This window comes from Blautia sp. AF19-1 (assembly GCF_003479155.1).
Classification (GTDB): Bacteria; Bacillota; Clostridia; order Lachnospirales; family Lachnospiraceae; genus Fusicatenibacter; species Fusicatenibacter saccharivorans.
On the sequence record NZ_QUGQ01000005.1, the window covers coordinates 1 to 57,160 of the forward strand.

59 protein-coding genes and 1 riboswitch are annotated in these 57,160 nt (G+C 48.5%); of the genes, 50 read left to right on the forward strand and 9 right to left on the reverse strand.

All coding sequences use genetic code 11. From position 1 onward, the window contains the following. Positions 1-341: 341 nt before the first annotated feature. The 3 genes from DWX26_RS04190 (at position 342) to DWX26_RS17060 (ending at position 2,980) form a co-directional block, all read left to right on the forward strand. A complete protein-coding gene (locus tag DWX26_RS04190) occupies positions 342-1,922 on the forward strand; it encodes an ATP-binding cassette domain-containing protein (RefSeq protein WP_055267832.1) in 1,581 nt (526 codons plus the stop codon). A 105-nt stretch (positions 1,923-2,027) separates the two neighbouring features. Next, positions 2,028-2,561 carry a hypothetical protein gene (locus DWX26_RS17055; protein ID WP_227093459.1) on the forward strand — a complete coding sequence of 178 codons (534 nt, stop codon included), beginning with the start codon at positions 2,028-2,030 and terminating at the stop codon, positions 2,559-2,561. A gap of 155 nt (positions 2,562-2,716) precedes the next feature. Next, the gene (locus DWX26_RS17060) at positions 2,717-2,980 is read left to right on the forward strand and encodes a hypothetical protein (RefSeq protein ID WP_227093461.1); all 264 of its coding nucleotides are present in this window, start codon (positions 2,717-2,719) and stop codon (positions 2,978-2,980) included. A gap of 38 nt (positions 2,981-3,018) precedes the next feature. On the opposite strand, the gene DWX26_RS17835 is transcribed toward DWX26_RS17060, so the two are convergent. Continuing rightward, positions 3,019-3,093 (reverse strand): DUF6783 domain-containing protein, encoded by a 75-nt coding sequence (locus DWX26_RS17835; RefSeq protein ID WP_373141018.1) that lies wholly within the window; start codon positions 3,091-3,093, stop codon positions 3,019-3,021. A 51-nt stretch (positions 3,094-3,144) separates the two neighbouring features. Here DWX26_RS17835 and DWX26_RS04200 point away from each other — a divergent pair, with 51 nt between their 5' ends. From DWX26_RS04200 to DWX26_RS04210, 3 genes are all read left to right on the forward strand, one after another. Continuing rightward, positions 3,145-4,752, forward strand: coding sequence for a spermidine synthase (locus tag DWX26_RS04200; protein WP_055227879.1), 1,608 nt, complete (start codon positions 3,145-3,147; stop codon positions 4,750-4,752). Between the two features lie 144 nt (positions 4,753-4,896). Further along, a complete protein-coding gene (locus tag DWX26_RS04205; protein WP_055227880.1) occupies positions 4,897-6,120 on the forward strand; it encodes a M28 family metallopeptidase in 1,224 nt (407 codons plus the stop codon). Positions 6,121-6,198: 78 nt separating this feature from the next. Beyond that, positions 6,199-6,693 carry a GNAT family N-acetyltransferase gene (locus tag DWX26_RS04210; protein ID WP_055227881.1) on the forward strand — a complete coding sequence of 165 codons (495 nt, stop codon included), beginning with the start codon at positions 6,199-6,201 and terminating at the stop codon, positions 6,691-6,693. On the opposite strand, the gene DWX26_RS04215 is transcribed toward DWX26_RS04210, so the two are convergent. Further along, entirely contained in the window at positions 6,662-7,549 is an 888-nt protein-coding gene (locus DWX26_RS04215; protein WP_055227882.1) for a LysR family transcriptional regulator, read from the reverse strand. The two genes, DWX26_RS04210 and DWX26_RS04215, sit on opposite strands and share 32 nt — an antisense overlap. Positions 7,550-7,672: 123 nt before the next feature. On the opposite strand from DWX26_RS04215, the gene DWX26_RS04220 reads away from it, so the two are divergent. The 4 genes from DWX26_RS04220 to DWX26_RS04235 all read left to right on the forward strand — a co-directional run bounded on the left by DWX26_RS04220 (position 7,673) and on the right by DWX26_RS04235 (position 12,967). Beyond that, complete coding sequence (locus tag DWX26_RS04220) at positions 7,673-9,040, forward strand: MATE family efflux transporter (protein ID WP_055227883.1); 1,368 nt, start codon at positions 7,673-7,675, stop codon at positions 9,038-9,040. A gap of 284 nt (positions 9,041-9,324) precedes the next feature. Next, the gene (locus DWX26_RS04225; protein ID WP_070103223.1) at positions 9,325-10,665 is read left to right on the forward strand and encodes an MATE family efflux transporter; all 1,341 of its coding nucleotides are present in this window, start codon (positions 9,325-9,327) and stop codon (positions 10,663-10,665) included. 88 nt (positions 10,666-10,753) lie between these two features. After that, the gene (locus tag DWX26_RS04230) at positions 10,754-11,599 is read left to right on the forward strand and encodes a S8 family peptidase (protein ID WP_055227885.1); all 846 of its coding nucleotides are present in this window, start codon (positions 10,754-10,756) and stop codon (positions 11,597-11,599) included. 165 nt (positions 11,600-11,764) lie between these two features. Beyond that, on the forward strand, positions 11,765-12,967 hold the full coding sequence (locus DWX26_RS04235; protein WP_055217983.1) for an NADP-dependent isocitrate dehydrogenase: 1,203 nt from the start codon (positions 11,765-11,767) through the stop codon (positions 12,965-12,967). Positions 12,968-13,065: 98 nt separating this feature from the next. On the opposite strand, the gene abc-f is transcribed toward DWX26_RS04235, so the two are convergent. Further along, complete coding sequence (gene abc-f / locus DWX26_RS04240; RefSeq protein ID WP_055227886.1) at positions 13,066-14,991, reverse strand: ribosomal protection-like ABC-F family protein; 1,926 nt, start codon at positions 14,989-14,991, stop codon at positions 13,066-13,068. A 154-nt stretch (positions 14,992-15,145) separates the two neighbouring features. Here abc-f and DWX26_RS04245 point away from each other — a divergent pair, with 154 nt between their 5' ends. The 13 genes from DWX26_RS04245 (at position 15,146) to DWX26_RS04300 (ending at position 27,615) form a co-directional block, all read left to right on the forward strand. Continuing rightward, entirely contained in the window at positions 15,146-15,802 is a 657-nt protein-coding gene (locus DWX26_RS04245; RefSeq protein ID WP_022462574.1) for a redox-sensing transcriptional repressor Rex, read from the forward strand. Between the two features lie 89 nt (positions 15,803-15,891). Beyond that, entirely contained in the window at positions 15,892-17,400 is a 1,509-nt protein-coding gene (locus DWX26_RS04250; RefSeq protein WP_055227887.1) for a bifunctional ADP-dependent NAD(P)H-hydrate dehydratase/NAD(P)H-hydrate epimerase, read from the forward strand. Positions 17,401-17,463: 63 nt separating this feature from the next. Then, entirely contained in the window at positions 17,464-17,586 is a 123-nt protein-coding gene (locus DWX26_RS17355; protein ID WP_256372849.1) for a hypothetical protein, read from the forward strand. A 6-nt stretch (positions 17,587-17,592) separates the two neighbouring features. Further along, complete coding sequence (locus tag DWX26_RS04255) at positions 17,593-17,940, forward strand: type II toxin-antitoxin system PemK/MazF family toxin (protein ID WP_022462572.1); 348 nt, start codon at positions 17,593-17,595, stop codon at positions 17,938-17,940. A gap of 137 nt (positions 17,941-18,077) precedes the next feature. Beyond that, positions 18,078-18,806, forward strand: coding sequence for a YebC/PmpR family DNA-binding transcriptional regulator (locus tag DWX26_RS04260; protein ID WP_022462571.1), 729 nt, complete (start codon positions 18,078-18,080; stop codon positions 18,804-18,806). 83 nt (positions 18,807-18,889) lie between these two features. Continuing rightward, positions 18,890-19,549, forward strand: coding sequence for a ClpP family protease (locus DWX26_RS04265; RefSeq protein ID WP_022462570.1), 660 nt, complete (start codon positions 18,890-18,892; stop codon positions 19,547-19,549). A gap of 121 nt (positions 19,550-19,670) precedes the next feature. Further along, entirely contained in the window at positions 19,671-20,537 is an 867-nt protein-coding gene (locus DWX26_RS04270; RefSeq protein ID WP_022462569.1) for an undecaprenyl-diphosphate phosphatase, read from the forward strand. A 24-nt stretch (positions 20,538-20,561) separates the two neighbouring features. Continuing rightward, positions 20,562-23,102 carry an FtsK/SpoIIIE family DNA translocase gene (locus DWX26_RS04275; RefSeq protein ID WP_118600926.1) on the forward strand — a complete coding sequence of 847 codons (2,541 nt, stop codon included), beginning with the start codon at positions 20,562-20,564 and terminating at the stop codon, positions 23,100-23,102. Positions 23,103-23,225: 123 nt separating this feature from the next. Further along, on the forward strand, positions 23,226-24,113 hold the full coding sequence (locus tag DWX26_RS04280; RefSeq protein ID WP_055217977.1) for a sulfide/dihydroorotate dehydrogenase-like FAD/NAD-binding protein: 888 nt from the start codon (positions 23,226-23,228) through the stop codon (positions 24,111-24,113). After that, positions 24,113-25,507 carry an NADPH-dependent glutamate synthase gene (gene gltA, locus DWX26_RS04285; protein WP_022462566.1) on the forward strand — a complete coding sequence of 465 codons (1,395 nt, stop codon included), beginning with the start codon at positions 24,113-24,115 and terminating at the stop codon, positions 25,505-25,507. Before DWX26_RS04280 ends, gltA begins: the two co-directional genes overlap by 1 nt. A gap of 105 nt (positions 25,508-25,612) precedes the next feature. Continuing rightward, positions 25,613-26,092 (forward strand): 23S rRNA (pseudouridine(1915)-N(3))-methyltransferase RlmH, encoded by a 480-nt coding sequence (gene rlmH / locus DWX26_RS04290; protein WP_022462565.1) that lies wholly within the window; start codon positions 25,613-25,615, stop codon positions 26,090-26,092. A gap of 26 nt (positions 26,093-26,118) precedes the next feature. Next, on the forward strand, positions 26,119-26,616 hold the full coding sequence (locus DWX26_RS04295) for a pyridoxamine 5'-phosphate oxidase family protein (protein WP_118600927.1): 498 nt from the start codon (positions 26,119-26,121) through the stop codon (positions 26,614-26,616). 57 nt (positions 26,617-26,673) lie between these two features. Further along, positions 26,674-27,615 (forward strand): GTP-binding protein, encoded by a 942-nt coding sequence (locus tag DWX26_RS04300; protein WP_117760307.1) that lies wholly within the window; start codon positions 26,674-26,676, stop codon positions 27,613-27,615. A gap of 64 nt (positions 27,616-27,679) precedes the next feature. Here DWX26_RS04300 and DWX26_RS04305 read toward each other — a convergent pair whose 3' ends face one another. Further along, positions 27,680-28,141: a hypothetical protein gene (locus DWX26_RS04305; RefSeq protein ID WP_117760306.1), complete on the reverse strand. Its 462-nt coding sequence runs from the start codon at positions 28,139-28,141 to the stop codon at positions 27,680-27,682. Positions 28,142-28,301: 160 nt separating this feature from the next. On the opposite strand from DWX26_RS04305, the gene DWX26_RS04310 reads away from it, so the two are divergent. Then, positions 28,302-28,997 carry a DNA alkylation repair protein gene (locus DWX26_RS04310; RefSeq protein WP_117760305.1) on the forward strand — a complete coding sequence of 232 codons (696 nt, stop codon included), beginning with the start codon at positions 28,302-28,304 and terminating at the stop codon, positions 28,995-28,997. Between the two features lie 65 nt (positions 28,998-29,062). On the opposite strand, the gene DWX26_RS04315 is transcribed toward DWX26_RS04310, so the two are convergent. Continuing rightward, positions 29,063-29,341 (reverse strand): type II toxin-antitoxin system HicB family antitoxin, encoded by a 279-nt coding sequence (locus DWX26_RS04315; protein ID WP_055228190.1) that lies wholly within the window; start codon positions 29,339-29,341, stop codon positions 29,063-29,065. A gap of 168 nt (positions 29,342-29,509) precedes the next feature. Between DWX26_RS04315 and DWX26_RS04320 the strand changes: the two genes are divergently transcribed. The 14 genes from DWX26_RS04320 (at position 29,510) to DWX26_RS04375 (ending at position 40,502) form a co-directional block, all read left to right on the forward strand. Next, positions 29,510-30,205 (forward strand): YjjG family noncanonical pyrimidine nucleotidase, encoded by a 696-nt coding sequence (locus DWX26_RS04320; protein ID WP_158568525.1) that lies wholly within the window; start codon positions 29,510-29,512, stop codon positions 30,203-30,205. A 7-nt stretch (positions 30,206-30,212) separates the two neighbouring features. Beyond that, on the forward strand, positions 30,213-31,193 hold the full coding sequence (locus tag DWX26_RS04325) for an alpha/beta fold hydrolase (protein ID WP_022462559.1): 981 nt from the start codon (positions 30,213-30,215) through the stop codon (positions 31,191-31,193). A gap of 21 nt (positions 31,194-31,214) precedes the next feature. Beyond that, positions 31,215-31,754, forward strand: coding sequence for a DUF2284 domain-containing protein (locus tag DWX26_RS04330; protein ID WP_055217961.1), 540 nt, complete (start codon positions 31,215-31,217; stop codon positions 31,752-31,754). A 93-nt stretch (positions 31,755-31,847) separates the two neighbouring features. Then, complete coding sequence (locus DWX26_RS17480) at positions 31,848-32,546, forward strand: hypothetical protein (RefSeq protein ID WP_195530618.1); 699 nt, start codon at positions 31,848-31,850, stop codon at positions 32,544-32,546. A gap of 130 nt (positions 32,547-32,676) precedes the next feature. Next, on the forward strand, positions 32,677-32,970 hold the full coding sequence (locus tag DWX26_RS04340; RefSeq protein WP_055228187.1) for a YabP/YqfC family sporulation protein: 294 nt from the start codon (positions 32,677-32,679) through the stop codon (positions 32,968-32,970). Positions 32,971-33,015: 45 nt separating this feature from the next. Then, the gene (locus tag DWX26_RS04345) at positions 33,016-34,314 is read left to right on the forward strand and encodes a sporulation protein YqfD (protein WP_055217955.1); all 1,299 of its coding nucleotides are present in this window, start codon (positions 33,016-33,018) and stop codon (positions 34,312-34,314) included. Continuing rightward, positions 34,301-35,332 (forward strand): PhoH family protein, encoded by a 1,032-nt coding sequence (locus DWX26_RS04350; RefSeq protein WP_055267861.1) that lies wholly within the window; start codon positions 34,301-34,303, stop codon positions 35,330-35,332. The genes DWX26_RS04345 and DWX26_RS04350 overlap by 14 nt, the downstream gene beginning before the upstream one ends. Then, positions 35,329-35,832: an rRNA maturation RNase YbeY gene (gene ybeY / locus DWX26_RS04355; RefSeq protein ID WP_055228185.1), complete on the forward strand. Its 504-nt coding sequence runs from the start codon at positions 35,329-35,331 to the stop codon at positions 35,830-35,832. The genes DWX26_RS04350 and ybeY overlap by 4 nt, the downstream gene beginning before the upstream one ends. Before the next feature lie 50 nt (positions 35,833-35,882). Continuing rightward, entirely contained in the window at positions 35,883-37,037 is a 1,155-nt protein-coding gene (locus tag DWX26_RS04360; protein ID WP_055267863.1) for a DUF3048 domain-containing protein, read from the forward strand. Positions 37,038-37,315: 278 nt separating this feature from the next. Continuing rightward, positions 37,316-37,534 carry a DUF896 domain-containing protein gene (locus DWX26_RS16845; protein WP_055267865.1) on the forward strand — a complete coding sequence of 73 codons (219 nt, stop codon included), beginning with the start codon at positions 37,316-37,318 and terminating at the stop codon, positions 37,532-37,534. Then, positions 37,512-38,060, forward strand: a complete 549-nt coding sequence (locus tag DWX26_RS04365; protein WP_055228183.1) for a 5-formyltetrahydrofolate cyclo-ligase — start codon at positions 37,512-37,514, stop codon at positions 38,058-38,060. The genes DWX26_RS16845 and DWX26_RS04365 overlap by 23 nt, the downstream gene beginning before the upstream one ends. 40 nt (positions 38,061-38,100) lie before the next feature. Continuing rightward, on the forward strand, positions 38,101-39,345 hold the full coding sequence (locus DWX26_RS04370; protein WP_055267915.1) for a glutamate-5-semialdehyde dehydrogenase: 1,245 nt from the start codon (positions 38,101-38,103) through the stop codon (positions 39,343-39,345). A 134-nt stretch (positions 39,346-39,479) separates the two neighbouring features. Further along, complete coding sequence (locus tag DWX26_RS16700; RefSeq protein ID WP_156338179.1) at positions 39,480-39,632, forward strand: DUF6198 family protein; 153 nt, start codon at positions 39,480-39,482, stop codon at positions 39,630-39,632. 100 nt (positions 39,633-39,732) lie between these two features. Next, a riboswitch (THF riboswitch) is annotated at positions 39,733-39,832 on the forward strand. A gap of 67 nt (positions 39,833-39,899) precedes the next feature. Beyond that, the gene (locus tag DWX26_RS04375; RefSeq protein ID WP_022461732.1) at positions 39,900-40,502 is read left to right on the forward strand and encodes a folate family ECF transporter S component; all 603 of its coding nucleotides are present in this window, start codon (positions 39,900-39,902) and stop codon (positions 40,500-40,502) included. A 192-nt stretch (positions 40,503-40,694) separates the two neighbouring features. Here the strand turns inward: DWX26_RS04375 and DWX26_RS04380 are convergent, their stop codons facing one another. After that, positions 40,695-40,994, reverse strand: coding sequence for a hypothetical protein (locus DWX26_RS04380; protein WP_118594421.1), 300 nt, complete (start codon positions 40,992-40,994; stop codon positions 40,695-40,697). Positions 40,995-41,074: 80 nt separating this feature from the next. Further along, positions 41,075-42,574 (reverse strand): arabinosylfuranosidase ArfA, encoded by a 1,500-nt coding sequence (arfA, locus tag DWX26_RS04385; RefSeq protein WP_117801108.1) that lies wholly within the window; start codon positions 42,572-42,574, stop codon positions 41,075-41,077. 231 nt (positions 42,575-42,805) lie between these two features. Here arfA and DWX26_RS04390 point away from each other — a divergent pair, with 231 nt between their 5' ends. The 12 genes from DWX26_RS04390 to DWX26_RS04445 all read left to right on the forward strand — a co-directional run bounded on the left by DWX26_RS04390 (position 42,806) and on the right by DWX26_RS04445 (position 55,023). Continuing rightward, complete coding sequence (locus DWX26_RS04390) at positions 42,806-43,645, forward strand: helix-turn-helix domain-containing protein (RefSeq protein WP_055228178.1); 840 nt, start codon at positions 42,806-42,808, stop codon at positions 43,643-43,645. A gap of 88 nt (positions 43,646-43,733) precedes the next feature. Then, positions 43,734-45,056, forward strand: a complete 1,323-nt coding sequence (locus DWX26_RS04395; RefSeq protein ID WP_055217929.1) for a sodium-dependent transporter — start codon at positions 43,734-43,736, stop codon at positions 45,054-45,056. A gap of 176 nt (positions 45,057-45,232) precedes the next feature. After that, the gene (gene sufC / locus DWX26_RS04400) at positions 45,233-45,985 is read left to right on the forward strand and encodes a Fe-S cluster assembly ATPase SufC (protein ID WP_055217927.1); all 753 of its coding nucleotides are present in this window, start codon (positions 45,233-45,235) and stop codon (positions 45,983-45,985) included. Positions 45,986-46,015: 30 nt separating this feature from the next. After that, entirely contained in the window at positions 46,016-47,422 is a 1,407-nt protein-coding gene (sufB, locus tag DWX26_RS04405) for a Fe-S cluster assembly protein SufB (protein WP_055267873.1), read from the forward strand. Between the two features lie 13 nt (positions 47,423-47,435). Further along, on the forward strand, positions 47,436-48,494 hold the full coding sequence (locus DWX26_RS04410) for a SufB/SufD family protein (protein WP_118600928.1): 1,059 nt from the start codon (positions 47,436-47,438) through the stop codon (positions 48,492-48,494). Next, complete coding sequence (locus DWX26_RS04415) at positions 48,481-49,698, forward strand: aminotransferase class V-fold PLP-dependent enzyme (RefSeq protein WP_118600929.1); 1,218 nt, start codon at positions 48,481-48,483, stop codon at positions 49,696-49,698. Before DWX26_RS04410 ends, DWX26_RS04415 begins: the two co-directional genes overlap by 14 nt. Continuing rightward, entirely contained in the window at positions 49,688-50,116 is a 429-nt protein-coding gene (gene sufU, locus DWX26_RS04420; RefSeq protein WP_055217922.1) for a Fe-S cluster assembly sulfur transfer protein SufU, read from the forward strand. Before DWX26_RS04415 ends, sufU begins: the two co-directional genes overlap by 11 nt. A 197-nt stretch (positions 50,117-50,313) precedes the next feature. Further along, a complete protein-coding gene (gene eno, locus DWX26_RS04425) occupies positions 50,314-51,615 on the forward strand; it encodes a phosphopyruvate hydratase (RefSeq protein ID WP_055217920.1) in 1,302 nt (433 codons plus the stop codon). 205 nt (positions 51,616-51,820) lie between these two features. Further along, positions 51,821-52,495 (forward strand): amino acid ABC transporter permease, encoded by a 675-nt coding sequence (locus DWX26_RS04430; RefSeq protein WP_022462789.1) that lies wholly within the window; start codon positions 51,821-51,823, stop codon positions 52,493-52,495. Positions 52,496-52,498: 3 nt separating this feature from the next. Then, the gene (locus tag DWX26_RS04435) at positions 52,499-53,242 is read left to right on the forward strand and encodes an amino acid ABC transporter ATP-binding protein (protein WP_022462788.1); all 744 of its coding nucleotides are present in this window, start codon (positions 52,499-52,501) and stop codon (positions 53,240-53,242) included. Positions 53,243-53,364: 122 nt separating this feature from the next. After that, positions 53,365-54,222: a transporter substrate-binding domain-containing protein gene (locus DWX26_RS04440; protein WP_118600930.1), complete on the forward strand. Its 858-nt coding sequence runs from the start codon at positions 53,365-53,367 to the stop codon at positions 54,220-54,222. 27 nt (positions 54,223-54,249) lie between these two features. Then, entirely contained in the window at positions 54,250-55,023 is a 774-nt protein-coding gene (locus DWX26_RS04445) for a histidinol-phosphatase (protein WP_055217914.1), read from the forward strand. Positions 55,024-55,105: 82 nt separating this feature from the next. Here the strand turns inward: DWX26_RS04445 and DWX26_RS04450 are convergent, their stop codons facing one another. Beyond that, on the reverse strand, positions 55,106-56,491 hold the full coding sequence (locus DWX26_RS04450) for an MATE family efflux transporter (RefSeq protein WP_118600931.1): 1,386 nt from the start codon (positions 56,489-56,491) through the stop codon (positions 55,106-55,108). Positions 56,492-56,619: 128 nt separating this feature from the next. Beyond that, positions 56,620-57,099, reverse strand: coding sequence for a DUF6465 family protein (locus tag DWX26_RS04455; protein WP_117508956.1), 480 nt, complete (start codon positions 57,097-57,099; stop codon positions 56,620-56,622). Between the last annotated feature and the right edge of the window lie 61 nt (positions 57,100-57,160).

The window sequence follows — 57,160 nt, forward strand, 5'->3', positions numbered from 1 at the left end:
CCCTTTGGAGGGCTAATAATAAACCACCAGTTGAACTGGTGGTTGCTAACTAGAAAAAAAGAAAGAACATGAACGTGTAAAGGTGAGGGAATGTATCTGAAATAATTTAAGCTGGAAAACACAATTGTATTTTGATAGGACCTGTTTGAAACAGGTTATTTTGTGTACGCTTAAATTAGATACTCAGACGATTCGTTATGTTCCGACACCAGTGCCATGCACGCTGTGTCTGTTTAGGATGCGGGTCTGTTTTGCGTACGCAAAGCGGGCTCGCTTTTTAAATACTCTAGGCAGAATTTTTTATACGTGAGAAAAAGAAAAACAGGCAGAAGGGAGTTTTTATGGCACAGATCAATGTCAGTAATCTAACTTTTGGGTATGAAGGAAGTTATGATACAATCTTTGAAAATGTATCGTTTTCAATCGACACCAGCTGGAAGCTTGGTTTTGTGGGAAGAAACGGAAAGGGAAAGACAACGTTTCTTCAGTTACTCCTGGGAAAATACGAATACCAGGGAGCGATCACCCGCTCGGTTGTCTTCGATTATTTTCCGTATCCGGTGAAACAAAAAGATCTGGAACGGACAGCAGCGGAGCTGATGGAAGACTGGAAAGCGGGAGTAGAGAGCTGGAGAGTTCTTTGTGAATTGGAAAAACTGGATATGGACGCAGAACTTTTGTACAGACCATTTGGTACGTTAAGCTTTGGGGAGCGGACCAGGGTTATGCTTGCAGTCCTTTTTTCCGGTGAAAATGATTTTCTGCTGATCGATGAACCCACCAACCATTTGGATCAGGACGCCAGAGAGATTATCAAAAAATATCTGGCGTCAAAAAAAGGATTTATTCTGGTATCCCACGACAGGGATCTGCTGGATGCCTGCATCGATCATGTGCTGGTTTTAAACCGGGCCTCGATCGAAGTACAGAGCGGCAATTTTTCCAGCTGGTGGGAAAACAAGGAAAAAGCAGATCATTTTGCCAGAATGGAACATGAAAAACGTGTAAAAGAAATTGGAAAACTAAAGGCAGCCGCCGACTGTTCTTCGCGCTGGGCAGAAAAAAATGAAAATACCAAGATTGGATATGATCCAGCCAAAGAACATGACAGATCGATATCGACACGATCGTATATCGGAGCAAAGACGAAGAAAATGCAGTCGCGCGTCAAAGCGTACGAGGAGAGAATGGACCGGGAGATCGAGAAAAAGGAAGGGCTGTTAAAAGATATCGAAACGGTAAAAGATTTAAAGATTATGCCGCTTTCCCATTACAAAGAACGGCTGATCGAATGCAGGGATTTTTCCTTAAAATATCGGGATGGAAAAGAACATGTGATCACCGGATTGAATTTTGAACTGAAACAAGGAGACCGTGTTTTTCTGAAAGGAAAAAATGGCTGTGGAAAATCCAGCCTGATCAAGTATATTCTGACGCAGAACCTGCAAAATTCTTCCAATGGCGGAATCGAAAAGCGGAAAATTACGATGTCCGGATGCGAAAATCTTTCCGGCGAAAATATAATGGCAACGGGTACCTGTTCGATTGCCTCAAATCTCGTCATTTCCTATATCAACCAGGATACCTCGCATCTGTCCGGAACACTGAAAGAATTTGCCAAAAAGCAGGAAATTGATGAGCCAATGCTCCTTTCCATGTTGCGCAGCCTGGATCTGGACAGAGAACAGTTTGTAAAAAACATGGAGGAATTTTCCGAGGGACAGAAGAAAAAAGTATTGATTGCTGCCAGCCTTTTAACACCTGCGTATCTCTATCTGTGGGATGAACCGCTGAATTATATTGATGTATTTTCACGGATGCAGATTGAGAAACTGATTGCGCAGTTCCAGCCAACGATGCTGATCGTGGAGCATGATGCAAGGTTTGCCAAAAAGCTGGCAACGAAAGTGGTAGAGCTTTGACCAGAAGAATAAACGGAAAGGTTATGACTGAAAAAAAACGAGACTTCTTATGGAGGTCTCGTTTTGCTATGATTAAAAATAGTAAAAAAAGGAGGAATTCACATTATGACAAAAAGAAAAATAATGCTGATTACGGTTTGCTTTGCTATTTTTGCTATATCGCTTCTGCTATCCAGACAGTTTTTTAAAAGCGCTGGAAAAAGGAATATGGATGTTCCGGCAGCGGGATCTGAACAGATAGAGGATTCAAAGGATACAGAAGAAATGACAGAGCTGGAAGAAACAGAAAGAACAGCAGCATCAGAAGGGGCAGCAGAACCGGAAAAAGTGGAAAATGTTACCATAGGAAGTGAGAAATACCGGGGATTTATCCTGGATTGTGTCCTGCATTCGGAGCAGGAGGGGGATATTCATTATAATGTATATATTCCGGATTCTTATGACGGAACAAAAGAATATGCATTATATGTAACACTGCCCGGCTATCAGGGACTGTACTTTCAAGGTGTGGGGGAAAATATCAGGACAGAGGATTTTGGTTTTGAGGCACAAAAATACAATTCGGAGATAATTATCGTAGCACCGCAGTTAAATGACTGGGGTGAGACATCCGCGGATCAGGCAATCGAGCTGACGTAGTATCTTCTTGAGAATTATAAGATCAATCCGGAAAAGTATATAGTAACGGCTATTCCGGCGGAGGAGAAACGCTGGCGCTGATCCTGGGAAAAAAGCCGGAACTGTTTACTGCAGCGCTCATGTGCAGCTCCAAATGGGATGGAGTATATGAACCGGTGACAGAGGCAAAAACACCGGTCTATTTTGTGATTGGCGAAAGTGATGAATATTATGGATCAGAACCGTTTAAAGAAGCGTATCAGATTTTATATGAGCTGTATGCAGAGCAGGGTTTAGCAAAATCCGAAATAGACAATTTGCTGGTACTGGATATAAAAGAGAAAAATTACTTTGCAGGAACGAAAGTGACTTATCAGCACGGAGGCGGTTATCTGTTCTGTCGGGATGAAAAAATTATGGGATGGCTGTTTGGACATTAAGAGTCATGGAAAAATATATTGCAAAATTCCAAAGAAGTCTATAGTATGATAGTAGAGCGCGTTTGAAAAATCATTTCCGCATTCTGTGCGTTCCATTTTGCGGTATGTTTCACTCTTTTGCCGGCATGATGGCAGCAAAAAGATAAAATAAAAAAGGAGTCGACATGGAAAGAAAAAATCGTGGCATCTTAAAAAACAAGTTATTTTTGTATCTGACAGAATTTTTTTCCGGAATGTCTGTGATGGCGGTAGAACTTGGTGCGAGCAGGCTGCTTGCCCCGTATTTTAGTTCTTCACAGATTGTATGGACGATCATCATCGGAACCATCATGATTGCTATGGCACTGGGAAATATCTATGGAGGCAGAACGGCGGACAAGTCGCCCAATCCGGACAAGCTCTATGGACGTATCATCGTAGCTGCTTTATGGATTGCGTTAATTCCCGTGGTCGGAAAATATATCATTGTTGGCATTTCTGCGGTTCTGATTTTTTCCGTAAATAACAATTTTCTGATCCTGGCTGCGTTTGTGGCCTGTATGGTAATTTTTGTGTTCCCGTTATTTTTACTGGGTACGGTAACTCCGTCGCTGGTCAAATATTCGGTGAGCAATCTGGATGATAACGGAAAAACGGTGGGAACACTGGGAGCATTCAATACGATCGGCAGCATTATTGGTACCTTTGTGCCGACGTTTGTTACGATCCCTGCGGTTGGAACATCGATCACTTTTCTGATCTTTGCGGGAATTTTACTTGCGTTATCCATCGTGTATTTTGTGATGGAAAAAGCAGGGAAAAAGAAAGTGATTGCATCGGTACTTATTTTCGCGTTCTGCTGTGGAACAGGTTATTCCGATTCCTTCGCATTCTGGGAAAACAACCTGACATATGAGGGAGAGTCTGTATACAACTATCTTCAGGTGTACGAAAATGATGAGAGAGTAGCATTGTCTACCAATGTTCTGTTTGGCGTACAGTCTGTCTATATGAAGCAGGATGAACTGACCGGAATGTACTATGATTATGCGATGGCGGCGCCGCTTATGCTCAAAGACAAGCCGACAGATCAGATGGATGTGCTGATCCTTGGCATGGGTACGGGAACCTACGCCACACAGTGCAGGAAATATTTTGGGGACATGAATATCGAAGGCGTAGAAATTGATGAGAAGATCACGGATCTCTCTCGGAAATATTTCTCACTCTCAGAGGATGTTCCGGTGACTACTTACGATGGAAGAGCGTTTTTAAACGCCTCGCAGAAAGCATATGATGTGATTATGGTTGATGCATATCAGGACATCACAATTCCATTCCAGATGTCCTCGAAAGAGTTCTTTGCGCTGGTGAAATCGCATCTGAAGGACGATGGCGTCATGGTGGTAAATATGAATATGCGAGGAACGAAAGAGGGAAACATCAATCAGTACCTTTCAGATACGATTGGAAGTGTCTTTACTACCGAGGTTATCGTCGATGTGGCGGGATCATCCAACCGGGAACTCTTTGCGTCGGACGATCCGGACATCGGAAAGAATCTGACGAAGCATACAGGCGAACTTACAAATGCAAATCTGAAAAATATGATGCAGGAAGTTGCTTCAAATCTTACAGAATATCAAAAAGGAAATTATATCCTCACAGATGACCAGGCGCCGGTGGAACTGCTTGGCATGCAGGTGATCGATGAATTGATTAAAGATGAGGTCCAATACTATAAAGATATCTATAAAGAACGGGGAATCAAAGGGTTGATGGAGTCTCTCTGATATTTGGGCGCAACATGGAAAAGCGTAAATCATGAAAATCTGGCTTGCGCTTACAAATGGGATTTCGATTTTGGTTATGAGCAAGTAGCGAAAGCGGATTGCGAATATCCGCTTGACTAAAGGAAGAAAGGGAAGGTAAATATAATGAAATTACAATCTATTTTTGACCAGACAGATTTTGTGCATGCAAGCGGCACAAAAGAAGAATTGCAGGTTGCAAATTATTTAAAGGAGCAGTGCGAGACATTAGGAGTCCCGGCAGAACTGGAAAGTTTCCGCGTTGCAATGGGCGAAATCGAAGAGGCACATTTGTATGCAGACGGGATGGGAATTCCATGCAAAGCGCTCACATGCTGCGGAAGCGGAAGCGTGGAAGGCGAACTCTACTATATGCCGGGAACCGATCCGGTTTCCGTTGCCGGTGCAAAAGATAAAATTGTGCTGATGGATACGCAGGGAATCGGATTTTTTGCGTACCAGGATTTGATGAAAGCAGGCGCGAAAGCGATTCTGTTCCAATATGGAAACAGCTATTACCCACATACAGACATTGATCAGAGAGATCTTCGGGAAGCCGTTGTCGGAGAGGAAAAGAAAGTGCTCTGCGCTATGATTCACTCCGCACAGGCAGTAGAACTTGTGAAAAATAAAGTAAAACAGATCCGTCTGGAAATCCGGCAGAAGGAATACGATGGAGAATCCCATAATGTGATTGCAGAATTGCCGGGAAAAAGAGAAGAATGGATCGTTTTAAGCGCGCATTATGATACGACATCGCTTTCGCATGGTGCATATGACAACATGAGCGGATGCGCAGGGCTTCTTGGAATCATGGAGCAGATGAAAGGGAAAGAGCTGAATTATGGTCTTCGGTTTGTATTCTGCGGAAGCGAAGAAAGAGGACTTTTAGGATCAAAAGCGTATGTCAGAGATCATGAAAAAGAACTGAGACAAACAGTACTGAACATCAATCTGGACATGATCGGAACGTATATGGGAAAATTTATCGCCTGTGTATCGGCAGAAGAAAAGCTTACCCATTACATCAGCTATATGGCTGCAGAAGTTGGATTTCCAATTGCGGCAGAAAACGGCGTCTATTCCAGTGATTCCACACCATTTGCCGATCATGGGGTTCCGGCTGTTTCGTTTGCGCGTATTGCCAACGGAAATGTCGCCCCGATTCACTGCCGCTACGATGTCAAAGATGTGATGTCGATGGAGCAGCTGCAAAAAGATATTGATTTCCTGACAGTATTTACCGGAAGATTCGCAAACGCAGCGGTCTGCCCGGTGGCAAGAGAAATACCGGAAACGATTCGGAAACAATTGGATGAATATTTGTTTCGCAAGAGAAAAGAAGCCTGATATACTTCGATCACGGATATGAGCAGCGAGACGAATTGCAAATAGGAAAAAGAACGACAGTGGCAGGAGAGAGAAACCATGAAAAAAATAGAACTGGTAGAAATCAGGCAGGTAAACGATGCCCTTGCAGAAATGGTTGCGCTGTTTCGAGTAGAACTGCGTTCCTATAAAGGAATTGCATCAAAACCGAACGTGGAAGACGGACGGGAAGAAATGAAGGAATACCTTTTAGCAGGATTTCCAGTGTTTGCCGCTACGGTGCATGGCGAATACGCAGGTTATGTTGTCTGTCGTATTGAGAGCGAGGTGGTGTGGGTGGAATCCATCTTTGTCAGAGAAGAGTACCGCCGGCAGGGAGTCGCTGCCGCACTGCATGGCAAGGCAGAAGAAATTGCAGCTTCTTATGGAAACGATACGGTTTACAACTATGTCCATCCCAATAACCACAGGATGATTGAATTTTTGAGAAAGCGTGGTTACACCGTTCTGAATCTAATTGAGATCCGTAAACCGTATCAGAATGAAAAACTGACGCAGACGATTACGGTTGGGGAACATGAATTTGATTATTGAGGGAGTCATTTTCATCCCACAATTCCAGAAAAGCCCGAAGTTCAGACGGAAGGCGCCCCTTGCGCCAGGCAAGCAGGATTTCGGTTGTAAGGTCTGCATCTGTGATGGTGCAGGCCTTTAATTTATGGGAAAGATTCAGCATGGAGGCCGGCAGAAGAGCGATGCCAAGGCCTTTTTCTGCCATTGTCATTGCCGTGCGGGCGTCCTCGCAGGTGAGATAGATATCGCAGAACAGACCTGCCTGCTCGAAAGCGGAGAGCATGTATTTCCGGTAGCGGTTCGACAGAATCAGCGGCTGCTCGGCAAGTTCTGTAAGCGAAAGGGTTTCACGCCCGGCAAAAAGCGGGTGAGAAGGGAGTGCCATGGCGGTGATGCTCTCTTTTAAAAGGGTCTTCGTCTCGCAGCCATTTAAAACGATTGGCGTGCGGAGCGTGGTGAGATCCACCATGTGATTTTCGAGCTGGTCTTTTAAAGCAAAGGTAGAACCTTCGTGGACATCGAAATGGATGTGCGGGTATTTCCAGGAAAATCGCAGGAGATAGTCGGCGAGCAGTGAAACGGTGGATGGCGTCATGCCGATGTGGAGTGTCGCAGACTGACTGGATTTTACGACTTCGCGCCTGGTGAGATCCGCAAACATCAGAAGCGTTCCTGCCTGTTCATACAGTGTTTTTCCTGCCTCGGTCAGAGTGATTTTCTTCGTGCCGCGGATGAGAAGAGGAACCTGAAGCTCTTCCTCCAGCATTTTGATCTGATAACTTAACGGCGGCTGTGTCATATGCAGCACCCGTGCCGCCCCGCTGATGGTTCCCGCATCCACGATGGCGCGGAAGTATTCGAGTTGTCGAAGTTCCATAAAAATCCTCCTGAAAAAAATATATAAAAATTATTTAATTTCAATATAAAAACAATAATTTACATATAGAATACGCCATGCTATACTGAAAAGCAAGTGAAAAAGAAGGGAATGAGGGAACAAATGAAACGAATTGATTTCGAACATGGAACCGTAACCGGAAACATCCTCGGGGCAGCGCTCCCGATGCTGGTTGCTCAGATTTTGAGTCTGCTGTACAATATTGTAGACCGCGTCTACATCGCGCGGATCCCGGAGGTAGGAACGGCGGCACTCGGTGCAGTCGGTCTGTGTTTTCCGCTGATCGTTATCATCACAGCATTCAGCAACTTGTTTGGAAGCGGCGGCGCTCCGCTGTTTTCGATTGAGCGTGGAAAGAATGATCAAAAAAAGGCGGAACGTATTATGAATACGTCGTATTCCATGGTATGTGTCTGTGCTGTCATACTGATGGTGATCGGCTTTTTGTTTGCCCGTCCACTGCTGTCGCTGTTCGGTGCATCGGCAGATGCGATGGTATACGCGTATCCTTATATGATGATTTATCTGATCGGAACTTTGCCGTCGATGGTGGCAACCGGCATGAACCCGTTCATCAACGCGCAGGGCTACTCGACCGTTGGCATGCTTTCCGTCACGATCGGAGCGGTCGCAAACCTGCTGCTTGACCCGCTGTTTATCTTTGTATTTGGCTTTGGTGTGCAGGGGGCTGCGATTGCAACTGTGATTTCCCAGACACTTTCCGCCGTGTTCGTTCTGTATTTCCTGACCCGAAAATCGGAACTGAAAGTGCGCTTTGTGCGGAAAGATGAAATTTCTGAGTGTGCAGGCTATGCGAAAAATATTGTCAGCCTCGGTACCGCGGGATTTATCATGCAGCTGACCAACAGCCTTGTCACGATCTGCTGCAACAACGTACTCTCTGTGACCGGCGGTGATATTTACATCTCTGTTATGACGATTGTATCGAGCGTGCGTCAGCTCGTCGAGACACCGATCTATGCAATGAATGAGGGAACTTCTCCGATTTTGAGCTATAATTACGGTGCACGCCGTCCGGCCCGCGTGCGCAAGGCGATGTGTGTCATGAGTGCGATGATCCTCGGCTATACCGCAGTGATGTGGAGCGTGATTGTTCTGGCGCCGCATGCGCTGATCGGTATTTTCAGTTCGGATGCGGTACTGACAGCAGATGCGGTTCCGGCTCTGAAGCAGTACTTTGCAGCATTCATTTTCATGGATCTGCAGTACATTGGACAGACCGTATTCAAATCTCTGAATAAAAAGAAACAGGCGATCTTTTTCTCTCTGCTCCGAAAAGTATTCATTGTTGTACCGCTCACCTATCTGATGCCGTACGTACTCCACATGGGAACGGACGGTGTCTTCCTTGCCGAACCGGTATCAAACGTAATCGGCGGAAGTCTCTGCTTTATCACCATGCTGATTCTGGTTCTGCCGGAATTGAAGCGAATGGAGCAGCAGAAGTAATAGTTTTGAAAAGCTTTTGAAAAAAGTACAGGAAGATATTTACCGAAATCGTTTCGGCAGATATCTTCCTGTTTTTGTTGCGATACATACGATAAAAAGGGTTAGATTCCCCTTTTTCGCTGCGCTGCATTCGAAGAGAGCTGCCGGTGGCAGTTTCTGCAGGTGAAAAAATTATAAAGTATAGCTAAAAACTATTTTGCTGTATCGAAGATAAGTATTTGATCTTTCCGGAAATTCACGCTACACTGGAAACAGCAAAAACAAAAGAACAGGAGAGGGTTTTTATGGAAGAAAACAAAATGGGAACGATCCCGGTCAGCCGTCTGGTGATTTCCATGGCGCTGCCGCTGATGCTGTCACTTCTGATTAATTCGCTTTACAACTTCGTGGATTCCGTGTTCGTTGCGCGGGTTTCTGAGGATGCACTGACGGCAATTTCCCTGGCGGCTCCGATGCAGCTCATTGTATCATCGCTCGGTCTTGGAAATGCGGTCGGCCTGAACGCCGTCATTTCCCGGGCACTTGGAGAAAAGAATCAGAAAAAGGTAAAAGATGCAGCGAGCGCCGCGCTTTTTCTTGCATTCTGCTCGTGGATTTTAAACAGTATTTTATGTATCGCATTTGCCCGGATCTATTTTGAAAGTCAGTCCGGCGGCAATGAAGCCATCGCAGCGTATGGCATCCAATACTTAAGTATCTGTATGATCGCGTCTCTCGGCCAGATGGGACAGTGGGTCTTTGACCGGTTTGTTATGGCAAGCGGAAAAGCGCACCTTTTTATTTTTACACTTTCCGCCGCATCGCTGACAAATCTGATTCTCGATCCGATCTTTATTTTCGGCTGGTTCGGCCTTCCGCGGATGGAGACGGCCGGAGCTGCGCTTGCAACCGTCATCGGTCAGTTTATGGGCTGCCTTGCCGGAATGGTAATCAATAAAAAGTGGAACCCGGAAATTCCGTTTGCTTTTACACTGAAACCGGACTGGGTGAGTGTGCGTGAGATTATAAAAGTCGGTTTTCCGTCCACGCTGGTACAGATCCTGACCTCGGTTGTCAATATGGCGATGAATGCGATTATTATTACCTTTTCTTCGACGGCAGTTGCTGCTTTTGGTGTGTGCACAAAGATTCAGAATATTACAACCGTCGGTGTTCACGGTATCACAAACGGTCTGATTCCGATTGTAGCGTACAATTACGGCGCAAAGCAAAAAGAAAGAATCCGTCAGTCGATCCGGTACGGCATTCTTTACGGCGGCGGACTGTTTCTTATCTTTTTTGCCGTGCTGGAATTCTGTCCTGGCGTTGTACTGAAACTTTTTGATGCCTCGGACAATCTGATGCGCATCGGAGTTCCGGCGCTCCGCATTCTGGCAGTGGCCTATCTGCTTTCGATTCCAGGCCTGATCTATCAGGCGGCGTTGCAGGGACTTTCCCTTGGAAAAGAAAGTATGTACATATCCATGACACGCCAGGCGATTCTGCCGCTGGTGTTTGCATTTCTTCTCAAAGGATTTGGAAACCTGAATCTGATATGGGGCGCCTTTGTCCTGGCTGAGCTCTGCGGCATCCCGCTTGCAGCAGCTCTCTGGAAACGGAAAGGGGAAAAGCAGATTCAGTTTTAAGTATAGAAAAGAAAAACAAAAAGGCTGTTCTTTGCGAAAGGCAGCCTTTTTTGCATACCATAAGATAAGAATACACAGGGGCTTATGGATGAAAGAGCAGGAAAATCTGACAGGAAAAGGAATTACAGCCGCCGTGCTGGATACAGGGATTTTTCCCCATATGGATTTTGACGGCCGGATTGTAGCCTTCCGGGATCTTGTGTACGGGCGGGAGACGCCTTACGATGACAATGGACACGGAACGCATGTCTGTGGTATCCTTGGCGGAAGTGGAAGAGCGTCCGGCGGAAAATACCAGGGTGCGGCACCGGGATGCCGGTTTGTCGTAGTGAAGATTCTGGACCGAAGGGGAAATGGAAGAAAGCAGGATATCCTCGCGGCGATTGACTGGGTGTGCAAAGAGCGAATAAGACTTAATATCCGCATTTTAAATATTTCAGTGGGAACAACAGAGCAGGAAAAAACGGTGGATGATCTGCTAGTACAGGCGGTGGAGCGCGCCTGGGATGACGGGATCACTGTTGTGACAGCGGCCGGAAATCTGGGGCCCGCTCCGGGCAGTATTACGGCGCCGGGGAGCAGCAGAAAAGTGATCACCGTGGGAGCGGGCGATCTGCTGGAGCCAAGAAGAGGAATCTCCGGATGCGGCCCGACACGGGACTGCGTCTGCAAACCGGATCTTGTCGCGCCTGGAAAACGTCTCATTTCCTGCGCGCCTGGAAGAAGCAGGAAGGAATATGTGGTGAAGAGCGGCACCTCGATGGCGGCACCGCGGGTGTCCGGAGCCGTGGCTTTGGCACTTGAACGGGTTCCGGATCTTACAAATGTCCAGGCGAAAATGCTGCTTTGCGAATCGGCGAGAGACCTTGGCCTTCCGCGCAACCGTCAGGGGCATGGGATGCTTCAAACAGACCGTTTTCTGTCTCTTCTGTGAGACACTGTGCGGCAGCATAAAAAAAGAAAAATGAAGGAAAACACCTCTCATCCTGCAAAAATTGTGTGAATTTATGGGAAAATGCCAAAAAATCAGGCGAATTTTGACTTGACAAGCTATAGGATACTTTATACAATAAACGGGAATAGAAAAAGGAGGCCTACTATGGAAAAAATTCAGATGACCACTCCTCTGGTAGAGATGGATGGAGATGAGATGACCAGAATTCTCTGGAAAATGATCAAAGATGAGCTGCTTCTCCCGTTTATTGACCTGAAAACGGAATATTACGATCTGGGACTGGAACACAGAAACGAGACGAACGATCAGGTAACCGTAGATTCCGCAAACGCTACCAAGAAATACGGTGTAGCAGTCAAATGTGCCACCATTACGCCGAATGCAGCGCGTATGACCGAGTACAATCTGAAAGAAATGTGGAAGAGCCCGAACGGAACGATCCGTGCCATGCTCGACGGAACCGTTTTCCGTACCCCGATTGTCGTAAAAGGCATCGAGCCGTGCGTGCGCAACTGGAAAAAACCGATCACGATTGCCCGTCATGCATACGGAGATGTCTATAAAAATGCAGAAATGCGCATTCCGGGACCGGGAAAAGCAGAGCTGGTTTATACGGCTGAGGACGGCACCGAGACAAGAGAGCTGATCCACAACTTCACCGGCGCCGGTGTCATTCAGGGCATGCACAATCTGGATAACTCCATAGAAAGCTTTGCGAGAAGCTGTTTCGAGTACGCACTGTCCACGAAACAGGATCTGTGGTTTGCAAGCAAGGATACGATTTCCAAGAAGTATGATCACCGCTTCAAGGATATCTTCCAGGAGATCTTCGATGCAGAGTACAAAGAGAAATTTGCAGAAGCAGGCATTACCTACTTCTACACTCTGATCGACGACGCCGTTGCCCGCATCATGAAAGCAGAGGGCGGCTTTATCTGGGCCTGCAAGAACTACGACGGCGATGTCATGAGCGACATGGTATCCTCCGCCTTCGGTTCCCTTGCGATGATGACTTCTGTTCTCGTATCCCCGCACGGATATTACGAGTACGAGGCTGCGCACGGAACCGTACAGCGCCACTATTACCGTCACTTAAAAGGTGAGGAGACATCCACCAACTCCGTGGCCACCATTTTTGCATGGACCGGCGCACTCAGAAAACGCGGGGAAATGGATGGAAACGCAGAACTTTCCGCATTTGCAGACCGTCTGGAAAAAGCAACGATCGCAACGATCGAGAGCGGAAAAATGACAAAAGACCTTGCGCTGATCACCACCATGGAAAATCCGACCGTATTAAACAGCCGTGATTTCATCCTGGCCATCCGCGAGGAGCTGGAGAAATAATTAAACGAAGCAAAAAAGAAAGCCGATCCGGCATTCCCGCAAAAAGGGATGCGCCGGACCGGCTTTTTCTGTTTTGAATTTTCCGGGGAAAACCAGGCCTATTCGGCAAGCTCTTCCCATTTTTCATACAGCTCTTCGAGTTCCGCGGCAATCTCTGCTTTCTCTTTGCTTAATTTCACACACTCTGCCACATTCGTTGCGACTTCCGGTTTCGACATTTCCTCATCAATTTCCGAATCGCGTGTCTCAAGCTCTTCAATTCGTTTCTCCGTCTTTTTCAGCTCGTTTTCTTTCTTGCGGAGACGTGCCTGTTCTTCTTTCTGCGCTTTCCAGTCCAGCTTTGTGGAGGAGGCTTCGGAAGGAGCCGCTGCTTCTTCCGGAGCGGCGGCATCGGCAGCAGGAGCATAGATGCGGGTCAGCTCTTCTTTTTTCTCCAGATAGTAATCGTAATTTCCGATATAGTTGACGAGTGTCTGTCCCGTCAGCTCCAGAATCCGGGTTGCGGTCTGGTTAATAAAATAACGATCGTGGGAGACATATAGCACCGTTCCGGTGTAGTCCTTCAGTGCATTTTCCAGAATCTCTTTAGAGACGATATCGAGGTGGTTGGTCGGCTCGTCGAGGATCAGGAAGTTGGCGTTCGAGAGCATCAGCTTGGCAAGGGAAATTCGTCCGCGCTCACCGCCGCTCAAGGTATGAATCGGTTGGAAGACATCGTCGTTTGTAAACAGGAAGGCGGCCAGCACATTTCGGATTTCGGTGTTTGTCAGATATGGATACGCGTCGGAAATCTCCTGGAAAATGGTCTTTTCCATGTGGAGCACCTGATGCTCCTGATCGTAGTAACCGATTTGTACACGGCTTCCAAGTGTAAAAGAGCCGACATCCGGGCGGATGACTTCGTTTAAGATCTTTAAGATCGTCGTTTTTCCCGTTCCGTTGTTTCCGATGATTGCGACGCGCTCCCCGCGCTTGATTTCGAAATTCAGATCCTGGAAAAGCGTCTGTCCCGGGAAGGCTTTGGAGAGGTGCTCGACGGTCAGCACATCGTTTCCGCTTGTGATGCGCGGTTCCAGACGGATCCGCATATCGGAGCGTACTTCGGTCGGCTTTTCCAGCACATCCATTTTGTCCAGCATTTTTTCACGGCTCTCGGCGCGTTTGATGGATTTCTCGCGGTTGAAAGATTTCAGCTTTGCAATGACTTCTTCCTGATGGTGGATTTCCTGCTGCTGGTTGACCCAGGCATGGTAAGCGGCTTCACGGAGCATTGCTTTTTTTTGACTGTAGGCGGTATAGTTTCCCTCAAAAGTTGTTACTTTTTTATTGTCCACTTCAACGACTTTTGTGACAACGCGGTCGAGAAAGTAACGGTCATGGGAGACGATCAGGACGGCTCCGCTGTAATTTAAAAGATACGTTTCGAGCCAGGAGATCGAGTCCATATCGAGGTGGTTGGTCGGCTCGTCGAGCAGAATGATGTCCGGTTTGGTGAGCAGCAGTTTACCAAGTGCCACGCGGGTCTTCTGACCGCCGGAGAGGGAGTCCACCTGTTTTTCAAAATCGCTCTCGGAAAAGCCAAGACCTTTTAAAACACCGACGACTTCACTGCGGTACGCGTATCCGTTTTCCAGTTCAAAGGTATGGGAGAGGCGGGTGTAGGTGGAAAGAAGTTCATCCAGCTCTGCACCGGATTTTGTATTCATATCACTTTCCATCTGACGGAGGCGTTCCTCCATATCAATCAGATTCTGTTTCGCGGTCAGCACTTCCTGGTAAATGGAAAGGTGTCCGGTCAGATCCTGATGCTGGGCGAGATAGCCCATCGTCTTTCCTTTGGAGAGGATGACCTCTCCCTCATCGGCCCTCATTTCGCCGATGATGATTTTTAACAGCGTCGATTTTCCGGCACCGTTGATGCCGACCAGTGCGGCTTTTTCGCGTTCTTCTATATGAAAAGATGCATTTTTGATAATTTCCGTTGTCCCGAATGCTTTCGAGATATTCTGACATGCAAGAATCATGTGGTTCCTCCAGATAACATATTTCTGTATTTTGACATAATACACCATCCTTATTATAGAGAGTAATACACAAAATTTCAAGAAATCTTTGACAATTTTCTATCAACCATATATAATATGAATATATGCAGGTGTAAATAAGGAGGAATTTATCTTGGAAGAAAAAGGAATTTCGCGGGCAGTTATCAAAAGACTTCCTAGATATTATCGTTACCTGGGCGAATTGCTGGAGGACGGAGTAGAACGGATCTCTTCCGGTGAGCTGAGCGAGCGGATGAAAGTGACAGCTTCCCAGATTCGCCAGGATTTAAATAATTTCGGCGGCTTCGGCCAGCAGGGGTATGGTTATAACGTGCGGTATCTGTACAGCGAGATTGGAAAAATCTTAGGTCTGGACAGAGTCCACAATATGATTTTTGTCGGAGCCGGAAATCTGGGACAGGCACTTGCCAATTATGCGGCCTTTGAAAGAAGCGGATTCAAAACGGTCGGTATTTTTGACGTCAACCCGGTATTAAAAGGAATCTCCGTGCGCGGAATTGAAATCCGCATGGCGGACGAGCTTCCGGAATTTATCAAGGAACACCATGTAGAGATTGCGGCTTTGACACTGCCAAAAGCAAAAGCGGTAGAGATGGCAGAGATTCTCGTGGACAACGGTGTAAAAGCAATCTGGAATTTTGCACATACCGATCTAAACTTAAAACTTCCGAAAGATGTGATCGTCGAGAACGTCCATCTTTCCGAAAGTCTGATGCGTCTCTCCTACAATCTGACCAGATATGAGGCGGAGCATCCAAAGAACAATTAAGAAACCAAAACAAAAGCAGGAGAGTCTTCGGGAAACCGGAGACTTTTTCTGTTCACTTTCCGGATAAGGCAGGAAAAGGAGGAAAAGCGATGAAACGGATTCTTACAGCAGCACAGATGAAGCAGGCAGACCGCAATACGATCGAAACCATGGGGGTACCGTCCCTGGTACTGATGGAGCGCGCGGCGCTGTCCTGCGTGGAGGAGCTTCAAAATGGAACATGGGATACAGGAAAAGTCCTTGCTGTGTGCGGTCCCGGAAATAATGGAGGGGACGGTGCGGCAATTGCACGGATTTTAAAGACGAAAGGGGTGGATGCGGAACTGTTCTGTCTTGGAAATCCGGAAAAATACAGTGAAGGCATGAGAGCACAGAAGAAAATTGCGGAAAATTATGGGGTCCGTGAGGTTAAGAATCCGGATTTCCGGGAATATACTGTTATCATAGATGCCATCTTTGGAATTGGCGTATCCCGTTCGCTGGCAGGGGAGTACCGGAGGGCAGTGGAAGCAATCTGCGCAAGCGGTGTTCCTGTTCTTGCCGTGGACATCCCTTCGGGGATCCACACGGATACCGGAGAGGTCCTTGATGCGGCGGTGAAAGCCAGAGCCACGGTGACATTTGCCTGTGCAAAGCCAGGGCTTCTTTTTGATCCCGGAAAACGATATGCCGGAGAGGTCCTGGTCCGTGATATCGGAATCGGCTTTGATGCAGGAGAAGAGGAGACGCCCTGGTACGGTTCAGTGGAAAAAGAAGATCTGGACCGGTTTCTTACCCGCACGCCGATGGGAAATAAGGGAACCTTCGGAAAGGTGCTGGTACTTGCCGGTTCCGGTGCCATGTGCGGAGCCGCTGTTTTGTGTGCCAGGGCAGTCCTTGCATCCGGTGCCGGCATGGTAAAGGTTGTGACAGAGGAAAGAAACCGTACGCCGCTTTTCTGTGCCCTGCCGGAAGCAATGGCGGATTTCTGGAAGGAGGATGAGCCGCTTCCGGAAGAAGCCCTGCTGCAGGATCTCGCCTGGGCGGACGCTGTTGTTGCGGGACCGGGGCTTTCCAAAAGCCGGACGGCAAAAGAACTGCTCGTTTTTACGGTGCAGCACACAGAAGTTCCTCTTGTTCTGGATGCAGATGCGCTGAACCTGATTGCAGAAGATGCAGAGATTCTTTCGGGCTGCCGGGCAGAAAAAATTTTAACGCCTCATGTAGGAGAGCTTGCACGGCTGCTGCACACGACCATTGCAGAATGCCAGCGTGAGCCGGCAGGAAGCGCCGGAAGGGCAGCCGAAAAATACCAGGCCTGCTGTGTACGAAAGGATTCCGTAACCGTGACAGCAGAGGAAGGGCGTGAGCAGTATTACATAAACACAAGCGGAAGCAGTGCGCTTGCGACGGCGGGAAGCGGCGATGTGCTCGCGGGAATCACAGGCGCCTTTGCAGCAAAACGTCAGTGTGAAAAAAATGAGAAAAAAATCAGCCTTGCCAAAACAGCGGCACTGGCGGCATATGCGCATGGAAAGGCGGGAGAGGCTGCGGAAGAAAAAAGCAGTGCTTCCTATGTAACAGCATCCGAGATTATCAGAGGATTGCAGTCAATCTGAGCAAAGCAGATCAGAATCACGGGTTCCCAAAAGGACTCCGGGCGGACTTTTTTGAAGTGCCGGATGAAATTTGTGAATACCTCCGGAAAAACAGGCAATATTAAATACATGGAAACGATTTTAAAAGGCGTAAAACGCCGGATCGTTATCGTATGGGAAAGCAAAACGGAAAGAATCGGAGAGTGAGCACAAGTGGTAATCAAGCGTGGCGATGTATATTATGCCGACCTGCGGCCCGTTGTGGGAAGTGAGCAGGGCGGTGTCCGTCCGGTGCTGATCATTCAGAATGACATCGGCAACCGGCACAGTCCGACGGTGATCTGTGCGGCGATTACATCGAGGATGAATAAGGCGAAGCTGCCGACACACATTGAGATCGAAGCGTCCGCCTATGGGATTGTACGGGATTCTGTTATTTTACTGGAACAGCTTCGGACGATCGATAAGAGAAGGCTGAAAGATAAAATCTGTCATCTGACACCGGAACAGCTGGCCCTTGTGAACGAAGCACTGAAAATCAGCCTGGATCTGCCTACATAAGGGGTATTTTTGGCGCGGTTCACGGTTGACGAATGAGAAAGATCGTGCTATATTCTATATTATATGGGCTTCTGCCGTTTTTCGGGGAAACCTTTTTACAGAAAAGCAATACTTTAAATAAAGGAGACAAAAGAGGTATGTCAGGACATTCAAAATTTGCCAATATTAAGCATAAGAAAGAAAAAAACGACGCAAAAAAAGGTAAAATCTTTACCATCATCGGCCGTGAGATCGTAATCGCTGTCAAAGAGGGCGGACCGGATCCGGCAAACAACAGCAAGCTGCGTGACGTTATCGCAAAAGCAAAAGCAAACAACATGCCGAACGATACCATCGACCGCGGTATTAAAAAAGCTGCCGGAGATGCAAACGCAGACAACTACGAGCGTATCACCTACGAAGGTTATGGCCCGAATGGTATCGCGATCATCGTAGAGACTCTGACCGACAACAAGAACCGTACCGCAGCAAACGTAAGAAGCGCTTTCACCAAAGGAAACGGAAGCGTTGGAACACCGGGATGCGTATCCTACATGTTCGACAAAAAAGGCCAGATCATCATCGACAAAGAAGAGTGCGAAATGGATGCTGACGATCTGATGATGCTTGCTCTGGATGCAGGCGCAGAAGACTTCGCAGACGAAGAGGACAGCTACGAAATCATCACCGATCCGGATGACTTCTCCGCAGTACGTGAGGCTCTGGAGAAAGACGGTATCGCCATGGCAGAGGCAGACGTTACCATGATCCCACAGACCTACGTAGAGCTGACCGATCCGCAGGCATTAAAAGACCTGAACCGTACCCTGGATCTGCTGGATGACGACGACGACGTACAGTACGTATACACCAACCTGGACGAGTAATTTCACTGGAAATTACATAGAATCATAAGAATCTGCGCATACTGATGAAGCTATTTTGGAATAGCAGAAAAGAGGAAATCCGTATGGCAGAATCACAGAAAAACCAGACAGAAAAAGAAAATATTGTAGAACTGAAGACCAACATTTATCTGCTGTCCATCATCGGCGAGGTGGAGGGGCATGAATCACTCGGCGAGCGCACGAAAGCGACGCGCTATGAGCACATTCTCCCTGCTCTTGCCCGTGCCGAGGAGGACAAAAGTATTGATGGTCTTCTGATTCTCCTGAATACCGTAGGCGGAGATGTGGAGGCCGGTCTTGCAATTGCAGAGATGATTGCGTCCATGCGAAAGCCTGCGGTATCGCTCGTTTTAGGGGGCGGTCATTCGATCGGTGTCCCGCTCGCCGTTGCAGCAGACTATTCGCTGATCGTGCCGAGTGCCACCATGGTCATTCATCCGGTGCGTACAAACGGCATGTTCATCGGTGTTGCACAGACGTACCGTAATATGGAAAAGACGCAGGATCGGATCACAGGTTTTGTATCGGCCCATTCTAAAATCACCAAGGAACGGCTCGAGGAGCTGATGCTCGATACGAAAATGCTGGTCAAGGATGTCGGAACAATGCTGGACGGCCCGCAGGCAGTGGAAGAAGGTCTGATCGACGAGGTCGGCGGCATTGCCCGCGCGCTCGAAAAGCTGAATGAGCTGATGAAAAAGGCAGCAGGGACAGAAAATTGACTTCACGGCGCGGCTTGTGTTTCAGGGGATTTTGTGTTAGAATGAGTTCGCTGTGAAAATTCGAACGGAAGTTTTGTCCGGACTTTCACAAAAGAGAAAAATAAGGGAACAGGATAAAAAAATGACAGTAATAGAAGCTTTATTTCTGGGCCTGATCCAAGGAATCACGGAATTCCTGCCGATCAGCAGCTCCGCACATCTGATTATCTTCCGTCATTTTATGAAGATCGAAGATACGCAGACGGTGTTTTTCAATGTGCTTTTGCACTTTGGCTCCATGATTGCAATTCTGCTCACATTTTCGAAGGAATGGAAACGTCTCTTCCTCGCGCTGTGCGGAATCATAATCGATCTGTTTCATAATTTAAAGGAACACTTTTCCAGTCAGCATCAGGAGAGAAAGCAGTACCGGAAGGTACTCGGCAGCAACTACCGTATGCTTGCTTTCCTGCTGATTCTGACCACCATCCCGACTGCTGTAATCGGCGGCATGATTCAGAGCCTTGTCACACTGACCTCCTCGAATCTGCTGGCACCTGGCGTTGGTCTGTATCTGACGGCGATTCTGCTTGTGGTGGCAGATATGCTTCCGGAGGGAGAAAAAACGCAGAAAAATTTGAAGCCGAAAGATGCACTGATTGCCGGATTCTTCCAAGGCTTTTCCACGATTCCGGGTCTTTCCCGTCTTGGTTCGACTATTTCTGCGTGTGTGATCGGCGGCATGACCCGTTCGTACGCTGTGAAATACTCTCTGATTGTGAGTGTTCCGGCGATTATCGGGGCAACGATCGTTGAAATTGCGACCATGGGAAAAAATAAAATTGTTTTTCATCCGGTATATCTGGTCGGCGTTTTCATGGCGGCACTTGCCGGTTACTTTACGATCCGCATTCTGATGCGTGTGGTGAAAAAACGGAAACTGAAATATTTTGCTTTGTACTGTCTTCTTGTCGGGACATTCTCCATTGCAGGATATTTTCTGCTGTAATACGAGAAAGGGGAGAAGTTCTGCATGGCAAATACAACAAAGGGAAGCGGGAAGACAAAGAAAAAAACTTCTGCTTCCGGGACAGCAAAAAAGAAACAGACCCAAACAACGGCCAGAAAAACAACGGTGAAAAAGAGCAGTACCGCAAAACGTACCTCCGGCACAAGGAAAAACACAGTCCGTGAGCCGATGGACGAGGGAGTGCGCGCAGAAATTATTCTGCTTTCCGTGCTTGCTGTTTCGATTCTGCTGATGCTCAGTAATTTCGGTATGGGCGGCGTGATCGGACAGGCTGTCTGCGACTTCTTTTTCGGCCTTTTCGGCGTGACAGAGTGGGCAGCACCGGTTCTGATCTTCTTTGGAACAGCATTTTACATAGCAAACAGACAGAACTTTTTAATTGTGCGGAAAACCGGGGGAGCGATCAGCTGCTTCGTCTTTTTCTGCGCTTTTATGCAGCTTCTGGCGTCCGGCTATACGAGAGATACGACATTTCTGGATTACTATTTTGACAGCGCCTACGATCATCTCGGCGGAGGAATCTTAGGAGGGTCTGTCGTGAAAATTCTCGGCATGGGATTCGGCCAGATCGGCGCGTGGGTGATTATTGTGATCGCCATCGTGATTTCCGTGATCGTGATGACGCAGAAGCCGATTCTCGCGCCGATCCATGAAAAGACGAATGACCACCGCCGGATGGCGGAGGAGCGCCGCCAGGAGCGTCTGGCGCGCCAAGCTGCGATGGAGGAAGAGGAAGGAAAAGAGCTGATTCTTGAGCCAGTGGAGGAACCGAAAAAAGCCGGGAAGAAAAAGAAATCCCGCCTTCTTTCTCATGTGGAATCGAAGGCCGATTTAAACGAAAACGACGATACCCATCAGATGGAGATGCCGGAGCTTTCGATTCACCGTGGTTCTGTGCCGGCTGAAGAGCCGGAAAAGACAGAACCGGAGATGACACGGCAAGCTGCAGAAGAGGCGAAAAAAGAGAAAACGTCTGCGGATCATACGAGAATTCCGCGGTCTTCCCGTGAAGAGATCGAGGCGGATGTAGACGGCATTCGTCAGGAAATCGGGAAAAAAGCAGAGGAAAAGCGGCCGGAGTACAAAACACCGCCGATGAATCTTCTGAAAAAAGGGACGCGCGGTGCCATGGGCGATTCCGATGCGCATCTGCGGGAAGTAGCGCGGAAACTGGAGGAGACGCTGGACAGCTTCGGTGTCAAAGTTACAGTCAATAACGTAAGCTGCGGACCGACCGTCACACGGTATGAGCTGATGCCGGAACAGGGCGTGAAAGTAAGCCGGATTGTCGGATTGACCGACGATATCAAGCTGAGTCTTGCAGCAGCAGATGTCCGCATCGAGGCACCGATCCCGGGAAAATCCGCAGTCGGAATCGAGGTTCCAAATAAGACGAACACGGCCGTGATGCTGCGTGATCTTCTTGAAACACCGGAGTTTAAGAACTTTTCTTCGAATCTGGCCTTTGCTGTCGGAAAAGACATCGCCGGTCAGCCAGTCATCGCGGATATCGCGAAAATGCCTCATCTTCTGATCGCCGGTGCGACCGGTTCCGGTAAATCGGTCTGCATCAACACGCTGATTATGAGTATTATTTATAAGGCAAAACCGGAAGACGTCAAACTGATCATGATCGACCCGAAGGTCGTTGAGCTTTCTGTTTATAACGGCATTCCGCACCTTTTTATCCCTGTTGTCACAGACCCGAAAAAGGCTTCCGGAGCTCTGAACTGGGCGGTTGCGGAGATGACAGACCGTTATAACAAATTTGCGGAATTCAACGTGCGCGATATGAAAGGCTACAATGCGAAAGTTGCCGAGCTGCCGCCGGATGAAAACGGCAAAAAACCGGAAAAACTGCCGCAGATCGTCATTATCGTGGACGAGCTTGCCGACCTGATGATGGTTGCGCCGGGAGAAGTGGAGGATGCGATCTGCCGTCTGGCACAGCTTGCCCGTGCGGCCGGCATCCATCTGATTATTGCAACACAGAGACCTTCCGTCAATGTCATCACTGGTCTTATCAAGGCAAATATGCCGTCCCGTATTGCATTCTCGGTTTCTTCCAGCGTAGATTCCCGTACGATCCTCGACATGGGAGGTGCGGAAAAACTGCTTGGAAAAGGCGATATGCTCTACAAGCCGCAGGATTACCAGAAACCGGCCCGTCTGCAGGGATCCTTTGTTTCGGATAAAGAGGTCAGCGATGTCGTTGCCTACTTAAAAGATCACTACGGCGAGAACGCTTATGATCCGGATATCGAAAAACGGATTCACACCGTAAGCCTGGATGGCGGTTCTGCCGCAGGCGGCGGAGATAACCGCGATAATTACTTCGTGGAAGCCGGAAAATTTATCATCGAAAAAGATAAGGCATCGATCGGCATGCTCCAGAGAGTGCTGAAAATCGGTTTCAACCGCGCGGCCAGAATCATGGACCAGCTCGCGGATGCCGGTGTCGTAGGACCGGAGGAAGGAACCAAGCCGAGAAAAGTTCTGATGTCCATGGAACAGTTCGAAAATTATCTGGAGGAACACGGATGATGGGAAAAGATGTTGTCCGTTGTTTACAAATAACCGGAAACGTGATAAAGTATTAACATAAAATGCGCGAAAATCCAAGTCGTGCTTTTGTTAAAATATTTCTAACAAGATTAGGAGGATATTATGTACAAGATTCAAGAAGCGGAAATGCTCGCGAATAACATCTACCGTATGGTAGTAGAAGCACCGCGAGTAGCACAGCACTGCCTCCCTGGACAGTTTGTTATTGTCAAGGCAGATGAAGAAGGAGAAAGAATTCCTCTGACCATTTGTGATTACGATAGAGAAGCAGGAACTATCACCATCGTATTCATGCCGATCGGAGAATCTACCAAAAAAATGAAAGATCTCAAAGCGGGAGATGCTTTCATGGATTTCGTAGGACCTCTGGGACAGCCGTCTGAGTTCTGCAGCGAAGATATCGAAGAACTGAAGAAAAAACGGATCGTATTCGTAGCCGGTGGTGTTGGAACTGCACCGGTTTACCCACAGTTAAAATGGCTGCATGAGCATGGAATCACTGCTGACGCCATTGTCGGAGCAAAGACAAAAGATCTCGTTATTCTCGAGAAAGAAATGTCTGCTGTCAGCAATCTGTACATAACCACAGACGATGGTTCTTACGTAAGAAAAGGTATGGGTACCGATGTACTCCGCGACCTTGTACAGAACCAGGGCAAACAGTATGATGTCTGTGTTGCCATCGGACCGATGATCATGATGAAATTCGTATGTCTTCTGACAAAAGAACTGAACATCCCGACCGTTGTCAGCATGAACCCGATCATGGTAGACGGAACCGGTATGTGCGGTGCCTGTCGTCTAATGGTAGGCAATGAAGTAAAATTTGCCTGCGTAGACGGACCGGAGTTTGACGGTCATCTGGTAGACTTCGACCTGGCTATGAAACGTCAGCAGATGTACAAGACAGAAGAGGGAAGAGCTCTCTTAAGATACCAGGAAGGCGCAACCCATCACGGTGGATGCGGCCAGTGCGGAGGTGACAAATAATGGCAAAGGGATTAAACAGAGTACCGGTACGTGAGCAGGAGCCGAAGGTACGTGCCACAAATTTTGACGAGGTATGTCTTGGATACAACAAAGACGAAGCAGTAGAAGAAGCACAGCGCTGCCTGGGCTGTAAAAATGCAAAATGTATCACAGGATGCCCGGTTAATATCAACATTCCGGCATTCATTGCACAGGTAAAAGAAGGAAACTTCGAGGAAGCATACAAAATTATTGGTGAGTCCAGTGCACTCCCGGCAGTCTGCGGCCGTGTATGTCCGCAGGAGAGCCAGTGCGAGGGCAAATGTGTCCGCGGAATCAAAGGCGACGCTGTTTCCATCGGTAAACTGGAGCGTTTCGTTGCTGACTGGGCAAAAGAAAACGGTATCAAACCGGTTCCGGCAGCAGAGAAAAACGGCCACAAGATCGCGGTTATCGGTTCCGGCCCTGCAGGTCTTACCTGCGCAGGAGACCTTGCAAAACTTGGCTACGATGTAACCATCTTCGAGGCACTTCACAAAGCCGGCGGTGTATTAAGCTACGGTATTCCGGAGTTCCGTCTTCCGAAAGACAAAGTAGTTGCCGCTGAAATCGAGAACGTAAAATCTCTCGGTGTTAAAATTGAGACCAACGTTATCATCGGAAAATCCGTTACCATCGACGAGCTGTTAAAAGATGAAGGATTTGAAGCAGTCTTCATCGGTTCCGGCGCAGGCCTTCCGATGTTCATGGGAATCCCGGGTGAGAACGCAAACGGCGTATTCTCCGCAAACGAGTTCCTGACCAGAAACAACCTGATGAAAGCATTCCGCGATGATTACGATACCCCGATCGCACACGGCAAGAAAGTTGCTGTAGTCGGCGGCGGCAACGTAGCTATGGACGCTGCAAGAACCGCACTTCGTCTCGGCGCAGAGGTACACGTTATTTACCGTCGTTCTGAGGCAGAGCTTCCGGCCCGTGCAGAGGAAGTTCATCATGCAAAAGAGGAAGGTATCATCTTCGACCTTCTGACCAACCCGGTAGAAATTCTGACCGACGACAAAGACTGGGTAACCGGTATCCGCTGCATCCGTATGGAACTTGGCGAGCCGGACGCTTCCGGAAGAAGAAGACCGGTTGAGATTCCAGGATCTGAGTTCGAAATTGAAGTAGACGAAGTTATCATGTCTCTTGGTACTTCCCCGAACCCGCTGATTTCTTCCACCACCTACGGTCTGGATGTCAATAGAAGAAAATGTATCGTAGCTGAGGAAGAAACCGGAAAGACCAGCAAAGAGGGCGTTTACGCCGGCGGTGACGCTGTAACAGGTGCAGCAACCGTTATCCTTGCTATGGGTGCCGGAAAAGCCGGAGCTAAAGGAATTGATGAGTATATCAAAAGCAAAAATGCATAAGGCATTGCTTTTCTAAACTAAAAGCCATATAGACGCGGACAAAAAGTGATCTATATGGCTTTTGGTGTTTTTGACAGATATCCGAAAGGGTTTTAAGATTACAGAATGAAAATTACGATATTAACAGTAGGAAAAATCAAAGAGAAATATTTGCGGGATGCGATCGCCGAGTATTCGAAGCGCCTCAGCCGCTATGCAAAGCTGGAAATTATCGAGGTGGCGGATGAAAAAACGCCGGACAACGCGAGTGAAACCGTAGAGACGAATATCAAAAATAAAGAAGCAGAGCGCCTTCTCAAATATATCCGGGATGACGCTTATCTGATTACATTGGAAATTAAGGGAAAACAGCTCACATCCGAGGAGCTGGCCCAGAAAATAGATACGCTCGGCGTGCAGGGAACGAGCCATATTATTTTTGTGATCGGCGGTTCCTTAGGGCTTGGCGAGGAAGTTCTGAAGCGTTCGAACTATGCGCTCAGTTTTTCGAAAATGACATTTCCGCATCAGTTGATGCGGGTTATTCTGCTGGAACAGATTTACCGGAGCTACCGCATTAACTGCGGGGAGCCATATCATAAATAGCTGCGAATAAGAGAGGTGTGATTGCGATGCGTGAAATGCGTTTAAAAAAGCGGGAGATTACAGATCCTGAAATTTTAAGAGAAATTCTGGAAAGCTGCGAGGTTGTGCGGATCGGGGCGATGGATGAGGAAGGCATGTTTATCGTGCCGATGAATTATGGATATGATGTCCGGGAAGAAGATGGAACTCTTCACGTCTGTCTGTACCTGCATGGGGCAAAAGAAGGGCGGAAGGCGGCTGCATTTGCAGCGGATCCGCGCGTGGCGGTGGAGATGGATTACAACCATGAAGTGATTACAGGTGACTATACGTGTGCGTATTCCTATGCGTACCGCAGTATCATGGGAAACGGAACCATCACGGAGGTGACAGATCCGGGGGCAAAGAAGAAAGGCCTGGGAAAAATCATGGCGCATATCGCACCGGAGGCGAAGATCGCTTTTCTGCCGGAGATGGTGGAGCGCGTTGCCGTATGGCGCATAGACATCGATACATTTACCGGCAAAGAGCGCAGACGAAAATAGAGTGTTCGAAGCTCCGCAGGCTGCAGACGGAAAAAGACAGCAGAAAGGACAGCAGAAATGATTAAAATTGATCTGATTACAGGCTTCCTTGGCTCAGGGAAGACGACTTTTTTGAAACAGTACGCAAAGTATCTGATGGCGCAGGGAAAGAACATCGGCATCCTGGAGAATGATTTTGGGGCAGTCAATGTGGATATGCTGCTTCTGCAGGAACTGCGCGGCGATCAGTGCGAGCTGGAGATGATTTCCGGCGGATGCGACAAAGAGACACACCGCAGACGGTTCCGCACGAAACTGATCTCGATGGGCATGAGCGGCTACGACCGCATTCTCGTGGAACCGTCGGGGATTTACGATGTGGATGAGTTCTTTGACACGCTGTACGACGAGCCGCTGAACCGCTGGTATGAGGCGGGAAGCGTCATCACGATTCTGGATGCCGGGCTCGATGAGAAGCTGTCGGAGGAAGAAGAGTATCTGCTGGCTTCCGAGGCGGCGAACGCTGGTAAAATCGTGCTGAGCAAAGTACAGAATGTTTCGGAGGAAAAGAAAGAAGAAACGATTGCCCATCTGAACCGCACGCTCGAGCAGGCAGGCTGCAGAAGACAGTTTTCTGATGCAGAAATTTTACAGAAAAACTGGGATGATCTGACAGAGGATGATTTCAAAATGCTCTCCGAATGCAGTTACCGTTCGGAGGGTTACCGGAAGCTGGATTTCGGCGAGCAGCAGACATTTGATTCGCTCTGCTTTCTGGAGCCGAAGATTACGGAAGAAGCGCTGAAAAAGGCAGCAGAAGCAATCTTTGCGGATCCATCATGCGGCAATGTATTTCGGATCAAAGGAATTGTAAAGACGGGCGAAACTGTGTGGAGCGAAATCAATGCGACGCGGGAACAGATGACATTCCAGGCAGTGCCGGAGAGCCAGGAAGTGCTGATTGTAATCGGCGCGGGGCTTTCAAAAGAGCGGATTAGTGGAATTCTCGGAATTAAGTAAAAAATGGAGCATGACGGAAAGGGGTATTTTCCATCATACTCCTGCTGGTTTGGCTAAATAGCAGTTACTGTGAAATGCGCTGCCGTTCTGACAGTGTGGGGAACGGAATGATTTTGGAATCCCGTGCATCATCCGGTGTACAAAGAGCAGTCAACGGCTGCGGCTGATTTTCCATGGTCTGGAAGGAGAGAATGCCATCTTTCCATAAAATGATATCATCCGGTGAATGGACGGCAAAATAGCGGTGCAGCACATCGAAAAGAGAGGATGGAACTGCCGCAAGATCGTGCTCGGGATCGCTGGAATATAGAAAGATCCGGCTTCCCGGAAAACGACGGGAATAGATACCGGCAGAGGGAGCGGTAAAATCCGGGTTTTCGGTAAAATATAAGGATCTTTCTGCGGGTCCGGAAAACGGAATAGACAGCGTTGTGGAAACAACTGGCGCTTCTTCTGCAAGGGCTGGCTGCTTCTGAAATTTGCACAGGAATGGTATATTTTGAAAAAATGTATATTTCTTTTTCATAAGACTCACCTTTCAGCCGGAAAAGATCTGGCATTTGGCAGGGTGGATGTTATCGTTTACTTTAATTTTATCTTATCAGAAGTGCAGAAATAACAGGGTTAAACATTTGTAAAAAGCGTGTAAAACATCTTAAAGAGAAAGAAAAGAGAGGGGGAATCATATGGAACAGGAAGTAATGCAGGCCATTCGGGCAGAACTGGAAAGCAATATAGATGCAAAATACCGGGAATTTCACAGCTCTCTTGTTCCGGGACAGAACTGTCGGATTCTTGGTGTCCGCATTCTGGTTTCGCGACGGATTGCAAAAGCGACAGCAAGAGACCACTATGAAGTTTATACCGAACAGTTTAATCCGGAAGTCTACGAGGAGCTTCTGATCCGCGGAATGATGATCGGCTACGGAAAGCTGACCCGTGAAGAACAGACGGCAGAACTGGACCGCTTCGTGCCGATGATCAACAGCTGGGGAATCTGTGACAGCTCCTGTGCAACGTGCCATTTTATGAAGAAAGACCAGGAGTATTGGTATGGATATCTGCAGAAATGGCTGAAAAGCAGCCGGGAATATGAAATCCGGTTTGGTGTTGTGTGTCTGCTGGACTTTTTTATCAACGAAGCGTATATCGATGCTGTGCTGGAGGAGATGAAAAAGATTCATCACGATGGCTATTACGTAAAAATGGCCGTCGCCTGGGCAGTATCGATCTGTTATATTCATTTTCCGGAAAAGACACAGAAACTGCTGAAAGAAAACAGTCTCGATGACTGGACACATAACAAAACAATTCAGAAAATCAGAGAGTCGCTGCGGATCAGCAAAGAAGAAAAAGAGATGCTGAAAACCTGGAAGAGATAAAAAGAAAACCGTATCGCCGCGTTTCGAATATCGCAGCAATACGGTTTTCTTTCTCTTTTTTGAACTTATTCGTCCCATCCCTCAAAAAGCCGGATGTTGACGGCAATATTTCTTGCAATTTCACCTTCGCTTTTCCCGAGATCTGCCACATCCGATACCGGCGGAAAATCAGGTTCTTCTTCCGTCAGTTCCAGAGAGATCCAGTCATAGGCGGAGTGAATGGCATCTTCCAGCGCCTCGTCGAGGGTATCCCCTTTTGCATAGCAGCAGGCGAGATCTGGAAAATAACCTTCGTAGGTTCCCTGTTCGGTTTTATGAAAAACGGCTGGATAAGTAAATTTCATAGTGTTTCTTCCTTCTTCCTTTTCTTTTTCACGGAAATTCTTTTTTATCGTAGCACTTTTTCTCAAAAGATACAATGCCTAAAATACAATTGATCGTATTTGTAATCTATGCTAGAATGAAAAACAGATAATTGGAAAATACAAATGAAACCAAGGGAGGATTTCTCTTTGATAAAAGTAATTTTGTGGGACATCGACGGAACACTTCTGAATTTTAAGATGTCGGAACGATATGCAATTGATTACTGTTTCAACAAGTTTCATATGGGAACCTGCACGGACGAAATGCTGCAGCGCTACAGCGTGATCAACCGCGGTTACTGGGAGCGGCTGGAGACGGGAGAGCTTACGAGAGAACAGGTGATGCTTGGACGGTTCCATGAATTTTTTGAATCGGAAGGACTGCCGACGGATCAGGTAAAGGTATTCAATGATGAATATCAGATCCGCCTCGGCGATAAGGCTTTCTTCTGCGATCACGGAGATGAACTGGTAAAACAGCTGAAAGCTACCGTAAAACAGTATGCAGTAACAAATGGAACCACTGTTGCACAGGAGCGTAAACTCCGCTTTTCCGGGCTTGATCAGCTTCTGGACGGCGTTTTTATCTCGGAACAGGTCGGTGTGGACAAGCCGCAGAAGGCTTTTTTTGATGCGGTATGGAACGAAATCGGAAGTTATGCACCGGATGAGGTTGTGATCGTCGGCGACTCCCTCACAAGTGATATCCGCGGCGGAAAAAATGCAGGAATCCTGACCTGCTGGTACAACCCGGATCATCTTCCGAACAAAATTGAAGTTACACCGGACTGTACCATCGACAATCTTCAGGATATCCTTTCGTATCTGGATGAAAGCAGGTGATTTGCTAATGAGAACACGCGTATTACAGGAAAAAAATTATGCGGAGCGGATGCAGAATGGTGTGGAGCCGTACCTCGCCGCTCATGCAGAAGAATTTTACTGGGAAAGGGAGAGCGGTCATCCGATTCATGTTCTTCGTTACCGCGCATTCCGCCCGAGAGGTGTTGTTGTAATCTCACACGGTTTTACGGAAAATGCAGAGAAATATAAAGAGATCGTGTATTATTTTATCAAAGAGCATTTTCATGTTTATCTGCCGGAACACTGCGGCCACGGAAAGAGCTACCGTCTGGTGGAGGATCCGTCGCTTGTTTATGTCGATTCCTACCATCGTTATGTAGAAGATCTGCTCTTTGTTGCACGAAAAGCAAAAGCAGAGGCATGCGGTCTTCCGCTCGTTCTCTATTCTCACTCGATGGGCGGCGGAATCGCAGCAGCAGCGGCCGCCAAAGCGCCGCATCTGTTCCGGAAAGTGGTCTTGAGTTCGCCGATGATCCGTCCGCTGACCGGAAAAGTGCCGTTCGCCGATGCAAAACGGATCGCAGCTTTTGCCTGTGCCACAGAACGAGGCACACAGTATGTGGTAGGACAGAAACCATACCAGGGAATCGAAAGCTTTAAACAAAGTTCGTCCCTCTCCCGTCCGCGCTTTCTCTATTACCAGCAGAAGCGGGAAAAAGAGCCGCTGTATCACCTAAATGCCGCTTCTTACGGATGGCTCCATGCCGCCGCACATCTGTACCGCGATCTGATGCGGAGCGGATGGAAACGGATCGAGGCTCCTGTCCTTTTATTTCAGGCGGAGAACGATCATCTTGTGTCCAACCGTGCCCAGGAGCGGATGATCCGGAAAATGGCAGAACGCCGTCCCGGCATGGCAAAAATGGTAAAAGTACCGGGCGCAAAGCATGAATTGTTTGGAACCAGAGGGCGCATGCTCCAGACGTACTGGAATATGGTATTTGCTTTTTTGGAAAAAGATCTGTAACAAAAGAGAAGGGATGACAAAATGACACAGACAGAAATCGAAGAATATATTACCCAGTTTCCTATCTATCAGTATGCATTTGTAAAACCGGAGGACATCGAATTCAATGACCGGGTCCGCCAGATCTGCAAAAAGGAGTGCTCCCGCTACGGAGCCTCCTGGTCCTGCCCGCCGGCGGTCGGCACTGTTGAAGTCTGTAAGGAGCGTTGCATGAACTACGATCACGTTCTGTTCTTCTCCAGCATCGCAGAAGTGGACAACATCATGGATATGGATGAGACATTAAAAACAAAATCGGAGCACGAAAAAATCACACGCGAAATCGAGCAGCATTTAAAAGACAAAACCCTGCTCACCTTCGCCCTTTCCTCCGATTCCTGCCAGCTCTGCGATAAATGTACCTACCCGAGAGGCGGCTGCCGCCATCTTGAACTGATGCATCCATGCATCGAGAGCCACGGCATCGTTGTTGCAAACCTGATTGAAAAAAACATGATGGATTATTACCTCGGTGAGCATATGGTCATATGGTTCAGCATGATTTTCTATAAAGAATCGTAATCTGTGATGTAATTTTCCATTCTTTCAAACGTATTTACAGTAGAGGATTTCGCTGTAAGAAATTCAGAAAATACACAAGAGGGGGAATGAAATATGCTGAGAAAGGCAGGAAATTTTCTCAGGTATCTGTTCGGTATTCTGATGATGCTGGCGGGAGCCGGTTACTGGAAAGAGGAGAAGGCATATGCATTGTCACTGCTGCTGCTTGGAATCTTTTTGCTTCCGGTTACCTGGAATACGATAAAGAAACGGTTTCATGTGGCGAAAGCACTTCCTGTGCTGCTTCCTGTGTTGCTGCTGGTTTCCGCCTGTGCGCTGACACCTGTGACGTACAGCAGTAAGGAAACACAGAAGGCATCTGCAGAGTCTGTTTCCGTCAGCGTTACGGCAGCGCCGACGAAAAAAGCGACGCCGACCCCGACTGAAACATCAACACCAACGCCGACAGCAACACCGACCGAAACACCAACGCCGACTGCTACCCCAACTCCAACGGCTGACCCGACCGAGACGCCGACACCTGAGCCAACCATAGAAGCTGCGGCGGAAGAAACCGCTGAAACGCAGGCAGCGGAAGAATCACAGCCGGCAGTGACTGCCGAAGAACCACAGGTAACGGAAGCTCCGCAGGAATCGGATCCGTATGGAGGACAGCTCGTGTGGATTTCAGAGACCGGATCGAAGTACCATAACAAAAATAACTGCGGCAGAATGAATCCGGATCGGGCATATCAGATGACAAGAGAAAATGCAGAAGCCCAGGGGTATGAACCCTGCAAAAAATGTTTTTAAAAAAGAGAAATGAAACCCCGCAGCCTGATCGGGCAGGAAACCCCAGCGGCTGCGGGGTATTTTTGTGCTTTTTTCTGCATAAAATAGCGATAGAACAAAAAGCAGACCCGCAAAGCGGAGGAGGTTTTGGATGCGAAAAAAGAAAAAGCAGAAAAAATCACTCCATCCGCCGGGCGGGGAGGTGCTTTCGGCGATGCAGGTTCCGTCAGATCTTGCTTTTGGTGAGCCGGTTGTGACGTTTTACGGCGGGAGAGAAGTGCAGATTGAAAATTACCGCAGGATTCTGGAATATAATGCGTGCCGCCTCTGCGTGCTTACACAATATGGCAGGCTGCTCCTTGTGGGAGAGGGAATCCGGATTGTTTCGTATTCCGGGGAGGAGATGCGGGTGGAAGGGAGAATCGATCAGGTGACGTTTCAATAAGTGTAATGATTCCAATCATTCCAATGCTGAAAAGGGGGTGTGCGTTTGCAGAGGGGAAAGGCTTTCTGGAAAGGCAGTGTGCGGATTCGTGTGACGGGCCGTGAACCGGAGCGTTTTTTCAATCTGTGCGGGCACCATAATATCACACTGTGGGACGTGACAGAACATCAGGGCTGCTTTGAGATGAGCCTTCTGCCGGAAGATTTTTTCCGCCTCCTGCCGATCCGCCGCAAGAGCGGTGTGCGCATCCGAATACAGAAAAAACAGGGACTGCCTTTCTTTTACCGGCGAAGTTTAAAAAGAAAGGCATTTTTTATTGGTATTTTTCTCTGCCTGGCGGGACTTTACACGCTGTCGCAGTTCATCTGGAATATTCATGTGGAAGGAAATTACGCGAACAGTACGCAGACGATCTTAAACAGCCTTGACGCGGCCGGGATTCATCATGGAAGCTGGAAAAAACGTGTGGACTGCAGCCAGACCGCATCGTATTTGCGGGAGCAGTTTCCGAATCTGACCTGGGTGTCCGCAAAAATAGAAGGGACGCAGCTTGTCCTTGCGGTAAAAGAAAACGTAGACGGCTATGTGATCGAAGAAAAAGCAGATGATCCGCAGAATCTTGTGGCGAAAAAAGAAGGGACGGTCGTGCGTATTATCACACGGAACGGCATTCCGCAGGTGCTCCCCGGTGATACATGTCAAGCGGGAGACATTCTTGTAAAGGGCGAGATTCCGCTTGTGAATGACAGTGGGGAAACGTATGATTATTCTTATGTTCACGCAGACGCGGATATTGACCTTGAGACGACGTGGTACTATTATGATACCTTTCCGCTTTCCCATACGGTACGGACATATCAGAAAGCAGAGAAAAAAACGCCGGTATTCCAGATTTCTGCTTACCGATTTTTCCTTGGAAATCTGCTGCCGGAGAATTTTGTGGAGAGTTTGCGGAGCATGACCGGAACGGCGGATCAGAAAACAGAGAAAAGGGAAAATGGAGCAGACGAGGAAGTGTCCCTTCAGCAGCTTTATCTGACAGAAAACTTTGCCCTTCCGTTTTATTTCGGCTACCGTCAGAAATTTCCTTTTGAAGTTCAGAAAGAAACCTACTCAGAACACGAGGCAAAAGAAAAAGCCTCGCAGAATTATCAGAAATTCCACAGAAATTTATCAGAAAAAGGACTTCAAATATCGGAGAATCATGTTACAATAGAACTTAACGATACGTCATGTATCACAAAAGGGACACTTCGCGTGATAGAACGGGCCGTAGAAGCACAGCCCTGCGAAATGCAGAAGATGTCGGATGGAAAGGAAACAATGGTAGATGAACAGCAATAACAACATGATAGAACTGCAGATGGAACTGCCCATCGAACATGAAAAGAAAGTATTCGGCCAGTTTGATGAACACATCAAAATCCTGGAGAGATCCCTGGCGGTTACGCTGATCTCCCGGGACGGCGTTTTAAAAATTGTGGGCCCGGCATCGAATGCAGCGCGCGCAAAGGAATGTCTGACACAGCTTCTGGAGCTCTCACGCCGCGGAAATGATATCAACACACAGAACGTCAATTATGCAATCTCACTTGTTATGGAGGACAGCGGAAGCAGCCTTGCTGAAATCGACAGTGACTGCATCTGCCACACGGTCGCAGGCCGTCCGGTCAAACCGAAAACACTCGGTCAGAAAGCGTACGTGGATGCGATCCGGGAAAAGATGATCGTCTTCGGCGTCGGCCCTGCCGGAACCGGAAAAACGTACCTTGCGATGGCGATGGCGATCACGGCATTCCGAAACGATGAGGTAGGCCGTATTATCCTGACGCGTCCGGCGATTGAGGCGGGTGAAAAACTCGGTTTCCTGCCTGGCGACCTGCAGAGTAAAATTGACCCGTATCTGCGGCCGCTCTACGACGCGCTGTATCAGATCATGGGAGCAGAGAGCTTCCAGAAAAACATGGAAAAAGGCCTGATTGAGGTTGCGCCGCTCGCGTACATGCGAGGCCGTACGCTCGACAATGCGTTTATTATCCTTGATGAGGCACAGAATACGACACCGGCGCAGATGAAGATGTTCCTGACCCGTATCGGTTTCGGTTCCAAAGTCATTGTAACCGGAGATGCCTCTCAGAAGGACCTTCCTTCCGGTACACGCTCCGGCCTTGATGTGGCAATGCAGGTACTGAAAAAAGTAGACGGAATTTCCTTCTGCGAGCTGACGAGCAAGGACGTTGTCCGTCATCCGCTGGTGCAGAAGATTGTACAGGCTTACGATGAATATGAAAAGAAAGCAAAGCCGGAAAATCACAGCGGCAGAGCAAAAAGTACGACGAGAAAACGGAGGGAAAATAAATGACACTGACGTTTGAAAATGAACAGGATTTTGACCTTGGATTTGATCCGGAAGAGGTTGCAGCAGCGGTAATCAATGGTGTGCTGGATCAGGAAGCGTGCCCGTATGAGGCAGAAGTAGAACTGATTCTGACTGATCCGGAAAATATCCGCACCATGAACCGGGAACACAGAAACATTGACCGGGAGACAGACGTGCTTTCTTTCCCGATGGTAGATTATCCTTCTCCGGCTTCGTTCGATTTTCTGGAGACGGAAGAGGGAGATGACTGTTTTAACCCGGACAGCGGTGAGCTGATGCTGGGTGATATTGTGATTTCTGTTGCGCGCGCAAGAGCGCAGGCGGAGGAATACGGTCATTCTTTAAGACGCGAATTTGCTTTTCTTGTTGCACACAGTATGCTGCATCTTCTGGGTTATGATCATATGACACCGGAGGAAGCAGCCGTGATGGAGGCAAAGCAGGAAGAGGTGCTGCAGCGTCTCGGTATCACAAGAGACTGATTGAAAGAAGAAAAGGAGGGGTCTTTATCAAAAAGAGAGGGTTTTACACATTGGGGATTGCTCTGCTGGGAAGCATGATGCTGTTCGGATGCCGGAAAATTGGGGAAACGGCACCGGAAACTGCATCGGCAGGAACTTCTTATGTCTCAGAAGAGACAGCAGGGGAAAGCAAGACAGAAACGAAAGCTACGGAACCACCGGCCCCGACCGAAGATCCGGCACCGGAACCGCTGGTTCCGGAAGCGATTGAGCCGACACCCGCGGAGGATGCGCTGCCGGAAGGTATGGTGAAAAGTTATCTGACAGGAGAACCTGTCGCCGAAGTACAGGGAAGAAGGCGCCCGGTGGCGGTTATGCTGAGCAATATCATCAGCGCCTGCCCGCAGAGCGGTATCAGCCGTGCGGGAGTGATCTATGAAGCGCCGGTCGAAGGCGGCATTACGCGCCTGATGGGGCTGTTTGAAAACTATGATGATCTCGAAAAGATCGGATCGGTGCGGAGTTGCCGCGAATATTATGTGTATCTGGCAGCGGGATTTGACGCTCTGTATTACCACTATGGACAGGCGGCGTATGCGATTCCGCTGCTCGAATCGGATCACATAGACAATGTGAATGGCATGGAGTATTCGGAACAGGTGTATTACCGGACGTCGGATCGTCCGTCGCCGCACAATGCGTATTTGGATGCGGCCGGGATTGCAGCGGGAATCGATCTCTGCGGCTACCGGACATCTTACAAAGACGGTTATGACGGATTTTTCCAGTTTGCATCCGAGACAGAACCGGAAACGCTGGAACAGGGACGAAATGCCGCCTATGTGGCACCGGGCGGATATTTCCACAATAATCCATGGTTTTCGTACGATGAGGCGAGCGGCACGTATTTGCGTTATCAGTTCGGGGAACCGCAGATCGATGAGATGACACAGGAACAGCTTGCGGTGAAGAACATTATCGTGCAGTACTGTTCCTGGAAAAAGTATGATGACAATGCGGAATATCTCGATATTGATGTGGTAAACGGCGGAATGGGAACGTATATCACAAGCGGAAAGGCCATCGACGTGACATGGAGCAAGGATGATCCGTGGGGCGTCACAAAGTACCGGGACAGCAATGGAGAGGAGATTAAACTGAATCTTGGAAAAACATGGGTTCTGATTGTTTTAGATAATTATGCAGATGAGACTGAAATCCGGTGATAAAGCTGGATTTCAGGATTTTTCTCAGATCGGCTGGACAGATCCTGTGTTTTGCGGTAAGATAAAAAGAAAATCCGGTCATTTAACCGAATCAAGCAAGTCCCTCGCTTCTAAAGCGGTGGGATGAATTGTTAAAAGAAACATAACGGTAGTGGCAGGCGGAGAGAAATCGGTATCCTCCACTGACATGAGGCGAGTCACAGTCGAACTATTTTCGACATGTCAGACTCTGTGAAAATACCGACTGTGAGTTGAAACAAAGGAGAAAAATACAGAAAATGGAAATTAATATACAGAGAATCAACGAACTTGCCCGCAAGGCGAAAGCAGAGGGGCTGACACCGGCGGAGAAAGAAGAGCAGCAGAAGCTGCGGAGAGAATATATTGCAGCCGTGAAAATGAACCTCCGTACCCAGCTCGACAATATTGATGTGCAGGAGAAAGACGGAACAATCGTAAATCTGGGGGAGCGCTATGGAAGCAAAAGGAAACATTAGAAAAGAAGTTTTTGCCCGAAGAAGAGCAGCCACACAGGAAGAAATTCAGGAAAAGAGCCGTATGATTTATGAAAAAATCACGGCTCTGCCGGAGTTTCTGGATGCGGACTGCTTTTTTGCGTATATGGACTTCAAAAAAGAAGTCATGACACGGGATCTGATCGAGAAGGCCCTGCAAATGGGAAAGACGGTCGCTGTGCCGCGCGTGGAAGGCGATGATATGGTTTATTATGAGATCAAAGATTTCTCCACGCTGAAATCCGGCTATTTTGGCATTATGGAGCCGGACGGCGGAAAGGTCTGCACGCGGGAAGAGGGCTTTCTGCTGGTACCCGGTGTGGCCTTTGATCCGGCGCGCCACAGAGTAGGATATGGAAAAGGATTTTATGACCGCTTTCTTGCCGCACATCCAGGGTTTACAACGGTTGCAGCGGCGTTTGAGTTTCAGCTGTTTGATGCGGTGCCGTTTGAAGAGACGGATGTTCTGCCGCAGATGCTGGTGACAGAGCAGAAGATTTACCGTTAAGCCAATTACGATAAGACAACACGAGGAGGAGACGAGTATGATGAAGCTGGAAGAAATCGGAACGAGAGCCCGCCAGGCGGAGCCTGTGCTTCGAATCATGGAGACGGAGAAGAAAAACCGTGTGCTGAAAAAAGCAGCGGAAAACCTTGTGGCAGACGCCGAAACGATTATCGCGGCCAATGCGCTGGATATGGAGCATGGAAAAGAAAAAGGCATGTCTCAGGGACTTCTGGACCGGCTCTTTCTGGACAAAAGCCGGATTGAAGCAATGGCAGAAGGCATGTGTCAGGTATCCGAACTGGACGACCCAATCGGGGAAGTGCTGGGAATGAAAAAACGCCCGAACGGTCTTCTGATCGGACAGAAACGTGTTCCGCTCGGTGTTGTCGGCATCATCTACGAGGCACGCCCAAATGTGACGGCGGATGCATTTGCACTCTGCTTCAAAACGGGAAATGTCGTGATTTTAAAAGGCGGAAGCGATGCAATCCACTCGAATACGGCGATTGTTGCCTCTCTTCGGAAAACACTGAAAGAGGAGCAGGTGCCGGAAGACGCCCTGCTTCTGATCGAAGATACCTCCCGCGAGACGACGGCGCAGTTTATGAAGATGAACCGCTATGTCGATGTCCTGATCCCACGCGGCGGCGCCGGACTGATCCGCGCTGTCGTGGAAAACAGCACGATTCCTGTCATTGAGACGGGAACCGGAAACTGTCATATCTACGTGGATGAGACAGCCGATCTTTCCATGGCAGTGGATATTATTCTGAACGCAAAAACACAGCGCGTTGGCGTATGTAATGCATGTGAATCGATTGTGGTACACGAAAATGTACGTGAAAAACTGCTCCCGGTTCTGGAGGAACGATTAAAAGAAAAACATGTGGAAATGCGCGCAGACGAAAAGGCAAGAGAATACATGCCGGAAGCAGAAGAAGCGACAGAAGAGGACTGGGGAAAAGAGTATCTCGACTACATCGTGTCCATCAAAACCGTCTCTTCCATCGACGAAGCGATTGCACACATCAACCACTACAACACAAAACACTCCGAAGCAATCATCACCAACAACTACACCCACGCCCAGAAATTCCTGGACGAAATCGATGCAGCTGTAGTCTACGTCAACGCCTCCACCCGCTTCACCGACGGCTTCGAATTCGGCTACGGCGCCGAAATCGGAATCAGCACCCAAAAACTCCACGCCAGAGGCCCGATGGGACTGCTGGCGCTGACATCGATTAAAAATATCGTATACGGAACGGGACAGATCCGAAAATAAAAGAAGAAAGATCTTGTTGTCAAAGGGCAACCCAGTTGATCCAGTGACCGATTGCTGACGACCACCCGTCACCCGATCACTGACCAACTCCCAACTGTCCCTTTTCTGGATCAACAGCCCAGACAACAGCCGCATTGTTCACCTTCTTCGGACTTGGAAGAATCGAAGGTCTTGGAATCGGAACGGTAGCAGCTGCTTTTACGATGGGAAAAGGCATTGTGCTGATGGGAAAACTGCTGGATAAAAAGTTTGCGTTTGTCTCCGTTTTATCACCGGAAAGACCGTAAAATGCAGGGCTGATATTTGATCGTAAAAAATTAGAAAAAAATGTAAAATCCTCTTGAAATCAAGGGGATTTTACTATATAATGAGCAGGACAAAAACAACTGCAGAGTAAGTTCATATGCGTAAAGTGCTCCCAGGATAGAGAGTAGCCAGGGAGACGAAAAGAGAAAATCTTGCGGTATATGAATTGCATCTCGCTGCAACAGAAGATAGAGACAAGAGATTATCTCCTATTGTAGTCAGATATCTGTAAAGGAGGTAATTTTTTTATGCAGAAAAATGCAAATGAAACAGCAAAAGAAACAAAAAACATGTTTCTGCAGTCAGCAAAAGAGCTGAAAGCAGTCACAACCCTCGCAGCCTGTGCCATGTTCGCAGCGCTGGCGATGATTCTGAACCAGGTAGCATCGATTGATATCGGACCTTATGTCCGCATCGGATTTTCTGGAATCCCGAACCGCCTTGTCGATTACCTGTTCGGACCAGTGACAGGATGTCTTTTCTCCGGCATTCTTGATGTCGTAAAATACTTCCTGAAACCGAGCGGCCCGTTCTTCTTCGGATTCACCTTTAATGCGATGCTGGCATCTTTTATGTATGGATGCTTCTACTATCGCAAAAAACTGACCATCAAACGTGTGCTTGCAGCCAAGTTCATCGTTATGCTGACTGTCAACGTACTGCTGAACACCCTGTGGATCAGCATGCTGTATGGAAAAGGAATCATGGTGCTTCTTCCGGCACGTGCCTTAAAGAACCTGATTATGTGGCCGATCGATTCCATCATTTTCTATAGCCTGACGAAGTTGATCGAGCAGACCGGCGTCTTCCGCATGTTCCATGCAAGAACCGCTGCACAGGCACAGAGATAAAGAAAAATTCAGACACCATCAAAACGATACATTTACCAATCTGCAGAAAAGGTACTGTCCGCCAGAACAAAAAGGAAGCGGATGGGTTTTGTCGGAAAAGAAAAGCGAAAAAGAACTGCGGCAGGAACTTCCCCAAAAGGAAGCCTGCCGCAGTTCTTTTTGTATGAAAATCCCATCAGGCGGACAGCGATTTTACTGATATCCGTGATCTGACCAGTCCTGGTTTTTGATCCGCTCGTAATCCTCCTCTGTAATCGGAAGAATCGTTCCATGCTTGTAGCCGTATGGGAACGAGAAGGAAGCATCAGAACGAACAAATTTTCCGGAAGCAAGGCTGTCTGCAACAAACGGCACATATCCCTGGCCGGCACCCGGAACGCCGTCGTTGACAGCTTCCCAGTGGAAACCATCGCGGCTTATGCCGAAATAAACCTGTTCGCCGTCCGGTGTTGTTTTTTCCCGAAAATGAACAAATAAATATGCCTGTGCCATAAAATAAAACTCCTTTATGCATATGTTTGGATGAAAAATTCAGATGTTCTGTTTTTCAGGCCATACCTTATACGGTTCCATTATTTTGTAAGACGGATCACATTCCAGCTGTGTTTTCCAAGAACGGTGTGCATTTTTCCATTCTCCAGTTTGGTAGCATCGGAATGGGTCGGAGCAACGTGGTTCGGATCTGCTTCGGTGTTGACCGCTTTCATATCGTCGTTTGTCAGCACGATGTGCTCAGCCAGACGACATCCTTCGAACTGACGCAGATCGCAGGAAACCTCCATATCCTCATCCAGGCTCTTGTTGACTGCAAAAATGGTCAGTGCATCGTTTTCCTCATCCCAGATGCAGACAGAATCGAGATACGGAGCTTCGCCGTACGTTTTGCTCTCGTAAACCGGTGTCAGAACCTGTGTATTTAAGACGGTTCCGCGGCCGTATACGCTTGCATGCATGTATGGATAGAAGATCGTCTGACGCCATGCACCGGTATCGGATGTCATGATCGGAGCGATAACGTTGACAAGCTGTGCGAGGCAGGCAATCTTGACACGGTCTGCGTGGCGCAGGAGTGTGATCAGCATGCTTCCGACGAGAAGTGCATCCTCAAAGTTGTAAACATCCTCAAGCTGATGCGGTGCGCGTACCCATTTCTCCAGCTTCTGATCCTGCTCATTGCTGTGATACCATACGTTCCACTCATCGAAGGAAAGGTTAATCTGCTTTTTGCCGTGTTTTTTCGCTTTGACTGCATCACAGATCGCAACTACACCGGAGATGAAATCATCCATGCCCTTGGAGCTTGCCAGGAAATCGACAGTATCATTTGCATAATTTCCGTAGTACTGGTGTAAAGAAAGGTAATCCACCTCATCATAGCATTCGTCCAGAACCGTATATTCCCAGGAACCGAAGGTTGGCATCGTAAGATTGGAGCTTCCGCAGGCAACAGTTTCAATCGTCGGATCCATGAATTTCATCAGACGGGAAGTCTCTGCTGCAATACGTCCGTACTCAGAAGCGGTCTTATGTCCCATCTGCCACGGTCCGTCCATCTCGTTGCCGAGGCACCAGAGTTTGATGTTGTGTGGATCTTTGTAACCGTGGGATTTTCTCAGATCACTGTAGTAGGTGCCGCCCTTGAAGTTGCAGTACTCCAGCACATTTTTGGCATCCTCCGGTCCGCGGGTTCCGAGGTTAACGGCCATCATAATATCACTGCCGGCTTTTTTCGACCAGTCCGCAAACTCATTCAGACCGAATTCGTTTGTCTCAATCACGCCCCAGGCAAGATCCGGTTTTGCAGGCCGTTTGTCTTTCGGACCTACGCTGTCTTCCCAGTGATAGCCCGAGACAAAGTTTCCGCCCGGGTAACGGACGATCGGTACCTGAAGCTCTTTGACAAGATCCAGGGTATCTTTTCGGAAGCCCTGCTCGTCGGAGAGAGCACTTCCTTCCTGATAGATGCCTTCGTAAACGGCGCGTCCCAGGTGCTCGATAAAGGAACCGAAGATTCGTTTGTCAACTTTTCCGGTGAGAAAATATTTGTCAATGATAATCTCTGCTTTTTTCATACTTAAAAATCCTCCTGTTAAAAGAAATGTTCGTTTTCAGACACGATCCAGAAAAACAAAGGATCACCGGCGTGTCTATGATTTTATTCCACCGTTTCGCTTTCGCTTTGGATAGTTTCAATTTTAACAGGAAGATAGAAAAAAACCAGAGATTTTTGTCCGGCAAATTTGACTTTTTTTCCGGTTTTGCGGTAAAATAGGGAGAAGAAAAGAAAAGGGGAAACGAGAAGAATGGAATTTTCAGTTCATATTTGTGAATATAATAGATCCAACGCCGATTATGAGACGATATATCGGCCGGAGGGCAGCGGGGACTATCTGTTTCTACTGTTTAAAACGCCGATGAAGGTGTATGACAGAACTGCGTTTTTCATTGCACAGGAAAATGCCTGCCTTTTTTACACGCCGGATCACGAGCAGCATTATCAGGCTGTTCAGAAGTTTCGCAACAGCTATGTCCATTTCTGGTGCGGTGAGAATCTGGGTGAAACGTATGGAATTCCGCAGAATGCTGTTTTTTATCCACAGAACACGGAAGCAATTGATGAGCTGATTCGCCTTTTGCAGAGGGAATACATTGTGAAAGATCCATACGCAGTGGAATATGAGGAAGCACTGGTTCGTCAGATGATGATTACGGCATCGCGCGGTATGCGGCTGTACCAGAAAGCGGCAGAGGAGCCGGCCGGACTGTATCAGGAATTCCAGGAGCTGCGCCTTAAGATGTTGAGCCATTATGAGAAAGACTGGACGACAGAAAAGCTTTGCCAGATGGCCAATATGGAAAAAAGTCAGTTTTATTCTTATTACAAACAGTTTTTCAGCAGCACCCCGCACAGCGATCTGATTGAAGTACGGCTCGACAAGGCGAAAAATCTTTTGACAAATCAGGCACTTTCCATCGGACAGACCGCGGAAATCTGCGGTTTTTCCAATCTGTCTCATTTCAGCCGCTATTTCAAACGCCACTGCGGATGTTCTCCGCGGGAATGGCAGCAGCAAGGCGGAAAAAGCATAAAATATAAAGTGAAGTTGCAGGAAGATGAGAAATGCTATAGCTTTTCCCAATAGCTTATGCTAAAATATTCAGAAGATGTTGGAGTCAAAAGGTACTTTGGCCATGATATCTTCAGAAAAAGTAAGAAAAAGGGAGAGCAGTATGAAAAAGAGAGAGTCATTTAACAGTCGGTGGGGATTTATCCTGGCCTGCATCGGTTCTGCAGTTGGAATGGGCAACATCTGGATGTTCCCTACCCGGGTTTCCTTGTACGGAGGAGGTTCCTTTCTGATTCCGTATTTCCTGTTCGTTGCACTGATCGGCTTTACCGGTGTGAGCGGGGAGATGAGTTTTGGCCGTGCCACAAGATCCGGTCCGGTTGATGCGTTCGGTTTTGCATGTGAAACGAAAGGAAAACGAAAAGCCGGAGAGGCGCTTGGTCTGATTCCGGTGCTGGGTTCCCTGGCAATGGCGATCGGTTATACGGTTGTCATGGGGTGGATTTTCAGGTACATGATCGGAACCTTTACTGGAAAGACACTGTCAGCTGTGAGCGTAGAGGATTTTGCCGGAGCGTTTGAATCCATGGCATCTGCGTTTGGAAACAATTTCTGGCAGATCGTAGCTCTTGTGGTTGCGATGGTCATTCTGGCATTTGGTGTTGGTAAGGGAATTGAGAAGGTCAATAAGGTGCTGATGCCTGTTTTCTTTCTCCTGTTTGTTGCACTTGGTATCTATGTTGCCTTTCAGCCCGGTGCAGCGGATGGATACCGTTATATTTTCCGTGTGGAACCAAAAGCACTTGCAGATCCGAAGACCTGGATTTTTGCACTTGGTCAGGCATTCTTTTCCCTGTCTGTAGCCGGAAACGGAACACTGATCTATGGTTCCTATTTGTCAGATGGAGAAAATATTCCGGCCGCCGCCGGAAGAGTAGCATTTTTTGATACGCTCGCTGCTATGCTTGCTGCGCTGGTTATTATCCCGGCGATGGCAACTACGGGAGCACAGTTAAATACAGGAGGACCTGGACTTCTGTTCATTTTCCTTCCGAATTTGATAAAGTCTATGCCGGGTGGCGCGCTGATCGCAATCGTTTTCTTTGTCGCTGTCTTTTTTGCCGGCCTTACCTCTCTGATTAACCTGTACGAAGCACCGATTGCAACGGTACAGGAAAAATTTCATCTCGGAAGAGTAGCAGCCTGCGGTGTGATCGGGGTTATCGGTGTGGTCGTATCTCTTCTGATCCAGGGCATTGTATCCCAGTGGATGGATGTTCTGTCGATCTACATCTGCCCGCTCGGCGCCGGCCTTGCCGGAGTCATGTTCTTCTGGATCTGCGGAAAGAAGTATGTGCAGTCCCAGGTAGACAAGGGAAGAAGCAGCAAATTCACGGATCTGTATTATCCGATCTGCAAATATATCTACGTGCCGATCTGTGTGCTGGTTCTGATTCTCGGAATCGTGCTGGGCGGAATCGGCTGAAACAATGTTGATAGAAAACGCGCCTGTCGTGCGGAAAAAAAGATCCGGCGGCAGGTGCGTTTTTTGATAAAATTTTTCAAATATATAAATCCGATTGAAATACTCGGAAAAAAGGTCTACAATCGGAGGCGAAAACAGAGATTTTAACCTCGAAGCAAAATAAGGAGGATATCAATATGGGAAAAAATCTTTTAACAGTGAAAGATTTAACGGTAAATGTAGAAGAAAAAGAGATCCTGCACGGCGTCAATCTTACGATTGGAAAAGGGGAGACGCATGTGCTGCTTGGACCGAATGGTACCGGAAAGTCGACGCTTGGCAATACGCTGCTCGGCAATCCGAAATATAACGTGACACGCGGCGAAATCTGGTTCCAGGGAAAGAACATCACAGAAGAGCCGGTCAATGAACGCGCCAAAATGGGACTGTTTCTCTCGTTTCAGAATCCGCTTGAGGTGCCTGGCGTAACCTTAAGCTCTTTTATCCGCAGCGCCGTCGAGTTAAAAACCGGCAAACGGATGCGTCTGTTTGAGTTCCGGAAAGAACTGGAAAAAGCAATGGAAGTTCTGCAGATGGATCCGTCGTATGCAGACCGTGATCTGAATGTCGGATTTTCCGGCGGTGAGAAAAAGAAAGCCGAGATCTTGCAGCTTCTGATGCTCGAGCCGTCCCTTACCATTCTCGATGAGACCGACTCCGGCCTGGATGTCGATGCGGTCCGCACCGTTTCTGCCGGAATTGAGGCATACCGCAGAAAATGCGGAGGAAGTCTTCTGATCATCACGCACAGCACGAAGATTCTGGAATCACTGATGGTGGATCAGACCCACATCATGGTGGAAGGTGAAATCGTCAAAACCGGCGATGCATCTCTTGTAGAGGAGATCAACCGGGACGGATTTGGAAAATACGAAAAGTCACTGGCGTAAAACCGAAGGTACAGAAAGGATGAAAACGCTGTGAGAGAAAAAAGTTATGTAGAGGATATTGACCGAAGCATCTATGATTTCAAAGACGATGAAAAGGATGCCTATAAAGTAAAAGCCGGCCTGACGCCGGAAATTGTACAGAAAATTTCGGATGAGAAGAAAGACCCTGCCTGGATGCAGTTGTTCCGTCTGCATTCTTTACAGATCTACAACCAGATGCCGATTCCGGATTGGGGTCCGTCGATTGAGGGTCTGAACATGGATGACATCGTAACGTATGTCCGCCCGAATACGAAAATGAAAGCAAAGTGGTCCGATGTGCCGGATGACATCAAAAATACGTTTGAGCGTCTCGGCATCCCGCAGGCAGAGCGGAAATCACTCGCCGGCGTGGGCGCACAGTATGATTCGGAGCTGGTCTATCACAACGTCCGCGCGGAAGTTGCGGCGCAGGGTGTTGTCTATACCGATATGGAGAGTGCGCTGCATGGTGAGTACGCGGATATGGTGCGGAAACACTTTATGAAACTGGTGAAACCGACCGACCACAAATTTGCCGCACTGCACGGAGCCGTCTGGTCCGGCGGTTCGTTTGTCTATGTGCCGAAGGGGGTTTCCGTGGAAATCCCGCTGCAGTCGTATTTCCGTCTGAATGCGCCGGGCGCAGGCCAGTTCGAGCATACGCTGATTATTGTCGATGAGGACGCGGACCTTCACTTTATCGAGGGCTGTTCCGCACCGAAATACAATGTGGCCAACCTCCATGCCGGATGTGTGGAGCTGTTTGTCGGAAAGAATGCAAGACTCCGTTATTCTACGATTGAAAACTGGTCGAAGAATATGTACAACCTGAACACGAAGCGCGCGCAGGTCGAGGAGGGCGGAAAAATCGAGTGGGTTTCCGGTTCATTCGGCTCCCACGTTTCCTACCTGTACCCGATGAGCGTGCTGAAAGGAAGAGGCGCAAAGATGGAATTTACCGGCATCACGTTCGCCGGTAAGGGCCAGAATCTCGATACCGGAGCGAAGGTTGTCCACAGCGCGCCGGATACGAGTTCCTATATTAACACGAAATCGATCTCGAAGGACGGCGGCATCAGCACCTTCCGTTCGTCAGTCTCTGCAACAAAAGCGGCAAAGAACACGAAATCAGCCGTTTCCTGCCAGTCTCTGATGCTCGATGATATCTCCCGGTCGGACACGATTCCGGCGATGGATATCCGTACAAAAGATGCGAACATCGGCCATGAAGCACAGATCGGAAGCATCAGCGATGAAGCCGTCTTTTATCTGATGTCGCGCGGCATGACGGAAGAGGATGCGAGAGCGTGCATCGTCAGCGGATTCGCGGATGATGTTTCAAAAGAACTGCCGCTGGAGTACGCGGTGGAGATGAACAATCTGATCCGCCTCGAGATGAAGGGCAGCATTGGATAAGGAGGCCAGACACATGGAAGAACAGAACAGCATGAAAATCAACCAGCTTCCATCGAAAACATGGTACTGGCTGGGATTAAATGATACAAAAGTAAAATGGGCGGCGGGTGCGCCGTGTGAAATCTGCGCGGAAGAGCTGTCTGCGGATGATGAGATAACGGGTTTTCCGGAAGCTATGAATACCGGGGCAGGAAAAGAGACGGATGTCCTTTTTGCACCGGAGCAGACGAAAAACTGGAGTGTCTCTGCAAAGGAGGGGCAGACGAAACAGGTCACGCTTTCCATCGGACAGGGAAAAGAGAAGGTTTCATCCGGAAAGATCCGCGCGGCGGCAGAAGAGGGAGCTTCCCTTACCGTTTTCGAGGTATTTGAACCGGCACAGGCAGCGGGACAGCTCGCGGTGCGGACAGAACTTTACGCGAAAAAAAACAGCCGCATCCGGCTCGTGCAGGTGATGATGCGCGGTGAGGGACAGGAGCTTTTAAATGATGTCGGATGCATCTGCGAGGAAAATGGTGCACTGGATCTTTTACAGGTTGTTGTCGGAAAAGGCGATGTCTATGACGGTATCTGGACCGAACTGCAGAAGGATCATGCATCACTGCAGGCAGAAATCGGCTATCTTCTGCAGAATCAGCAGAAATTTGATGTCAATCTGAATGTGCGCCACTTCGGAAAAGTAACCAAGAGCACGATCCAGGCAGACGGAACGCTGATGGATGCGGCGGAAAAGATCTTCCGCGGCACAATCGACTTTGTGCGCGGTTCGGCAGATTCCGTCGGAGCAGAGACAGAACAGGTATTGCTGCTCGGCGATGATGTAGTCAACAAGACGATTCCTGTGATCCTCTGTGCAGAGGAAAACGTACAGGGAAGCCACGGCGCGGCAATCGGAGAACTCGATGAAGAGACACTGTTTTACTTCGGTGCGCGCGGCATGGACCGTACACAGGCAGAAAATACGATAGCGCGGGCGAAACTGGAAGCAAAAATCCAGAAGATCGGCGATGCGGACATCGAACAGAAAGTAAAAACACAGCTTGCGGAGGTGCTTGACCGTGACAACAGATAACATCAGAAAAAATTTCCCGCTTCTGCAGCAAATGGACACGATCTATCTGGACAACGCGGCGACGGCACAGCGCCCGTCATGCGTTCTTGCTGCAGTACAGGAATTTTACGAACAGAAAAATGCAAATCCTCTGCGAGGCTTCTATCCTTTAAGCCTGGAGGCGACGGAGAGCTATCAGGAGGCAAGGAAGACCGTACAGGAGTTTATTCATGCAGAAGAGCCGGAGGAGATTATTTTTACCCGGAATACAACGGAAAGCCTGAACCTTGTGGCATACAGCTATGGCCTGAACTTTTTAAAGGAAGGCGACGAGATCGCTGTAACAATCATGGAGCATCACAGCAATCTGCTTCCGTGGCAGATGGTGTCGCGTATGACTGGGGCGAAGCTCTATTATCTGGAATGTACCAGTGAGGGCGAGCTGACCGATGAGGAGCTCCAAAAGGGCATTAATGAGAGAACACGTCTTGTGGCTGTTGCGCAGGTATCGAATGTGCTCGGCTGCGTGAATCCGCTCCAGAAAATCACGGAGATGGCGCACCGCGTGGGAGCCGTTGTCGTTGTGGACGGCGCCCAGAGCGTTCCGCATATGCCGGTCGACGTACAGGCGCTGGATGCAGATTTTCTCGCCTTTTCCGGCCATAAGCTGATGGGCCCGATGGGAATCGGCTGTCTGTATGGAAAACGGGAACTGCTGGAAAAAATGCCGCCGTTTTTAACCGGAGGCGAGATGATCGATTCCGTTCACCGCGACGGAGCCGTTTTTGCACCGGTTCCGCAGAAATTTGAGGCGGGAACGGTAAATGCAGCCGGTGCGGTGGGGCTGGCCGCAGCGATCCGGTATCTGCAGGAAAAAGGATTTGATTATATCCAGAAAAAAGAGCTGGAACTGACGCAACGTGCTATGGAAGGACTCGGCGCGCTGCCGTACGTTCATATCCTCGGTTCCAAAGATCCGGCCAATCACACGGGCATCGTTTCGTTTACGATTGACGGCGTGCATCCGCACGATGTGAGCGAAATTCTTTCTTCTGACGGCATCGATGTGCGGGCAGGCTACCACTGTGCACAGCCGCTTCTGGAATATCTTGGCGTCCGAAGCTCGACAAGAGCCAGCATGATGTTTTATAATACACCGGAAGAGATTGATGCACTGATCGAAAGTGTATCCACAATCAGAAGGAGAATGGGCTATGGAGAGTAGAGGATTTTATAACGAAATTTTGACGGAGCACAATCTGCGTCCGGAATTCAAGCATGATCTGCCGGATGCGGACATCGTACTCGAGGGCGTCAACCCAAGCTGCGGCGATGATATCTGGCTGAAATTAAAAGTCGACGGCGATGTGATCACGGACGGTGCGTTCGTGGGCGACGGCTGTGCGATTTCGCAGGCATCGGCGGACATTATGCTCGGCATGATCATCGGAAAGACGAAGGACGAGGCACTGCGCCTAGGAAATCTGTTTCTGCGCATGATCAAAGGAGAAGCATCCGACGAGGAGATTGACGAACTCGAGGAGGCTGGTGCGCTGAAAGACATCTCCCACATGCCGGCAAGAGTGAAATGTGCAGTGCTTGGATGGCATACGCTGGAAGAGGCATTTAAACAGGAAAAATAAGAACAGAAAAACTTTTTGCATTTCTGAGAAAAAGTATCACTTTACCCACTTGCAATTTTTAAAAAATTAGTTATAATGAATTATAGTTAGTAAAGGCTAACCAAAGTGAATCAATCATTGTTATCTCCCGTCTGCGGATCCTGGACACTTCGCAGGCGGGAAACTCCAGAAACAAACGAGAAAGGAGCACACGAAAAGTGAAGAGCCTGAAAATTGAGGAAGTAAAAGGAAGAGAAATTCTGGATTCCAGAGGAAACCCAACCGTAGAAGCTGAGGTTGTTCTTGCAGGAGGCGTTGTAGGACGCGGCATGGCACCAAGCGGCGCATCTACCGGTGAGTTTGAGGCACTGGAATTACGAGATGGAGATAAAGCAAGATACCTTGGAAAAGGTGTGCAGAAAGCAGTAGAAAACATCAACACCGTCATCAACGATACCTTAAAAGGTATGGATGCATCCGATACCTACGCTGTAGATAAAGCTATGATCGATGCGGACGGAACAAAAGATAAATCCCGCCTGGGTGCAAATGCCATTCTGGCTGTATCCATTGCCTGCGCAAGAGCAGCAGCAAACGCACTTGAGATTCCGCTGTACCGCTTCTTCGGCGGCGTTTCCGGAAATCGTCTGCCGGTTCCGATGATGAACATCATCAACGGCGGATGTCACGCACTTTCTTCCGGCCTGGATGTACAGGAGTTCATGATCATGCCGGTTGGAGCATCTTCTTTCAAAGAGTGCTTAAGATGGTGCGCTGAGGTCTTCCATGCACTGGCTGCCATCTTAAAAGAGCGCGGACTGGCAACATCGGTTGGAGATGAAGGCGGTTTTGCACCGGCTCTGAAATCCGATGAAGAAGCCATCGAGACCATTCTTGAGGCAGTGAAAAAAGCAGGCTATGAGCCAGGCAGAGACTTCAAGATCGCGATGGATGCTGCTTCCTCCGAGTGGAAGACAGGTACCAAGGGGGAATACAAACTGCCGAAAGCCGGCACTGTATTTACTTCCAAAGAGCTGATCGCTCACTGGAAAGCACTGGTAGAGAAATACCCGATCATCTCCATCGAGGATGCTCTGGATGAAGAAGACTGGGAAGGCTGGAAAGAGCTGACCGCAGAGCTTGGCGGAAAAGTACAGCTTGTCGGTGACGACCTGTTTGTAACCAATACTGAGCGTCTGGCAAAAGGTATCTCCCTTGGCTGCGGAAATTCCATCCTGATCAAACTGAACCAGATCGGTTCTGTATCTGAGACCCTTGAGGCAATCAAAATGGCTCACAAAGCAGGCTACACCGCAATTTCCTCCCACCGTTCCGGTGAGACCGAGGATACCACCATCGCAGACCTGGCGGTTGCCCTGAACACCTGCCAGATCAAGACCGGTGCACCGAGCCGTACCGAGCGTGTTGCAAAATACAACCAGCTTCTCCGAATCGAAGAAGAACTTGGAACGGCCGCTGTATACCCTGGTGCAAGAGCATTTAATGTGACACAGGACTAAGCAGTAAATAACATCATACCATAAAAAAAGACAAGATCCTTCCTCTTAAAACCAATCATAAATAAGAGTCCCCGGGGCCGTTGAAAAACGTGTTTCCCGGGGATTCTTGCATGCGGGGGAGGGGTATATGAAAAAACACTTGACTTGAAGCGGACTTGAAGTGTTATCCTATCTAGGAAAATGTAAAAAAGGGGGATATATCGAAATGAGCGAAAGATTATGGAATATTCTTCTGGATTCTTTTTGGAAAATCTTTCTGCCGGGCCTTAAGGTGACGATTCCGCTTACTGTAATCTCGTTTTCCATTGCACTTGTAATTGCGACGGCAATGGCTATGGTACAGTTTGCAAACATCAAAGGCCTTCGTCAGATTGCACGTTTCTATATCTGGATTTTCCGCGGAACCCCGCTTCTGGTCCAGCTTTTCGTTGTGTTTTACGGACTTCCGCGCGCCGGTATTCTGATCGATCCGTTTCCGGCGGCAGTTCTCGTCTTTTCCCTGAATGAGGGCGCCTACAGTGCCGAGACGATGCGTGCGGCCCTGGAAGCCGTTCCGGCAGGCCAGCTCGAAGCCGGCTACTGTGTCGGCATGTCGTATCTGCAGATCATGCGGAGAATTATCCTTCCGCAGGCGATGCGCACCGCGTTCCCGCCGCTTTCCAACTCTCTGATCGCCATGGTAAAGGATACTTCCCTTGCCGCAAATATCACCGTAACGGAGATGTTTATGGTAACGCAGCGGATTGTAGCGCGCACCCATGAACCGCTGGCACTGTATATTGAAGTAGGACTGATCTACCTGCTGTTCTCCACCGTGCTCACGAAGCTGCAGGGAATCGGAGAGAAGAAACTGAGTACATATCAGAAAAAAGGGGAATAAGCCATGCTGGAAATCAAAGGATTAAAGAAAGCGTTCGGCAGCCTGGAAGTGTTAAAAGGTGTAGATTTAAAAGTAAACCAGGGCGATGTTGTTGCAATCCTCGGTCCGAGCGGTTCGGGAAAAACGACGATGCTGCGCTGTGTCAACTTTCTGGAGCATGCGGACGGCGGCAGCCTGATTTTTGACGGGAAAGAATATCCGTTCCACAACATCAGCAAAAAAGATATCGCGGCGATCCGTCAGAAAACCGCATTTGTATTTCAGAACTATAACCTGTTCCTGAACAAAACAGCCCTTCATAACGTAACCGAGGGCCTGATCATCGGCAGAAAAATGCCAAAAACCAGGGCGGAGGAAAAAGCGCGTGCAGCGCTTGAAAAAGTAGGCATGCTGGACCGTGCGGACTACTATCCGCATCAGCTTTCCGGCGGACAGCAGCAGAGGGTGGCAATCGCCCGTGCACTGGCAACCGATCCGGAAATTATCTATTTTGATGAGCCAACCTCAGCACTCGACCCGGAGCTGACCGGCGAGGTGCTTGGTGTTATGCGCCAGCTTGCCAAAGAGGGAATGACAATGCTCGTTGTCACGCATGAGATGGGCTTTGCAAGAAACGTTTCGAACAAAGTTGTCTTTATGGAAAACGGCGTTGTCGTTGAGGAAGGTCCGTCGAAGGAATTTTTCGCAAATCCGCGGGAAGAGCGGACGAGAACATTTTTGCAGAATATTGAACAGCATTACGAGTAAGGTATCCCGCAAAGCGGCAAATCCTGCCCGGAGCACGGAATCCGGACAGTTTGCAATAAAGAAAACAGAAGAAGCAAAGGCAGCTTCTTCCAGAACAAAACAAAAAAGGAGTGGCGAATATTATGAAAAAGAAAATGGCAGCAGTATTTCTGGCAGGTATCCTGACATCATCCTTTTTACTGACCGGATGCGGAAACAGCACGGCAGATAACAGAAGTGCTTCTTCCTCTTCATCAGCATCTTCTGCAAGTGCGTCTGGGGATCTTTTAGAGCAGATCCAGAGCAAGGGTGAGATCGTTGTGGCAATGGAAGGAACCTGGGCACCGTGGACGTATCACGATGAGGACGACAACCTGGTCGGCTATGACGTAGAAGTGGCACAGCAGATCGCAGAGAAACTCGGCGTGAAAGCAACCTTTGTAGAGGGTGAGTGGGACGGCCTTCTTGCAGGAATCGATTCCGGCCGGTACGATATCATGGTAAACGGCGTAGATATCACAGAGGAGCGCGCTGAGAAATACAGCTTTTCCGATCCATACGCATACAACCGCACCGCTGTTATCGTAAACTCTGCTAACGATGAAATCCAGTCCATGGAGGATCTCGACGGAAAGAGCACTGCGAACACCATTTCCAGTACGTATGCAGAAGTTGCCGAGAAATATGGCGCAGCCGTTACCGGTGTTGACGATCTGGAGCAGACTTTCGAGCTTCTCTTAAGCGGCCGTATCGATGCAACTCTGAACGCAGAGGTAACGTATTACGATTATATGAAAGCACACCCGGATGCAGAGATCAAAATTGCATGTCTCGATCCGGAATCCACAAAAGTCGGTATTCCGATGAAAAAAGGCGATGAGACCAAGACGCTGCTTGAGGCAGTCAACAAAGCACTTGGCGAGCTCGCAGAAGACGGAACACTGACAGAGCTTTCGGAAAAATATTTTGGAACGGATATCTCCAAAGAAGCAGCAGAATAAGATACAAAATAAAGAAGGTTACAGATCATGATTGCAAATTACCATACCCATACATGGCGGTGCCGCCATGCGGACGGAACGGAGCGGGAGTATGTGGAGCGCGCGATTGAGGGCGGCCTTAAAATTCTCGGTTTTTCCGACCATTCGCCTTATCCGTTCCCGGACGGCTACGATTCCGGCATGCGGATGCGGCTCGATCAGGTGGAAGGCTATGTAGACACCGTGCTGGCATTGAAAAAAGAGTATGACAAGGATATTGAAATCCATCTCGGACTCGAAACAGAGTATTTCCCGAGATTCTGGGATCAGCTGATTGATTTTTTGTCGGACTATCCGTTTGAGTACTTTGTGCTTGGCCAGCACAGCCTGGGAAATGAGATCGAAAAGATTCTCTACAGCGGCCATGGAACAACAGACGGAAGCTACCTGAAACAGTATGTGGACCAGTGCCTGGCAGGCATCGATACCGGAAAATACCTGTATCTGGCACACCCGGATCTCTTTTTATTCAACGGCGACGAAGCAGTGTTCGACCGGGAATACCGGAGACTCTGCCGTGAGGTGAAAAAGAGAAACATTCCGCTGGAGATCAATTTCCTTGGTCTGATGGAAGAAAGATGGTATCCGAACGAGAAGTTCTGGAAGATCGCCGGCGAAGAAGGAAACACCGCCGTTTTCGGCTGTGATGCCCATACGCCGAAAGCCGTCTGGAATCCGGAGACGGAACAGAAGGCACTGCAGCTGGCAGCAAAATACGGTCTGAAAGTACAGGAAACCGTTCCGATGCCGAAGACATTTTAACAGAAGCAGAAAAAGCTGTTCTTTTCTGGTGAGAGTTTTGAAAACTCCGCGGAAAAGAACAGCTTTTTTGATATGAGATTTTTTATGCTTTTTTTGTGTGCATCAGCCGTACCGCCTCTTCCCGCTGTTTCAGAATCTTCTGAATCGAAGTCCAGTAAACAATCATTGAGACAACCGGCCCGATCAGGTCGGAAATAGGTTCCACGTAGAAGATGTTTTCCAGTGCAAAGAACCGCGGCAGAAGAAACAGAGCGGTAAAGTAGACGAATTTCCGGAAGAAGGAGAGTGCAAACGAATAGCGCACGCAGCCCATTGCAGTAAAGCCGTCTACAATCTCGTACTGAATGCCGAGCGGAATGACTGAGAGTGTCGAAATATGAATCGCGCGGACCACCATCGAGACGATCTGCGGATCGGAAGTAAAAAGCTGCGCAAACAGTGTTCCGGCGGCATTGGAGACGAGGAACATCAAGGTCGTAAATCCGGCACAGAGTGCGATGATGGTTTTCTGTGCCTCAAGAATACGCCTGGAATTTCCAGCTCCATAATTGTATGCGAGGATTGACTGCGTTCCGCCGCTGATTCCGCCGAGCGGTATCGTAATAATCAGCATAAAGCTCTGAACGATCGTTGCACAGGTGATGAAGCTGTCTCCCTGTCCGGCGGGTGCATATTGCTGCAGGACGGCGTTCATCGCAATGATCATCACATTGTCGATGGCAATGATTAGAAACGGAGTAAAACCGACTGTCAGAATGCGTTTCATGATTGCAAATGAATACCCGCCGAAGGTGATGCGGATCGGAATCGTCTTTCCGAACAGAATATGCAGCATATACAGACAGCTTGCGATCTGGGAGAGCACGGTTGCAATTGCCGCGCCGCGCACGCCGAGATGCAGAACGAAGATAAACACAGGGTCCAGCAGCAGATTCAGGACGGCGCCTAGCAGAACAGATTTCATTCCCTCACTGGCAAAGCCCTGGCAGATCACAAACTGGTTCAGGCCGGTCGATAAAAGCGCAAACACAGAGCCGGAAACGTAGATCATAAAATAGGCTCTGGCGTAAGGATACGTAACGGTGCTGGCTCCGAATGCCATCAGCATCGGGCGGGTAAAAAAAAGCGCAGCGGCTGTCAGAACGAGGGACAGGGAAACAAGCATCAGAAACGCATTAGCCAGGATGCGGGATGCCTCTTTTTCATTTTTCTCTCCGAGCCGGATGCCGAGCAGCGGTGCGCCGCCGACCCCGATGAGGGAGGAGAACGCGCCGATCATGGTGAGAATGGGACCGCAGACGCCGACACCAGCGAGCGCCAGATCACCGACAGAGGCAATGTGGCCGATGTACATACGGTCTACAATGCTGTACAGAACACTCACGAACTGTGCCAGCATGCTCGGAAAAGCAATACGGGGAACCAGCTTTCCGATCGGGTCGGTTCCGAGATGGTTTACAGTTTTCATAGAAAAATACCTTGTCGTTTTTTGGTTTGGGAACAGACAGCAAAAAACATGCCCGAAACAAAATCCGGAAGACTTTGTTTCGGACATGCCGCTTTTGGTCTGTTCTGATAGATCAGCTGACAGAAAAATTATTCAGCAAGAGTGGTCAGATCTACTTTGAAATCGTCAGATCCCTGTCCGTCTACGGTGTAGTAAGCGGCTCTCTGCTCTGCGTTCAGGTAGATTTTGATCTCGCCTTTTAATCCGTTTGCTTTTACTTCTTTTTTGATGACTGCTTCGAGGTCTTTCATAGATACTTTTGTCTCGAAGATCTCAAGAACGGTATCAGATACTTTTGTCATTTTACGTGGGGTTTTGGTTGCTTCTGCCATGGTTTCCGTGTTCTCCTTTTTTACTGTTTTTTTAACGGTTTCTTTTTTGGTTGCTTTTTTCGGCTCTTTTGCAGCTTCTGCTTTTCCTTCTGCTGCTTCTGTATGTAAGGTTTTTTCAGTCGTTGGTTTTACTTCTTTTGCCGGTGCCGCTGTCTTTACAACGGTTTCCGCTGTTTTTGCAGCTTCTGCAGCCTGCTGTTTCGCTTTGGCCATTTTTTTCATGGTTCTTTTATTCATTTTATTCACTCCTCTATGCGATATCTCTAATAAATTACCATGTTTTTTGCGTTCTGTCAAA

What these genes read in the sequence shown, in the direction of transcription:
- ybeY (WP_055228185.1), top strand. Translation starts at nt 35,329, where the DNA reads ATGACACTGACGTTTGAAAATGAACAGGATTTTGACCTTGGATTTGAT.
- DWX26_RS04270 (WP_022462569.1), top strand. Translation starts at nt 19,671, where the DNA reads ATGACAGTAATAGAAGCTTTATTTCTGGGCCTGATCCAAGGAATCACG.
- DWX26_RS04250 (WP_055227887.1), top strand. Translation starts at nt 15,892, where the DNA reads ATGAAACGGATTCTTACAGCAGCACAGATGAAGCAGGCAGACCGCAAT.
- DWX26_RS04455 (WP_117508956.1), bottom strand. Translation starts at nt 57,099, where the DNA reads ATGAATAAAAGAACCATGAAAAAAATGGCCAAAGCGAAACAGCAGGCT.
- DWX26_RS04340 (WP_055228187.1), top strand. Translation starts at nt 32,677, where the DNA reads ATGCGAAAAAAGAAAAAGCAGAAAAAATCACTCCATCCGCCGGGCGGG.
- DWX26_RS04205 (WP_055227880.1), top strand. Translation starts at nt 4,897, where the DNA reads ATGAAATTACAATCTATTTTTGACCAGACAGATTTTGTGCATGCAAGC.
- DWX26_RS17480 (WP_195530618.1), top strand. Translation starts at nt 31,848, where the DNA reads ATGCTGAGAAAGGCAGGAAATTTTCTCAGGTATCTGTTCGGTATTCTG.
- DWX26_RS16845 (WP_055267865.1), top strand. Translation starts at nt 37,316, where the DNA reads ATGGAAATTAATATACAGAGAATCAACGAACTTGCCCGCAAGGCGAAA.
- DWX26_RS04215 (WP_055227882.1), bottom strand. Translation starts at nt 7,549, where the DNA reads ATGGAACTTCGACAACTCGAATACTTCCGCGCCATCGTGGATGCGGGA.
- abc-f (WP_055227886.1), bottom strand. Translation starts at nt 14,991, where the DNA reads ATGATTCTTGCATGTCAGAATATCTCGAAAGCATTCGGGACAACGGAA.
- DWX26_RS04220 (WP_055227883.1), top strand. Translation starts at nt 7,673, where the DNA reads ATGAAACGAATTGATTTCGAACATGGAACCGTAACCGGAAACATCCTC.
- DWX26_RS17055 (WP_227093459.1), top strand. Translation starts at nt 2,028, where the DNA reads ATGACAAAAAGAAAAATAATGCTGATTACGGTTTGCTTTGCTATTTTT.
- DWX26_RS04305 (WP_117760306.1), bottom strand. Translation starts at nt 28,141, where the DNA reads ATGAAAAAGAAATATACATTTTTTCAAAATATACCATTCCTGTGCAAA.
- DWX26_RS04280 (WP_055217977.1), top strand. Translation starts at nt 23,226, where the DNA reads ATGTACAAGATTCAAGAAGCGGAAATGCTCGCGAATAACATCTACCGT.
- arfA (WP_117801108.1), bottom strand. Translation starts at nt 42,574, where the DNA reads ATGAAAAAAGCAGAGATTATCATTGACAAATATTTTCTCACCGGAAAA.
- DWX26_RS04200 (WP_055227879.1), top strand. Translation starts at nt 3,145, where the DNA reads ATGGAAAGAAAAAATCGTGGCATCTTAAAAAACAAGTTATTTTTGTAT.
- DWX26_RS04315 (WP_055228190.1), bottom strand. Translation starts at nt 29,341, where the DNA reads ATGAAATTTACTTATCCAGCCGTTTTTCATAAAACCGAACAGGGAACC.
- DWX26_RS04295 (WP_118600927.1), top strand. Translation starts at nt 26,119, where the DNA reads ATGCGTGAAATGCGTTTAAAAAAGCGGGAGATTACAGATCCTGAAATT.
- DWX26_RS04395 (WP_055217929.1), top strand. Translation starts at nt 43,734, where the DNA reads ATGAAAAAGAGAGAGTCATTTAACAGTCGGTGGGGATTTATCCTGGCC.
- DWX26_RS04450 (WP_118600931.1), bottom strand. Translation starts at nt 56,491, where the DNA reads ATGAAAACTGTAAACCATCTCGGAACCGACCCGATCGGAAAGCTGGTT.
- DWX26_RS04300 (WP_117760307.1), top strand. Translation starts at nt 26,674, where the DNA reads ATGATTAAAATTGATCTGATTACAGGCTTCCTTGGCTCAGGGAAGACG.
- DWX26_RS04365 (WP_055228183.1), top strand. Translation starts at nt 37,512, where the DNA reads ATGGAAGCAAAAGGAAACATTAGAAAAGAAGTTTTTGCCCGAAGAAGA.
- DWX26_RS04235 (WP_055217983.1), top strand. Translation starts at nt 11,765, where the DNA reads ATGGAAAAAATTCAGATGACCACTCCTCTGGTAGAGATGGATGGAGAT.
- sufC (WP_055217927.1), top strand. Translation starts at nt 45,233, where the DNA reads ATGGGAAAAAATCTTTTAACAGTGAAAGATTTAACGGTAAATGTAGAA.
- DWX26_RS04390 (WP_055228178.1), top strand. Translation starts at nt 42,806, where the DNA reads ATGGAATTTTCAGTTCATATTTGTGAATATAATAGATCCAACGCCGAT.
- DWX26_RS04330 (WP_055217961.1), top strand. Translation starts at nt 31,215, where the DNA reads ATGACACAGACAGAAATCGAAGAATATATTACCCAGTTTCCTATCTAT.
- DWX26_RS04210 (WP_055227881.1), top strand. Translation starts at nt 6,199, where the DNA reads ATGAAAAAAATAGAACTGGTAGAAATCAGGCAGGTAAACGATGCCCTT.
- DWX26_RS04265 (WP_022462570.1), top strand. Translation starts at nt 18,890, where the DNA reads ATGGCAGAATCACAGAAAAACCAGACAGAAAAAGAAAATATTGTAGAA.
- rlmH (WP_022462565.1), top strand. Translation starts at nt 25,613, where the DNA reads ATGAAAATTACGATATTAACAGTAGGAAAAATCAAAGAGAAATATTTG.
- DWX26_RS04445 (WP_055217914.1), top strand. Translation starts at nt 54,250, where the DNA reads ATGATTGCAAATTACCATACCCATACATGGCGGTGCCGCCATGCGGAC.
- DWX26_RS04225 (WP_070103223.1), top strand. Translation starts at nt 9,325, where the DNA reads ATGGAAGAAAACAAAATGGGAACGATCCCGGTCAGCCGTCTGGTGATT.
- gltA (WP_022462566.1), top strand. Translation starts at nt 24,113, where the DNA reads ATGGCAAAGGGATTAAACAGAGTACCGGTACGTGAGCAGGAGCCGAAG.
- DWX26_RS04275 (WP_118600926.1), top strand. Translation starts at nt 20,562, where the DNA reads ATGGCAAATACAACAAAGGGAAGCGGGAAGACAAAGAAAAAAACTTCT.
- DWX26_RS04260 (WP_022462571.1), top strand. Translation starts at nt 18,078, where the DNA reads ATGTCAGGACATTCAAAATTTGCCAATATTAAGCATAAGAAAGAAAAA.
- DWX26_RS04370 (WP_055267915.1), top strand. Translation starts at nt 38,101, where the DNA reads ATGAAGCTGGAAGAAATCGGAACGAGAGCCCGCCAGGCGGAGCCTGTG.
- DWX26_RS04435 (WP_022462788.1), top strand. Translation starts at nt 52,499, where the DNA reads ATGCTGGAAATCAAAGGATTAAAGAAAGCGTTCGGCAGCCTGGAAGTG.
- DWX26_RS04190 (WP_055267832.1), top strand. Translation starts at nt 342, where the DNA reads ATGGCACAGATCAATGTCAGTAATCTAACTTTTGGGTATGAAGGAAGT.
- DWX26_RS04375 (WP_022461732.1), top strand. Translation starts at nt 39,900, where the DNA reads ATGCAGAAAAATGCAAATGAAACAGCAAAAGAAACAAAAAACATGTTT.
- DWX26_RS04380 (WP_118594421.1), bottom strand. Translation starts at nt 40,994, where the DNA reads ATGGCACAGGCATATTTATTTGTTCATTTTCGGGAAAAAACAACACCG.
- DWX26_RS04350 (WP_055267861.1), top strand. Translation starts at nt 34,301, where the DNA reads ATGAACAGCAATAACAACATGATAGAACTGCAGATGGAACTGCCCATC.
- DWX26_RS04440 (WP_118600930.1), top strand. Translation starts at nt 53,365, where the DNA reads ATGAAAAAGAAAATGGCAGCAGTATTTCTGGCAGGTATCCTGACATCA.
- DWX26_RS04430 (WP_022462789.1), top strand. Translation starts at nt 51,821, where the DNA reads ATGAGCGAAAGATTATGGAATATTCTTCTGGATTCTTTTTGGAAAATC.
- DWX26_RS04310 (WP_117760305.1), top strand. Translation starts at nt 28,302, where the DNA reads ATGGAACAGGAAGTAATGCAGGCCATTCGGGCAGAACTGGAAAGCAAT.
- DWX26_RS04230 (WP_055227885.1), top strand. Translation starts at nt 10,754, where the DNA reads ATGAAAGAGCAGGAAAATCTGACAGGAAAAGGAATTACAGCCGCCGTG.
- sufU (WP_055217922.1), top strand. Translation starts at nt 49,688, where the DNA reads ATGGAGAGTAGAGGATTTTATAACGAAATTTTGACGGAGCACAATCTG.
- DWX26_RS17355 (WP_256372849.1), top strand. Translation starts at nt 17,464, where the DNA reads ATGAAATTTGTGAATACCTCCGGAAAAACAGGCAATATTAAATACATG.
- DWX26_RS04325 (WP_022462559.1), top strand. Translation starts at nt 30,213, where the DNA reads ATGAGAACACGCGTATTACAGGAAAAAAATTATGCGGAGCGGATGCAG.
- DWX26_RS04410 (WP_118600928.1), top strand. Translation starts at nt 47,436, where the DNA reads ATGGAAGAACAGAACAGCATGAAAATCAACCAGCTTCCATCGAAAACA.